The organism is Bacteroidota bacterium (genome assembly GCA_016714535.1).
Lineage (GTDB): Bacteria > Bacteroidota > Bacteroidia > AKYH767-A > OLB10 > JADKFV01.
Map to the genome: position 1 here is coordinate 115,344 of JADKDR010000006.1, position 57,671 is coordinate 173,014.

The following is a 57,671-nucleotide window of genomic DNA, read 5'->3' on the forward strand; positions in this document are numbered from 1 at the left end:
GTTGCAAAAGCAAATTCAAGGCTAGCAGAAATAGTAGCCTCTATGGATGCGATAGTGTGATCGAATTTCAAATACTTTTCGGATAGATAATTTCCTAGGAAAAAATTTTTTTGCCACGAATGCACCAATTTACACGAATTAGGAATTTAATTCCAATTCTCAAATTTGATTCTTGTTCAAGAATTATTCGTGCCCATTCGTATCTTGGTGGCAATTATTTTATTATCTTTCGGTAATTGGCATTAACTTTTAACACTGCCAATTGTTACCTTTGCGCAACAAGAACTATAAGCAAATGAATGTTGATTCTCTCTTAAAGCGAGCGCTAAATTTTGAATTTCTAAGTATAGAAGAGGGAGTGTATTTATTTGAAAAAGCACCCACAGCCACCCTCGGCTATGTGGCCAATGAATTGCGCAAGCAGCAAGTACCTCATAATAAGGTAACCTGGATTATTGATCGCAATGTAAATACTACTAATGTGTGTATTGCCAATTGCAAGTTTTGCAATTTTTTTCGCATCCCCGGACATGCCGAATCATACATTACAGACATTGAAACTTATAAACAAAAAATAGACGAAACGTTTCGTTATGGTGGCGAACAATTATTGTTGCAAGGAGGACATCACCCCGAGTTGGGATTGCAGTTTTATACCGACTTGTTTCGTGAGCTAAAGAAATTATATCCTACGCTTAAATTACATTCGCTAGGGCCTCCGGAAATAGCACATATCAGCAAGCTTGAAGGCATAACGCATACAGAAACGTTGACAGCTTTAAAAGAAGCGGGTCTTGACTCGCTGCCTGGTGCTGGTGCCGAAATATTAAATGATCGCGTTCGCAGGATGATAAGTAAAGGAAAATGTGGCGGCCAAGAATGGCTTGATGTAATGCGTGCTGCGCATAAACTAAACCTGACCACATCAGCTACCATGATGATGGGGCACATTGAAACCATTTACGAACGAATGGAACACCTTACCTGGATAAGGGAAGTACAAAGTGAAAAACCTGAACATGCCAAAGGGTTTATAGCATTTATTCCATGGCCATTTCAAGATGAAGGCACATTGCTGCGTAATTTAAAAGGCATTCGCAATCAGGTAACTGCCAATGAGTATGTGCGTATGATTGCTCTTAGTCGTATTATGTTGCCCAACATAAAAAATATTCAGGCATCATGGCTTACCGTTGGTAAGCCGGTGGCACAGCTTTGTTTACACTCGGGCGCCAATGATTTTGGTAGTATCATGATTGAAGAGAATGTGGTAAGTGCTGCTGGCGCTCCACACCGTTTTACATCACAAGGCATACAGGACGCTATTCGCGAAGCAGGATTCGAACCACAGCTTCGCAATCAACAATATGAATTCAGAGAATTACCACAAGTGATGGAGCAGCAAGTGATAAGCTATTAAATTATTAAAAAGCACTTACAATACCGAAGTGAATTTTTCCGCTTCTAAACTGTATCGGATTTTTTCTCTCGCTTCCCAAAGCATAGTTGAATGAAAAAATTCCAGCCTTTGTTTCAAAGGCTATCCCCGCCCCAAAACCTTTGGGGAAATCTTTGGTAAGCTGACTGGTGTTGCGTTGATAATATCCCTGATTATAAAAAGCAAAGAAATAGGAGGTGCGATCAAGCAAGAAGCGAGGTTCCACTTTAAGTATGGCAAACTTATCAGCTATCAACACTTCTTCATCAAATCCACGTAAGGTTTTAAGGCCGCCAAAGCGATACAATTCGTTTTCAAATAAGTTTTGAGCTTCCATATATGCACCTCGTATGCCCGCATTTATTACAAATCGCTTTGCAATTTTCAGGTAATAATCAGCAGCAAACTCTATACGATATTCATTTGTTTTTAAATCAAGAGTATCATACAGCGACTCCATGATGTTGGCATTTTTAATAATGCTTCGTTTACCCGCACTTAACGCTACCTGAAGCTGAGCACCTCTTGTTGGGCAATATTTATAATCGGTATAATCAGCAGCATAACCAGCACCAAATATTTGCTTTTCTAAATCGGCAACGGAAGGCAATACAGTTGCATTTTTATATTGACTTGTTTGCAACAAGCTAATAGTGCGTAGCTCTGCAAAAAACTTGATGGATGAATTACCGGCAAGCGCGTACGTTACACCGGCATTGCGCATAACATCAATGAAGGTAGTATCCTTCTTATAAAGCTCAAGCTTACCCTCAACACCAAAATTGCTATATGCTATGTAAGGGTAAATTACCTGTGCCGTAAGTCGCTGTGTAATCGGTTGTGGTTGGCGCCAATGTAAATCGAATGTTTCGCCACGCTTTAATGCGCTTACCAAATGCAGCTTTACTTCGCCCGTTACAATGGTTTTTCCATCGGCTGTTGCCGGTGGCAACACACCAACAATACCATCCACGCTGCTCGACTTTCTTGAATTAATAAAAGTGGTTATAAAACAACGGCCATTCATAAATTGTATGCGTGGTGCTTTGGCTTCAGATAAAAACCCACTGTTTTTTATTCGCTGCGAAATTTTTGCTACTTCCGATTCATTATACCGTGAATTGAAATCTAATTGTAAATAACGTGCCAGCCACCGCGCGCTTATACGTGCATCGCCATCTATATGCAAGGTGTCTATCAGCACAAGCTGATTATAAGTAATACTCAACTGAGCCTCGATGGTTTCATTTCTTACAATCACATTTGTAAAGCTTACTTCAGCAAAAGGATAGCCGTTATCTTGCAATTGACTGAGCACACGGGCAAAATGTTTTTTGTAACCACTTAATGTAAAAGGATATGTTTTTCCGGCTTCGTACCCATGCCCTGCAACGTGCCTATTTTGTTCGCTTTTCAATAGGAATAACTTATAACTATTCCCACTATCGAATAAAGCAGTTAAAGAATCGTTGCTACCTTTTTGAAATTGATAATTGGCTTCGAGATAACCATTCTCATAAAAAGTATATAGTAATCGTTGCAGGGAATTATAAGCCAAACCGGAATCTGCGTATGCTGACGGCATTGCTTGCATTTGTGTTTTCACAATGGAATAGGCCAACTCATTACTGAACTTAACGGATAGTTTTACCGATTGCGCACTTCCAGTATGAATCAAAAGCGCGACAAAAACCAAAAAGACTATATGCCGAGTAAAAATCTTCTTATAATAATTTAAAGAAAAAAAGTTCTCGCAATGTTGTATATAAAATTCACGAACCTCAAAAGATGGAGATGCATTAGAAATGGAGGTTGATACAGATTTTTTCACAACTATTGCGTATGACTATGGAACAAATTTATAATAAACTGAACGATTAAAGGCAACACAATATTATACAATCTTCCAGTTGATTGGAGGCTGCCCTTGCTCACTAAGAAATTGGTTAGCTGTAGAAAAATGTTTGCAGCCGAAAAAAGCTCCCCGCGCTAAAGGCGAGGGATGGGCCGCCATTAGCACATGATGTTTGTTGCTATCAATCAGCACTGCCTTTTGCTTTGCAAAATTTCCCCATAGCATAAATACCAATCCGGAACGTTGCTCCGACAGTTTTTGAATAACGGTGTCTGTAAACGTTTCCCAACCCTTTTGCTGATGTGATGCCGCCTGATTGGCACGCACCGTAAGTATTGCATTTAGTAATAATACCCCTTGCTTTGCCCAAGCCTGCAAGTCGCCATGTAAGGGTATGGCAGCACCAACATCGGTATTTAATTCTTTAAAAATATTTTGCAACGAAGGTGGTTTTGCCACACCTCGCTCTACCGAAAAACATAAGCCATTTGCTTGCCCCTGCCCATGATAGGGGTCTTGTCCAAGTATGACAACTTTTACTTTATCAAAAGGAGCATAATTAAATGCAGCAAAAATTTTATTGCCGGGAGGATATATGATGTACTGCGATTTCTCCTGTTTTAAAAACTCGACCAAATGCAGAAAATATGGTTTGTCAAACTCTTCGTGCAGAACTTGTTTCCAAGTGGGTTCTATCATTACATTCATTGGTGGAAGTTTATTTTGTGCAACAAGGCCATGCAAACAAAGAAAATTATTGCGATTAAAGAAAAAAAGGATGAGTGATAATAAAGTCTGCTTTGATTTAAATGTGTATAGTTGGCATAATTAGCGACAACTATTATTAAACATTTGAAGGGGCATATGCTTGCAAGTATTAAGCAAAAATATCGGGAGCAGCAATTTAAACACAACAAGATACATTCGTTTTAAGCTGCATTGGTGTTGTGAGATATACTAACTATAGATTATTTTCTTAACTCCTTTTTTTAATTAATAAATATGCATATCCCAGCCCATAATTAAATGAGTTTCCTCGTAGTTTCCACTGCCCAGAAGATTTACTGATTGTATTGGGAAACATTTTATATTCACCAGATGCAAAATCACTAAATGAATACTCATATGCGCATGTAATGAAGAACCTATGTCTTAATTGCAAACAATATCCCAACTCTATTTGTACGTTAGCAGTTGGGTGTATAATTTTATCTGATTCCTCCAGATTGGTCATAAAATATTCGTAGTATATCGTGTCTGGATTTACTTTAGGAGAATAAATAAGATTACGAGAAACACTACTTTTGGCCGAAATAAATCCATCACCTTGATAATAAAAAACAAGTCCTGCTCTGACTGAACAGTCAACCTTTTGGTAATTGAAAATATGTTTAGAATAATGAGCGCCAAAAGAAAAGTTTTTCAAGGTCACAAGGGTCATTGAACCGTTAAATAATGTTGTATAACGAATATCATAACTGCCTAATTCTGGAAATTGAAAAGGTTTAATATTTACACCAAATTTATAATTATGACGACCGAGGCCAAATGAAAAAAGCAGAGCATTTTTGTTTTTAAAGGCGATTTTATACCCTAAACAGAAACGGAAACCTAAAGAAGGAATAGGGTTAAATTTTCCAGGCCCCTTAATATTATAATAATCAGTTTTTTCTAAATGCTTTTTTTCGTAGCTAAAGAAAATTGAGTTTTTAGTTTTATAACTACTTTGAGGTAAAGAATCAGGTTGCCTTACTCTATTATTGAATAAATAAGCATAACCAATTGATAAATCAATTGAATTGCCCCTAAGTTTCCACTTACCTGAAGAACTGCTGACTGTGGTTGGAAACAATACATAATCGCCAGATACTAACTCCTTTAGTGAAAAAGTATACCCAAGACCAAAAATTAATTTATGCCTGGGTAAGAATTTGTAACCTATTTCGGCATTAATAAATGCCGATGGAAAATAATTTAAACCACGAGATTTTAAGTTTTTAATCGAATACCTAAAATAGATTGTATCGGGATCCACTGCCGGAAGCTGAACAAAATATGTATTTCTTGATTCCCAAGAATATACGCTATCATATCTTCCTTGCATGTAAACATTAAGCCCACCCATGGCTGAAATGTCAATTATTTTATTTTTCCAAATTTGTTTGGAATAACCAAATTCGAAACTTCCATTATTTAATGCCAAGATTTTTTCAGATTGAAACCCAAAATCTCTTATCTCAGGTAATTGATATTGCTTAATTTGTAAACCGTATCCATATGTGTTTTTTCCAAAACTTGCAGCTGCAAATAAAAATGTCCCACTTTTTATTTGCCTTCGATAGCCAATTGAGAATTTTTCACCTTGTGAGTTTGCCGGAAAAAAACTTGCCGGGCCTCTAGGATCATATATTTCATTTTTTTCAATATATCTCTTTGTATATTTAAGATTTAAGGAATGTTTATAAAAGCCATTTTGGCAAAACCCAATATGATTGCTAAGTGTAATAATTAAAACCGAAAATACTTTTAATAGAATTGTTGTTCTCATTCTTCTTATTTTACAATAAAGATTACATTTAATAAGAAACTGTTCTAATTTCAATATTGTTTGATTGATGAAGTCATACATTTTTTTTCAATTATTGAGTAAAATGGCGCTTTCATATCAACGATAAATTGTTTCTTTTATTTACCAACCTTATTCGATATAAGCTCTAATGACAAAATTGAAAAAATCAATTGAAGTTTCTCTGATTTCTTGTAGAAAAGAAAAAAGGGAAGCAAAGTAGTTTGCCTCCCTTCTTAATTATTTTGTCATTACGAAAACCTCATTGCAAGTCATATCAATAAATGTCCCTTTGAAAGATAGAGGTAGAAAATAAGGGGTCAATACATTATTTGAAGCATAGCCTATTTTTTTTAGTTTGCTTCTTTGTTTTGGGCCATTTTCATCCGGTAAAATAGATTCAATATCTTGGCAATCATACGTCCTTGCAATTTCAACTTTTACAAATAGTATAGTTCGCGCCCTTTTCCATTTATTGTTCTTCTTTCTATAAGCTGTTACTTTTCCTTTAAATTTTTGACTATATTTCCAATCAAGAGGAATACTACCAGATTCATCAGCATTTAATACATATTTTATTTTCGCTTTAAAAAACCTATCTTTAGAGTTACACGAATAAGGATGATACCCTATCTCTCGCACCTCAGTGAGGCATCCATTTGGATGAGGTGGCTTACTTTTTTGCAAAGTCGCATTCGGAGTGTTTTGCAAAAGTGCAGGGTCTTGACTGGTGCTTAATATTGTATTACAATTAGCATTAGATATTGTCCATAATTCTCCTTTATTATCTATTACCAAAAGCGTTGTGCCAATCAAAAGCATACCATTTGAATTAAAAAAGGAGTTGGTAATGTCGTCATCAAAATAGTCAAGCAATTCTGGATCTGTTGTAGGATTCCAATTGCCATTTAAAAGCCAGTTATTTTCTAATACATCTAAATAAGCAAAATATGAACTAAAGGAGTTGTTTATGTAGAATTGATGCAATTCATAATTTTCGTCCCATCCTGTTATATCTATTTCATCTTGAATTTGGTCATCACTCATACCCATGTGTGCTGCATCAAAATCATCGTTCCAGGTTTCATATTCTGCTTCTAAACATGCATACACATCCTCATATGCCGGAGTATCTACAAATTGAACAACTCCATTACAAATATTAACTTTACATGGATAGCTACCATCTTTAACCAAAGAATTAATAGTTGTTAGATAGGAATGTTTATTGACCAAATGTTCTTTTGGCATCCAGCAATAAGAAATAAAACAAATAGAATTAGCTGATTCTTTAATAAAATCTGCAAATAATTGAAGGCTATCCCTCCCCCCGCAAATACTCTACCAGTGCGGGTTTCTGGCTTAGCGGATTTTTTCATATTATTAGATTTTTAAAATGATGTTGTAAAGTTATAAAAGTTTTTAAGTTGGCAAATGTTTTTTTCTTGATTGTTGGAAGATGTAGTTTTGGGGTGGGTGAGTAAATATATGTTGTACTTGTAAGTTTTGCATGTTGGTGAGGACACCAACTTGGGCTGCAGTGTGATAATTAGGCAAGCTTTGATGGTACTGCCAAAAATAAGCACCATAAGAAATACAATATCAAAAATGTTGTACGCGGACAAAGAGGCCAAACTAACGCAATAACATTCTACTCCAAAACACTGCGGGCGAGCCTACGGCTCGCCCGCGATTACTTTATTCTACGAACGTTTACACTAACCGTTACATCACAGTTTAACCACCTTTTTACTCACTCCTTCTATATTAACCACATATACACCGGGTTGCCAATCATGCGATTCAAGCATGATTGTGTTTGAATTTGTTATAGTAAGTTGCCGTTGAACTACCATGCGACCTTGCATATCTTGTACGTGTAAGTGATAGGTTTTGTTTTTTGCATTTTGCAATGTGATGTACAAAATATCTTTAACAGGATTGGGGTACAAATTAAAACTTGCTAAACTCATTTCTTGCACTTGGGCTGGATTGGGAATGTACCATTTGGAAACCCAGATGTCGCCCCGTTGCCATCCTGTACCAAAGGCTACAGTATCAAACATGGGCAAGCCTACATCATAGTTATTGCCTAATTCTACTTGGCAGGCCATAATGAACGAACTATCACTTAGTACAATAATATCAGGGTCATGTTCAAACCCTTCTGTTCCAATAGTTTTATCCCAAATGATATTAAACGAAGAATCCATTTTTACTAACCAAATATCATAATTGTTTAAGTTTTGACCATTTGTTCATATGCGATTTTCACTTTTTTCAAAACTTGCATTTGAGTTTGATGTGCAGGCAAGCAAATATCCTTTGTCAGAAGTTTGTCTTATTTGTCTGATTACGTCATTTCGATCTCCTCCAAATCTCCTCTCACTTATAATATGGCCATCGGCAGTATCAATCTTATAAATCCAGGCATCCCAGGCGCCACGCGGTGTGGTATCTGCAACACCATCATTGCAAGGATAGAAATTGCCTTGCAGTGAGGATAAACCTAATTGAGCACCAATAACTACATTACCATCGCTATTTAACAATGCTGCTCCAGAAGGGGCATCATCAGCCATTAGGCAACCGTAACGATTATCCCAAATCTTATTTCCATTCGCATCAATCTTTAATATCCAATTATCCAATTTATAATAAGTGGGATCAAACATGGCAGAAAAAGAAGAGTCGCTAAGATCTCCTGACTTTTGGCCGGGGGTACTCGCCACAATCAAGAATTGTTCATCAGAAAGTGGAACGAGTGCCTGGGCATAATCAGAAAGCGTACTTCCATATTTTTGATCCCATAGTTTATTACCTAAGCTGTCTAATTTTAACAGCCAAATATCTTCAAAGAATCCAACATTAGTATCAGTAACATCCAGATTAGGAGAAAATGCTTCACTCTCACCTGCTATTATTATATTACCATTATTCGTAATGGCTCCTGTGTAAACTCTTTCTTTATAAACACTACCATACCGTTTATCCCATATAACATTACTGTCTAAATCTACTTCTATTAGCCATGTATCATGATATGGATCATATCTGCCTTGTGACTTTTCGCAACTTATATCTGAATTGGAACCACCTGCTAAAATAATTTTATTTTTATCATTACTCATCATAATAGAGTTGATTTCTTCCCATTCTAACCCTCCGATGGCCCAATCCCATATTTGATTTCCAGCTGAATCTAATTTAACGAGCCAAATATCTGCCTCCGTAATTGAATCTACTATTGAACAACTTGGGTCAAATTTATTTCCAGATGCAGCACCTGAAACACTTGTAGTTGCAAGATAAATATTTCCGTTTATATCAGATACAATTATCGAATTTCGATAACTAAACTCTACTCCTTCTGACCCAAACATTTTTTCCCATTCTTTCGTTAGTAAAGGAACTTGCGAAGAGCTTTCTGTGATATACAAGCTGACGATTACAATGATTAGAACAACAAATATTTTCATAATTTCACGAGCTTTACCTTTTGATGAACTCCTTCTTTATTTCGATAGCTCATGTAAGATATTCCCGGTTTAAGGCTTGCTTTAATGTCTGCAAACTCACTTGAATTGTTGCACAATAATTTCCCTTGTATGTCCGTCCATTGCATGTCTGAATATATTTCATTAATAAACATTGGATTAAAATCATCGTACAATATTTCAGTGTTTATTGATATTTCGTTATTCGCAAACCCCGCTCCTTCTTTTAAATGTGCAAATGAAGCTACTGTCTTATGACGTATCTCTTGTTGAGGAAATGTAAAGAAAGAATAAATAAATTTTTCGCTCATTTCGCCAGCAACAGAAATACCATAACTACGGTTAGATGTAACAAATGGAACACGATAAAACAACCAATTTGGTGTTTGACCAATTGTTTCAGTAAAAGGTCTTCCATCTGAATTATGTGCGTAAAAAGATGCGCACCATCCAATTCCTTGAAAATAATTGACAGCATGTTCAAATGCAATACACATGATTTGCTTGGCTCCTGCATTTACAGCACCACTTTTTCTTTCATAAGAAACTACTGGTCGTCTATTTATTATATTGTTTATTTGAGGTAATTTTTTTGATGGATCATTATTAAATACAGCGCTTCCATCAGTATAAACATTATCGGTTACCAACAACGTTAATACACCGGGAATAATAACATAATCAAAAAACACGGTTAAACCTGCAATATCATATATGTTTGCATTGGGCTGATGCTTTTCATAAACAACTGTGAACCCTTCTTGCAAATCCGAAAGTGATCCGTTTCTTCTATGTCTTGCAATTCGTGGCCAGCCAAATTGAAACCCTGGCATTTCATATTTTATGTAAGCTAAATTAGATGAGATTGGAATAAAATTGCAAACCCCAAATTTTGTAAAGCGAAACTCATCTGTAACACTTAGTGTTGCAGTAGCGGTTGGAACTGCATTACATGTGCCACCCATAAAGGAAACTTTAACTTGACCCGGATTATTATTTTGAGGTGGCAAATCCATCACTGCAACATCCGGCACTGTGTATGGGAAATTTACCGCATTCACACCGTTGGGTTCTTTAAAAGCTGGAAATTCATAGTTATTCATGCATAACACTATTCCCACACCATTAGTATAAGCGCCAGCAGCACCGAATATTTTATGTTGTCCTACTCCATTTAACTGATCCCAAACAACAAAGAAGTGTTCTTTTTTGATCGCTATCAATATTAATTGCAGTTTGCACTTGGCCACTGCCAAGTGCATAATTATTAATTAAACTCCAGGTCTTATTAATCGGGTCAAATTTTTCAACTAGAAGGAAAGGCATATTTGATATAAAATTATAATATGCAATCAATGCATACCAATCTGAATTACGTTGAATTATACATACATCCGGATCCCACATATCAGTTGGCATATCTTCAATATTAGTGTATTCTATGTTTGTATTAAGGTCAGTAAAAGTCCATCCCATGCCTGCTATTGCACCATCCCATACGGTTACTTTTAATTCAAAAGGAATGCCTGAAGAACTTGCATTTAAAATGTCATTGCCTGAATTAGTAAGCAATCCGTAATTTGGATTCGGCCCCGGATTTTTTAGATAAGATAATTCTTGAATCGTGGCCGCCTTAAACTGCGCTACCATTACATTGCTAATTAAACAAAGAGCAACTAAGATTGCCCCCCCCCCGCAATTGTCGTGCCAGTGCGGGTTTCTGGCTTAGTGGATTTTTTCATATTATTAGATTTTTAAAATGATGTTGTAAAGTTATAAAAGTTTTTGAATTGGCAAATATTTTTTTTAAGATTGTTGAACGCGCCAAACCTTTTTCGTGGTAGGAATGATTGTGCTATAGGTGCAAGCCAAACAAGCGATGACACGTATGAGGCAGAAAAAAACCTTTACTCCAAAACACTGCGGGCGAGCCTACGGCTCGCCCGCGATTACTTTATTCTACGAACGTTTACACTAACCGTTACATCACAGTTTAACCACCTTCTTACTCACTCCTTCTATATTAACCACATATACACCGGGTTGCCAATCATGCGATTCAAGCATGATTGTGTTTGAATTTGTTATAGTAAGTTGCCGTTGAACTACTGTGCGACCTTGCATATCTTGTACGTGTAAGTGGTAGGTTTTATTTTTTGCATTTTGCAACGTGATGTACAAAATATCTTTAACAGGATTTGGGTGCAAATTAAAACTTGCCAAACTCATTTCTTGCACTTTTGCAGGATTGGGGATGTACCATTTGGAGACCCAGATGTCGCCACGTAGCCATCCCGTACCAAAGGCTACAGTATCAAACATGGGTAAGCCAACATCAAAGCTGTTGCCTTTTTCTATAATTGCCGACACGATGAATGTACTATCATTTAATGGGATAACATTGGGACCCCAATCGTAGGCATCGGTTCCAAGGGTTTTGTCCCAGATAATATTAAATGCTGAATCCATACGCACCAACCATATATCGTAATTGTTTACGTTTTGTTGATTAAAACCAATGCGGTTTTCACTCTTTTCAAATCCTGCATTTGAGTTAGTCTTTAGGGCAATGATATATCCCTTGTCGGTCAATTCTTTTATTTGAATAATTGCCTCGCCTTTATCTCCACCAAACCTTCGCTCATTTACAATATGACCATCTGCTGTGTCTATCTTATAAATCCATGCATCATCAATACCTCTTGCTATAGTATCAGCCACTCCATCATTACATGGATACGATCCCATCGGGCCAGAATATTCTCCCAACAAAGCACCAATCACCACATCACCATCGGTATTCAATAAGGATGCACCAGTATGGTAATCATCTGCTGTCCAACAACCATAGCGCTTATCCCATATTTTATTACCTGCCGAATCAATTTTAATTATCCAATTATCGTATCTAAAGTTATTAATTAAAATATGCGAAAAAGAGGAATCGTGCATATCGCCCGACTTAGTACCATTTGAACTTCCGATAATCATATAAGCATGGTTTGATAATGCAATTACAGAACTTGCAAAATCTGTTGAAGCACTGCCATATTTTCATCCCAAATTTTGTTGCCAAGGCTATCCAATTTTACTACCCAATAATCTTCAAAAAATCCAACGTTGGTGTCGGTAACATCAAAGTTGGGATAATAGGCAAGCGAATATCCAGCCAATATTATGCTACCATCTGGAGCAACATCGCCACAGAAAAACTCATCTTCTATGGTATTGCCAAGGCGTTTGTCCCAAATCACATTGCTATCCAAATCAATAGAAATGGTCCAAAGTATCCCTGTTACTATCATATCTTGATTCTGATTTTTCACAACTTATCTCTGAATTGGAAGCACCTGTTATTATAAAGTTGCCTTTATTATCTATCATCACATGATTGGCTTTTTTCTCCATACATGCCACCTAAAGCTCTATCCCAAACCTTGCTTCCACTACTGTCAATTTTGACTGCCCAAGAGTCTGAAGTTAGTGTTGTATCATTATACATACAACTTGGATCAGTTTTGTTACCAGTTGGAGCACCAGACTGGCTAGTAACTACACAATAAATATTACCATTCAAATCTTTTACCATAAAGTTGTTTCTATCAAACCATTCAACTCCCTGACTTCCGCATATTATTTCCCAACTTTTATTGAACAATGGTACTTGACAATGTGCTTGAAAAATAGAAAACATGCAGCACAAAATTGTGCTGCATGTAATTATAAGTCTCATAGTTTAATAAGTTTTACTTTTTGAAAATAGCCATCTGCATTGCGGTAACTCATATACGATATGCCCGGATTTAAATTCACTATGATACTTTCAGCTTCGCCTATATTGGTGCTGAGCAGTTTACCTTGTGTATCGGTCCATTGCATATCTTCACTAACTTCATTAAAAAATACAGGCATAAAGTTATTATGCAAGGTAATGCATTTAATAGATGGAGCATCTGCATTAGCAAAGATGCCTTGACGCAAGTGGGCAAAGGATGACACCTCCTTATGATGCATGGTTTGCTGATAAAAATTAGAAAACGAATACATAAAGTTTTCGCTTAATTCCCCTGATACGGATATACCATAGGTTCTATCAGACACATTGGTCGGAATTTGATAATATAAATAATTGGAAGGCTGAGGAAATGGCGGATCTGTAAATGGCGCACCATTACTATTATGTGCATAGAACGATGCAACAAATCCTTGAGCTTGGTTAATATTAATTGCATGTTCAAAGGCTATACACATTATTTGCTTAGAACTTGGATCTACATGTCCACTCTTGCGCTCGTATGTAACTACTGGGCGTCTGTTAAGTATGGTATTTATTGTAGGCAATTTTGTATTTGAAGTATTATAGAAAATTGCACCTATACCCCCATCCGTATAAATCCTATCATGTTCATGAATTATAAGATTAGGAGCATTGGTGACATAATCATAAAAAACAGTCTTGCCTTTTATATCATACAAGCCGGCACTTGGCCTATGAAATTCGTAAACTACGGTAAAGCCTTCTTGTACATAACCTACAGAGCCGTTTCTACGGTGACGTGCTATGCGCGGCCAGGCTATTTGCTCGCCTGATTTTGCTACTGCTTCGTAGTCAAGATTTTGTGATGGTGCTGTGTATTGGCATAAGCCGAATTTAGAAAATACTAATTCATCCGTTACACATAGCATATTAATTGCCGATGGAAATGTAGCACATGTTCCTCCTATAAAAGTAACCTTTACTTGGCCAGGATTGTTATTATTGTTTGGCAAATCCATTACGGCAACATCGGGATAATGGTAGGGGAAGTCTATTTGATTTGTTCCTGATTTGTCTCTAAAGGTAGGAAACTCATAGTTGGTCATGCAAATTTGCAAGTTAGTACCATTATGTGCTCCTGCAGCTCCAAATACTTTTACTTTATTGTTGGCATCAAATTGATCCCACACCACAAAAAAATGCTCGTCTTGGTCACTATCTATATTTATAGCAGTATGAACACTGTTGCCATTGCCTAAGGTTGTGTTACTTTGAATTGACCAAGTTTTTGAGGATGTATTAAATTTTTCTACTAAAAGTTTTGGTTGATTATTATTCGCATCCCTGTATGCAATTAAGGCAAGCCATTCAGAATTTCGTTGCATTATGCAAACATCAGGATCCATAACCTCTGTAGGCAAATCTTCAATACCATAGTAAGAACCGGTGTTGTCAACAAAATCCCACCCAAGAGATGGAATAGAGCCATCCCATACAGTTACCTTAAATTCGTAGTTGACTTGATTAATCGTTTGAATCAAGATGTCGTTACCTGTGTTGTCAACCAAACCATAAGATGGTGTTGGCCCGGGATTTTTTTGGTAAGTAGTTTCGGCAATCGTTGCCGCCTTAAACTGCGCTACCATTACATTGCTAATTAAACAAAGAGCAACTAAGATTGCCCCCCCCCCGCAATTGTCGTGCCAGTGCGGGTTTCTGGCTTAGTGGATTTTTTCATATTATTAGATTTTTAAAATGATGTTGTATAGTTATAAAAGTTTTTGAATTGGCAAATGTTTTTTTCTTGATTGTTGTTAGCGTTAGACTTTTTTTGTGGTTAAAATAAATACGCCTTAAGTATGAACCAATCATGCAGGAAATAGCACATATCAGGAAGAAAAAAGCCCTTACTCCAAAACACTGCGGGCGAGCCTACGGCTCGCCCGCGATTACTTTATTCTACGAACGTTTACACTAACCGTTACATCACAGTTTAACCACCTTCTTACTCACTCCTTCTATATTAACCACATATACACCGGGTTGCCAATCATGCGATTCAAGCATGATTGTGTTTGAATTTGTTATAGTAAGTTGCCGTTGAACTACCATGCGACCTTGCATATCTTGTACGTGTAAGTGATAGCTTTTGTTTTTTGCATTTTGCAATGTGATGTACAAAATATCTTTAACAGGATTTGGGTGCAAATTAAAACTTGCCAAACTCATTTCTTGCACTTGCGCAGGATTGGGGATGTACCATTTGGAAACCCAGATGTCGCCACGTTGCCATCCCGTACCAAAGGCTACAGTATCAAACATGGGTAAGCCAACATCAAAGCTGTTGCCTTTTTCTATAATTGCCGACACGATGAATGTACTATCATTTAATGGGATAACATTGGGACCCCAATCGTAGGCATCGGTTCCAAGGGTTTTGTCCCAGATAATATTAAATGCTGAATCCATACGCACCAACCATATATCGTAATTGTTTACGTTTTGTTGATTAAAACCAATGCGGTTTTCACTCTTTTCAAAGCCTGCATTTGAGTTAGTCTTTAGGGCAATGATATATCCCTTGTCTGTCAATTCTTTTATTTGATAAATGCCATCGCCACGATCACCACCAAATCTACGCTCGTTAATTATATGACCATCTGCTGTGTCTATCTTATAAATCCATGCATCACTATCTCCTCTTGCTGCTGTATCTGCTACTCCATCATTACATGGATACGATCCCATTGGGCCAGAATATCCTCCCAACTCAGCACCTATTACTACATCCCCATCACTGTTTAATATGGCCGAACCTGCATAATCATCTGCTGTCCAACAACCATAGCGCTTATCCCATATTTTATTACCTGCCGAATCAATTTTAATTATCCAATTATCGTATCTAAAGTTATTAATTAAAATATGCGAAAAAGAGGAATCGTGCATATCGCCCGACTTAGTACCATTTGAACTTCCGATAATCATATAAGCATGGTTTGATAATGCAATTACAGAACTTTCAAAATCTGTTGAAGCACTGCCATATTTTCATCCCAAATTTTGTTGCCAAGGCTATCCAATTTTACTACCCAATAATCTTCAAAAAATCCAACGTTGGTGTCGGTAACATCAAAGTTGGGATAATAAGCAAGCGAATATCCAGCCAATATTATGCTACCATCTGGAGCAACATCGCCACAGAAAAACTCATCTTCTATGGTATTGCCAAGGCGTTTGTCCCAAATCACATTGCTATCCAAATCAATAGAAATGGTCCAAGTATCCCTGTTACTATCATATCTTGATTCTGATTTTTCACAACTTATCTCTGAATTGGAAGCACCTGTTATTATAAAGTTGCCTTTATTATCTATCATCACATGATTGGCTTTTTCTCCATACATGCCACCTAAAGCTCTATCCCAAACCTTGCTTCCACTACTGTCAATTTTGACTGCCCAAGAGTCTGAAGTTAGTGTTGTATCATTATACATACAACTTGGATCAGTTTTGTTACCAGTTGGAGCACCAGACTGGCTAGTAACTACACAATAAATATTACCATTCAAATCTTTTACCATAAAGTTGTTTCTATCAAACCATTCAACTCCCTGACTTCCGCATATTATTTTTCCCAACTTTTATTGAACAATGGTACTTGACAATGTGCTTGAAAAATAGAAAACATGCAGCACAAAATTGTGCTGCATGTAATTATAAGTCTCATAGTTTAATAAGTTTTACTTTTTGAAAATAGCCATCTGCATTGCGGTAACTCATATACGATATGCCCGGATTTAAATTCACTATGATACTTTCAGCTTCGCCTATATTGGTGCTGAGCAGTTTACCTTGTGTATCGGTCATTGCATATCTTCACTAACTTCATTAAAAATACAGGCATAAAGTTATTATGCAAGGTAATGCATTTAATAGATGGAGCATCTGCATTAGCAAAGATGCCTTGACGCAAGTGGGCAAAGGATGACACCTCCTTATGATGCATGGTTTGCTGATAAAAATTAGAAAACGAATACATAAAGTTTTCGCTTAATTCCCCTGATACGGATATACCATAGGTTCTATCAGACACATTGGTCGGAATTTGATAATATAAATAATTGGAAGGCTGAGGAAATGGCGGATCTGTAAATGGCGCACCATTACTATTATGTGCATAGAACGATGCAACAAATCCTTGAGCTTGGTTAATATTAATTGCATGTTCAAAGGCTATACACATTATTTGCTTAGAACTTGGATCTACATGTCCACTCTTGCGCTCGTATGTAACTACTGGGCGTCTGTTAAGTATGGTATTTATTGTAGGCAATTTTGTATTTGAAGTATTATAAAAAGTGCACCTACCCCCATCCGTATAAATCCTATCATGTTCATGAATTATAAGATTAGGAGCATGGTGACATAATCATAAAAAACAGTCTTGCCTTTTATATCATACAAGCCGGCACTTGGCCTATGAAATTCGTAAACTACGGTAAAGCCTTCTTGTACATAACCTACAGAGCCGTTTCTACGGTGACGTGCTATGCGCGGCCAGGCTATTTGCTCGCCTGATTTTGCTACTGCTTCGTAGTCAAGATTTTGTGATGGTGCTGTGTATTGGCATAAGCCGAATTTAGAAAATACTAATTCATCCGTTACACATAGCATATTAATTGCCGATGGAAATGTAGCACATGTTCCTCCTATAAAAGTAACCTTTACTTGGCCAGGATTGTTATTATTGTTTGGCAAATCCATTACGGCAACATCGGGATAATGGTAAGGGAAGTCTATTTGATTTGTTCCTGATTTGTCTCTAAAGGTAGGAAACTCATAGTTGGTCATGCAAATTTGCAAGTTACTACCATTATGTGCTCCTGCAGCTCCAAATACTTTTACTTTATTGTTGGCATCAAATTGATCCCACACCAAAAAAAATGCTCGTCTTGGTCACTATCTATATTTATAGCAGTATGAACACTGTTGCCATTGCCTAAGGTTGTGTTACTTTGAATTGACCAAGTTTTTGAGGATGTATTAAATTTTTCTACTAAAAGTTTTGGTTGATTATTATTCGCATCCCTGTATGCAATTAAGGCAAGCCATTCAGAATTTCGTTGCATTATGCAAACATCAGGATCCATAACCTCTGTAGGCAAATCTTCAATACCATAGTAAGAACCGGTGTTGTCAACAAAATCCCACCCAAGAGATGGAATAGAGCCATCCCATACAGTTACCTTAAATTCGTAGTTGACTTGATTAATCGTTTGAATCAAGATGTCGTTACCTGTGTTGTCAACCAAACCATAAGATGGTGTTGGCCCGGGATTTTTTTGGTAAGTAGTTTCGGCAATCGTTGCCGCCTTAAACTGCGCTACCATTATATTGCTAATTAAACAAAGAGCAACTAAGATTGCCCCCCCCCCGCAAATACTGTGCCTGTGCGGGTTTCTGGCTTAGTGGATTTTTTCATATTATTAAATTTTTAAAATGATGTTGTAAAGTTATAAAAGTTTTTGAAACGGCAAATGTTATTTTTAAGATTGTTGAACGCGCCAAACCTTTTTCGTGGTAGGAATGATTGTGCTATAGGTGCAAGCCAAACAAGCGATGACACGTATGAGGCAGAAAAAAACCTTTACTCCAAAAACAATGCGGGCGAGCCTACGGCTCGCCCTCGCGATTACTTTCTACGAACGTTTACACGTACCGTTACATCACAGTTTAACCACTTTCTTACTCACTCCTTCTATATTAACCACATATACACCGGGTTGCCAATCATGCGATTCAAGCATGATTGTGTTTGAATTTGTTATAGTAAGTTGCCGTTGAACTACCATGCGACCTTGCATATCTTGTACGTGTAAGTGATAGGTTTTGTTTTTTGCATTTTGCAACGTGATGTACAATATATCAGTAGCAGGATTTGGGTGCAAATTAAAACTTGCCAAACTCATTTCTTGCAAATTTGCAGGATTGGGGATGTACCATTTGGAGAGCCAGATGTCGTACTTCCAAGGAAAGCCAACTGTATCAATTGAGCTAACTCCAATATCAAAATTATCGCCTGAGTCAACTGTTGATGCAATTATGAATGTACTGTCGTTTAACACTATTACATTACCATATTCATTGCCAAGCCCCCCTATTGTTTTATCCCATATAATATTAAATGCACTATCCATGCGCACCAACCAAATATCAAAATGAGTAACTTGTTGATTGCCTTTGGGGTTTTCTGATTTTTCAAAGCCTGCATGTGAGTTGGAATTGCATAAAACTAAATAGCCCTTATCATTCATTTCAATTATCTGCAATATGCCATCATGAAGATCACCGCCAAATCGTTTTTCATTTAAGATATTTCCACTTGAAGTATCAATCATATAAATCCATGCATCAACACTGCCTCGTGCTACTGTATCTGCAACACCATCATTGCAAGGTTCAAATATCCCTTGTAATGATGACAAACCTAATGTAGCACCAATCACCAAATTACCTTGACTATTTAAAAGGGCTGTACCCGGGGCGTCATCGGCTTTTAAACAACCATATCGTTTGTCCCAAATTTTATTACCGGATGAATCTATTTTTAATATCCAATTATCTAGCTTAAAATAAGTGGGATCAAATTTTTCGGAAAATGATGAGTCGCTTACATCGCCCGATTTTTGCCCTTCGGTTCTACCAATTATTATGTAACTATAATCTGATAAAGGTATAATTGAAGTTATATATTCAATTCCGGTTGAACCATATTTTTGATCCCATATCTTTTTGCCATTTTTATCGCACTTTACAAACCAAATATCATCAAAAAAACCCACATTGGTATCGGTGAGATCGTGTCCCGGATTTAAACATTCTGCATACCCTCCCAATAATATGCTGCTATCTGGTGCTTCTGCTATTTCATAAAAATTATCAAGACAATTAGTGCCCAATCTTCTGTTCCATACTACTTCGCTATCAGTAGTCAATTCCACTGTCCATCCATCATAATCATTCTGGTAATTATTTTGCGATTTCTCACAACTCTGTTTAGAATTTGAAAAGCCGGTTATTAATAAATTTCCATTTTTTCTTAGATACATACAAAATTCAACATCAATGTTTAAACCACCTAAAGTTCTGTCCCATATTTGATTACCCATGCTATCTAACTTTATTATCCACATATCGTGCGGTGGAATAGTAGTATCATTTAGAATGCAATTAGGGTCTGTTTTGGTGCCTGAAGGTATACCTGAAATGGAATTAGCAGCTATATATATAAAACCTTTACTATCTCTGAATAAAAAATTTTTATAAAAGCCATTCCAATCATTACCTTGACTTCCAATCATTTTTTCCCAAGATTTATTAAAGACTGGCTGACCTAAAATTAAAATAGGAAAAACAAGCTGTATGAAAATTAACCCACAGGTTTTCATAGCTTTACTACTTTTACTGTATTGGCATCACCACTTGCATCCAAATAGCTTAGTAAGTAAAAACCTTGATTTAATTCTTGCAAATTATTTACTTGCATATTTTCTGCATTTACTACTGATTTGCCTTGTATATCAATTAAGGACACTATCTTAGTTGCATTACTTAAATTTACTGAAATAAATTGATCATTCAATATTTCATAATTCACAGAAGTATGTTGCATATCACCTGACTTTAGATTCGCACCCGACTGTACTATTTTATTGTATATGTTTGTTGATGGTGGTACAAGGACAGGAGCAATCCATGAATATAAAAAACTTTCGCTTAACTCGCCACTCACAGCTATTCCATAGCATTTGTCTATTATATTAGTAGGAATACGATAATATTCGTTTTGTGGCGAATTTGCTGTTTGTGTACAATACGGTTTGCCATTTAAATTTCTTGCATAGAATGATGCACATGAGGAGTGACCAGAAACAGGGTCCGTAAAATTGAATCCAATACACATGATTTGTTTTGAATTTGGATTTACCAGGCCACTTTTTCTTTCATAACTTACAACAGGCCGAATATCAATACCGCCCAAATCTGAAGTAATATTTGGTAATGCAATTTGTGGAATCAAATTATCAAAATAACTGGTTCCATCTGTATAAGTATTATCTGTAGTGTGAATTAATAAATTTGGTGAATTTGTAATATAATCATAAAAAGTTGTAAAGCCTTTTATATTAGGAGGCCCGCCATAAGTCCACCATACAACAGTAAATCCCTCTTGCAAATTAGATATAGTAGTCGCTCTGCGATGGCGTGCTATACGCGGGTTCATATACAAAGTACCTGATGGAGGGGGTTTAATATAAGCAAGGGTATTACTTAAGTTACTGTATGTGCAATTTATCCAATCTGTTGATTTAAAATCGTTAGGAATACAAACTATCCCGCTTGAATTTGGATAAGCACTACAACTAGTTCCAACAAAAGTAATTCTAGCCTGCATTTGAATATCTACAACAGACGGGATAGGGAGCTCCATAACCGCAACATCCGGAAAATAATAAGGGGGATTCACAGTGCTTCCACTTATTGGATCATTGAATAATGGAAATTCATAATTTGTCATACAAATAGAAATAGAATTGTTTGCTATTCCTCCTGAAGCACCAAAAATTTTAATTACTCCAGTATTGTTGGGTTGATCCCAAACAACAAAAAAATGTTCTGATTGATCACTATCTATTTGGATGTCTGTATAAATTCCGTTTCCATTGCCTAAAGTGGTATTAGACACAAACGTAAATGTTTTATTTATGGGATTAAATTTATAAGCTAGTAATTTGGGGATAGAAACATCTTTATATGCAATTAGAACAAACCAATTATTAGGCCGTAGTAAAATACATACATCAAGATCATTCATGTTATAGGGAATATTAAAAACATCTGTAAATATGGTGCCATTATTATTGTATCGCCATTGAAAATAACTCGCCATTGACACCAGCCCAAGCAACAATGCTAAATTCCGTATTCACGCCATTTACATTTCCAATAAAAATATCATTGCTTGTTTGGTAAGTAGTCGGGAAATTAATTTGGCCAGAAGAACTTTGGCAAATAGTTTCAGGAATTGATGCAGCCCTATATTGCGCTACCATCACATTAGAAATTAAACAAAGAGCAACTAAGATTGCCCCCCCCCCGCAAATACTGTGCCTGTGCGGGTTTCTGGCTTAGTATATTTTTTCATAATATATAAATTTTTAAAATGATACTGTAAAGTTATAAATGTTTTTGGATTGGCAAATGTTATTTTTAAGATTGTTGAACGCGCCAAACCTTTTTCGTGGTAGGAATGATTGTGCTATAGGTGCAAGCCAAACAAGCGATGACACGTATGAGGCAGAAAAAACCTTTACTCCAAATACGCGGGCGAGCCGTAGGCTCGCCCGCGATTACTTTATTCTACGAACGTTTACACTAACCGTTACATCACAGTTTAACCACCTTCTTACTCACTCCTTCTATATTAACCACATATACATGGGGTTGCCAATCATGCGATTCAAGCAGATTGTGTTTGAATTTGTTATAGTAAGTTGCCGTTGAACTACCATGCGACCTTGCATATCTTGTACATGTATGTGATAGCTTTTGTTTTTTGCATTTTGCAATGTGATGTACAAAATATCTTTAACAGGATTTGGGTACAAATTAAAACTTGCCAAACTCATTTCTTGCAAATTTGCAGGATTGGGGATGTACCATTTGGAGAGCCAGATGTCGCCACGTAGCCATCCTGTACCAAAGGCTACAGTATCAAACATGGCTAAGCCAACATCAAAGCTGTTGCCTTTTTCTATAATTGCTGACACGATGAATGTACTATCATTTAATGGGATAACATTGGGACCCCAATCGTAGGCATCGGTTCCAAGGGTTTTGTCCCAGATAATATTAAATGCCGAATCCATACGTACCAACCATATATCATAATTATTGGTATTTTGTTGATTAAAACCAATGCGGTTTTCACTCTTTTCAAATCCTGCATTTGAGTTGGATTTTAGGGCAACGATATATCCTTTATCTGGCATTTCCTTTATTTGATAAATTGCTTCGTTAAAGTCTCCTCCAAATCTACGCTCATTAATAATATGACCATCGGCTGTATCAATTTTATATATCCAGGCATCCCAAACACCGCGAGCTACGGTATCTGCAACACCATCATTACAAGGATATACTCCCATCGGGCCAGAATATCCTCCCAGCGAGGCGCCAATTACTACATCCCCATCGCTATTCAATAATGATGCACCTGTATGATTATCATCTGCTGTCCAACAACCATAGCGCTTATCCCATATTTTATTACCTGCCGAATCAATTTTAATTATCCAATTATCCTCTCGAAAATTATTAATTAATATATGCGAAAAAGAGGAATCGTGCATATCGCCCGACTTAGTACCATTTGAACTTCCGATAATCATATAAGCATGGTTTGATAATGCAATTACAGAACTTGCAAAATCTGTTGAAGCACTGCCATATTTTTCATCCCAAATTTTGTTGCCAAGGCTATCCAATTTTACTACCCAATAATCTTCAAAAAATCCAACGTTGGTGTCGGTAACATCAAAGTTGGGATAATAGGCAAGCGAATATCCAGCCAATATTATGCTACCATCTGGAGCAACATCGCCACAGAAAAACTCATCTTCTATGGTATTGCCAAGGCGTTTGTCCCAAATCACATTGCTATCCAAATCAATAGAAATGGTCCAAGTATCCCTGTTACTATCATATCTTGATTCTGATTTTTCACAACTTATCTCTGAATTGGAAGCACCTGTTATTATAAAGTTGCCTTTATTATCTATCATCACATGATTGGCTTTTTCTCCATACATGCCACCTAAAGCTCTATCCCAAACCTTGCTTCCACTACTGTCAATTTTGACTGCCCAAGAGTCTGAAGTTAGTGTTGTATCGTTATACATACAACTTGGATCAGTTTTGTTACCAGTTGGAGCACCAGACTGGCTAGTAACTACACAATAAAATATTACCATTCAAATCTTTTACCATAAAGTTGTTTCTATCAAACCATTCAACTCCCTGACTTCCGCATATTATTTCCCAACTTTTATTGAACAATGGTACTTGACAATGTGCTTGAAAATAGAAAACATGCAGCACAAAATTGTGCTGCATGTAATTATAAGTCTCATAGTTTAATAAGTTTTACTTTTTGAAAATAGCCATCTGCATTGCGGTAACTCATATACGATATGCCCGGATTTAAATTCACTATGATACTTTCAGCTTCGCCTATATTGGTGCTGAGCAGTTTACCTTGTGTATCGGTCCATTGCATATCTTCACTAACTTCATTAAAAAATACAGGCATAAAGTTATTATGCAAGGTAATGCATTTAATAGATGGAGCATCTGCATTAGCAAAGATGCCTTGACGCAAGTGGGCAAAGGATGACACCTCCTTATGATGCATGGTTTGCTGATAAAATTAGAAAACGAATACATAAAGTTTTCGCTTAATTCTGATACGGATATACCATAGGTTCTATCAGACACATTGGTCGGAATTTGATAATATAAATAATTGAAGGCTGAGGAAATGGCGGATCTGTAAATGGCGCGCCATTGCTATTATGCGCATAGAACGATGCAACAAATCCTTGAGCTTGGTTAATATTAATTGCATGTTCAAAGTCTATACACATTATTTGATTAGAACTTGGATCTACATGACCACTCTTGCGCTCGTAAGTAACTACAGGGCGTCTGTTAAGTATATTGTTTATAGGAGGTAATATATTTTGTGAACCTACAAATTGTGCACCTATACCCCCATCCGTATAAATCCTATCATGTTCATGAATTATAAGATTAGGAGCATTGGTGACATAATCATAAAAAACAGTCTTGCCTTTTATATCATACAAGCCGGCACTTGGCCTATGAAATTCGTAAACTACGGTAAAGCCTTCTTGTACATAACCTACAGAGCCGTTTCTACGGTGACGTGCTATGCGCGGCCAGGCTATTTGCTCGCCTGATTTTGCTACTGCTTCGTAGTCAAGATTTTGTGATGGTGCTGTGTATTGGCATAAGCCGAATTTAGAAAATACTAATTCATCCGTTACACATAGCATATTAATTGCCGATGGAAATGTAGCACATGTTCCTCCTATAAAAGTAACCTTTACTTGGCCAGGATTGTTATTATTGTTTGGCAAATCCATTACGGGCAACATCGGGATAATGGTAGGGGAAGTCTATTTGATTTGTTCCTGATTTGTCTCTAAAGGTAGGAAACTCAAGTTGGTCATGCAAATTTGCAAGTTACTACCATTATGTGCTCCCGCAGCTCCAAATACTTTTACTTTATTGTTGGCATCAAATTGATCCCACACCACAAAAAAATGCTCGTCTTGGTCACTATCTATATTTATAGCAGTATGAACACTGTTGCCATTGCCTAAGGTTGTGTTACTTTGAATTGACCAAGTTTTTGAGGATGTATTAAATTTTTCTACTAAAAGTTTTGGTTGATTATTATTCGCATCCCTGTATGCAATTACAGGCAAGCCATTCAGAATTTCGTTGCATTATGCAAACATCAGGATCCATAACCTCTGTAGGCAAATCTTCAATACCATAGTAAGAACCGGTGTTGTCAACAAAATCCCACCCAAGAGATGGAATAGAGCCATCCCATACAGTTACCTTAAATTCGTAGTTGACTTGATTAATCGTTTGAATCAAGCTGTCGTTACCTGTGTTGTCAACCAAACCATAAGATGGTGTTGGCCCGGGATTCTTTTGGTAAGTAGTTTCGGCAATCGTTGCCGCCTTAAACTGCGCTACCATTATATTGCTAATTAAACAAAGAGCAACTAAGATTGCCCCCCCCCGCAATTTCTGTGCCTGTGCGGGTTTCTGGCTTAGTGGATTTTTTCATATTATTAAATTTTTAAAATGATGTTGTAAAGTTATAAAAGTTTTTAAGTTGGCAAATGTTTTTTTCTTGATTGTTGGAAGATGTAGTTTTGGGGTGGTGAGTAAATATATGTTGTACTTGTAAGTTTTGCATGTTGGTGAGGACACCAACTTGGGCTGCAGTGTGATAATTAGGCAAGCTTTGATGGTACTGCCAAAAATAAGCACCATAAGAAATACAATATCAAAAATGTTGTACGCGGACAAAGAGGCCAAACTAACGCAATAACATTTCTACTCAAAACATGCGGGCGAGCCCTAGGCTCGCCCGCTATTACTTTATTCTACTAACGTTTACACTAACCGTTACATCACAGTTTAACCACCTCCTTACTCCCTCCTTCTATATTACCCTCATATATACTGTTTCGACAATCATGCGATTCCTGCACGCTTGTGTTTGAATTTGTTATAGTAAGTTGCCGTTGAACTACCATGCGACCTTGCATATCTTGTACGTGTAAGTGATAGGTTTTGTTTTTTGCATTTTGCAATGTGATGTACAAAATATCAGTAACAGGATTTGGGTGCAAATTAAAACTTGCCAAACTCATTTCTTGCACTTGTGCAGGATTGGGGATGTACCATTTGGAAACCCAGATGTCGCCTTTATTACCTTGCCATTGCGTTACAAGCGTATCAAAAATTGGAAGCCCAACATCAAAGTTATTACCTAATTCTACGGGGCAAGCTAAGATAAATGAACTATCACTTAAAACAATAATATCAGGGTCTCTATCATACCATTCGGTTCCAATAGTTTTGTCCCAAATAATATTAAATGCCGAATCCATACGGACTAACCAAATATCATAATTGTTTAAGTTTTGACCATTTGTTCCTATGCGATTTTCGCTTTTTTCAAAACTTGCATTTGAGTTTGATGTGCAGGCAAGCAAATATCCTTTGTCAGAAGTTTGTCTTATTTGTTTGATTACCTCATTTCGATCTCCTCCAAATCTCCTCTCACTTATAATATGGCCATCAGCAGTATCAATTTTGTAAATCCATGCATCCCAGCCGCCACGCGGTGTGGTATCTGCAACGCCATCATTGCAAGGATAGAAATAACCTTGCAGTGAGGATAAACCTAAATGAGCACCAATAACTACATTACCATCGCTATTTAACAATGCTGCTCCAGAAGGGGCATCATCAGCCATTAGGCAACCGTAACGATTATCCCAAATCTTATTTCCATTCTCATCAATCTTTAATATCCAATTATCCAATTTATAATAAGTGGAATCGAACATTGCTGAAAACGAAGAGTCGCTAAGATCTCCTGACTTTTGGCCGGGGGTACTCGCCACAATCAAGAATTGTTCATCAGAAAGTGGAACAATTGAATAGGCATAATCAGACAGCGTACTTCCATATTTTTGATCCCAAAGCTTAGTTCCCAAACTATCTAATTTTAACAGCCAAATATCTTCTAAGAATCCAACATTGGTATCGGTAACATCTAAGTTAGGAGTAAATATTTCAGCTTCTCCTGCCAAAATAATATTTCCATTATTTGAGATTGCTCCTGTGTAAATTTGATCCTTACCAATACTTCCGTAACGTTTGTCCCATATTACGTTGCTATCTAAATTTAATTCTATGGTCCAAGTATCTCTATTAGGATCATACCTGTTTTGTGATTTTTCACAACTAACTTCCGAATTTGATGCTCCAAGCAAAACGATTTTACTGTTTGAAGGTGCCATCAATATTTTATTAACAGATTCCCCATCTAAGCCCCCAATTGAACGATTCCAAATTATATTTCCGTTCGAGTCAAGTTTAATTAACCATATATCTAATGTAGAAATAGAGTCTGCAATAGAACAGCTTGGATCAGTTTTGTTACCAGAAATAGCATTTGATGGGCTATTTGTTGCTAAATAAATAAAGCCCAAATGATCAGTAACCATAAATCCAACTCTGTCAAATTGCTCTTTTGCTTCACTACCCAAAACAACTTCCCATTCTTTGTTTAAGGTTGGTATCTGAGAATATAATTTTGGATTAGAGAACAAACTATAATACAATAAGGTCAATAATACTACTGACCTTTTCATAACTTCACAAGTTTTACTTTCTGAGTTTTTCCATCTCTATCTCGATAGCTCATGTAAGATATTCCTGGTTTAATACTCGCTTTAATGTCTGCAAACTCACTTACATTGTTGCACAATAATTTCCCTTGTATGTCCGACCATTGCATGTCTGAATATATTTCATTTATAAATATTGGATTGAAATTATCATACAACATTTCGGTGCTTACTGCTATTTCAGTATTGTCAAAACTGTTTCCACTTTTTAAGTGAGCAAATGAAGTTACTGCTTTATGGCGTATCTCTTGTTGTGGGAATGTAAAGAATGAATACATAAATTTTTCGCTCATTTCGCCAGAAACAGAAATACCATAACTACGGTTAGAAGTAGTAACTGGAACACGGTAATATTCCCAATTCTGTAGTTGTGGAAAAGGTGGGTCACTGAATGGTCTTCCATCTGAATTATGTGCGTAAAAAGATGCGCACCATCCAATTCCTTGAAAATAATTGACAGCATGTTCAAATGCAATACACATGATTTGCTTGGCTCCTGCATTTACAGCACCACTTTTTCTTTCATAAGAAACTACTGGTCGTCTATTTATTATATTGTTTATTTGAGGTAATTTTTGTAAACTATTATTGTTAAATTCACAAAGGCCATCTGTATAGACATTATCGGTTACCAACAACGTTAATACACCGGGAATAATAACATAATCATAAAACACGGTTAAACCTGCAATATCATATATGTTTGCATTAGGTTGATGCTTTTCATAAACAACTGTGAACCCTTCTTGCAAATCCGAAAGTGATCCGTTTCTTCTATGTCTTGCAATTCGTGGCCAGACAAATTGAAACCCTGGCATTTCATATTTTATGTAAGCTAAATTAGATGAGATTGGAATAAAATTGCAAACCCCAAATTTTGTAAAGCGAAACTCATCTGTAACACTTAGTGTTGCAGTAGCGGTTGGAACTGCATTACATGTGCCACCCATAAAGGAAACTTTAACTTGACCCGGATTATTATTTTGAGGTGGCAAATCCATCACTGCAACATCCGGCACTGTGTATGGGAAATTTACCGCATTCACACCGTTGGGTTCTTTAAAAGCTGGAAATTCATAGTTATTCATGCATAACACTATTCCCACACCATTAGTATAAGCGCCAGCAGCACCGAATATTTTATGTTGTCCTACTCCATTTAACTGATCCCAAACAACAAAGAAGTGTTCTTTTTGATCGCTATCAATATTAATTGCAGTTTGCACTTGGCCACTGCCAAGTGCATAATTATTAATTAAACTCCAGGTCTTATTAATCGGGTCAAATTTTTCAACTAGAAGGAAAGGCATATTTGATATAAAATTATAATATGCAATCAATGCATACCAATCTGAATTACGTTGAATTATGCATACATCCGGATCCCACATATCAGTTGGCATATCTTCAATATTAGTGTATTCTAAGTTTGTATTAAGGTCAGTAAAAGTCCATCCCATGCCTGCTATTGCACCATCCCATACGGTTACTTTTAATTCAAAAGGAATGCCTGAAGAACTTGCATTTAAAATGTCATTGCCTGAATTAGTAAGCAATCCGTAATTTGGATTCGGCCCCGGATTTTTTAGATAAGATAATTCTTGAATCGTGGCCGCCTTAAACTGCGCTACCATTACATTGCTAATTAAACAAAGAGCAACTAAGATTGCCCCCCCCCGCAATTGTCGTGCCAGTGCGGGTTTCTGGCTTAGTGGATTTTTTCATATTATTAGATTTTTAAAATGATGTTGTAAAGTTATAAAAGTTTTTGGATTGGCAAATGTTATTTAACACGATTGTTGGAAGATGTGTTTTTTGTTAGGTGAGTAAATAAACTTTGTACTTGTATGTATTGTATGTTGGTGAGGACTCCAACATGGGGAGAGAAAATACTGCGGGCGAGCCTTTGGCTCGCCCGCAGTTTATTTTAACAACGTTTACACACACCGTTACATTTTAGTGTAATCTCATGCTTACCTCATTCCATCGCCTTCACCCTGTTTTAAGTCATCGTTTTTAATTTTCTTTTTCTTATCGTTGTTTTTAAATTCCATCTTACCAAAACGATAATCAACGCTAAATCGAATTCCTAAAAATAAGATGCGATTGTTGCTTGTACTTGTAAAGCGTGGGTCGTTATATTCGCTCTTAAAATTTATGAAGGGTGTTGCAAAATTATCGAGCCCAATTCCCCATCCTCCTTTTTTATTTTTAAATTCTTTGCGCGAGCCCAGGCTATAATAAAAGAATGAAGTTGCCTTGCCCTGCACGGTGTACCGCGGACCATTGAAGTTACAATAGCTTTGTATCCCCCATCCGTTTTTAAATGTGTAGCTACCAAAGAAATTGATTGAATAATTTATTCCATCGTTTGTTAAGTCAATCGTATCATTGGTGCTTTTAACAGTATAATAGAATACGTTGAAATTTCCACCAATCATAAGTTTCATTTGGTACATATAATTGCCGCCAATGGTAGCACCGGTAGAAGTGTTTTTTCCAATGTTGGCATAGGTACTTACCAATGCATTGTTCGAGTTTACAAAACGAATATTTTCGATTGCATTGTTGGTACGTCTGTGATAAAGCGAAGTATTGATTGAACTAAACCCTTTAAAAAAATTGTAGCCGGTTTCGAAACTATGACTTAGCTCCGGATCGAGGGCCGGATTACCATACGAAATATTCTTAGGGTCGGCATCATTTACATATGGATTAAGAAACTGCATACTTGGCCGTTGAATGCGTTGGGTATAGCTCAGCTTGAACGTGTTTTTCTTTTTACCGGTATAGCTAACTGTTATGCTTGGAATTATATTGTCATAATCCTGTGTGAACAATACATTGTCCTTTCTGCTAAAATCACCATTAATAATGGTGCGCTCATAGCGCACACCGGCCTTTATGCCGTACTTGGTTTTTATTTTAAATGAAGACTGTGCATATGCGGCAAGCACATCCTGGTCATAGTCGAACTTATTGCTACGTATACTATCATAGTTATACTGTTGTGTTACAAAATCAAATAACTCAAAATCAAACTCGCTGTTCACATTTCTACGAATACCTTTGGCCCCGGTTTCAAATTCAATTTTCTTGTTTATGGGCAATACATAGTCCGCTTGCAAGGTGTACTCGCGGTTCACTGCTTTATTCAAACTGGTTTCGTCCAAGGTCAATGTGTTAGCATTGTTAAACTGTTGTGCATCGTAACCAACATTACGGTTGTTATTGGTAACCTGTCCACTGATAGAAAATTCCTTATCGGGATTTTTAAAGCTACGCTTATAGTCGACACTAACATCCAAACCGATGGACCGGGTTTTGTTGCGTGTGTCTCTATCAAAAAGGAAAGCAAAGCTCTCATTGTTGGCCGAAGCAAAATTGCCAACTTGTGTGTTCGACCAATTAAAAAAATTATTCAAACGTGAATTGATGGCGATAGAATTTCGCGAACTCAGGTCTATATCAAAATTTAATTGAGCAAAAGGGCCGGCACCGGTGTTTTGATTATCCCCTGTTTGTTTTAGATAAAAATCGCCTGCGGGAGTTTCGTTTTGCCTAAGGGCTACACTGTTTCCCAATCCAAAATATCCAAATCCTCCAATTCCTCCACCAACTCCAACGCGGCCCTTACGATAATTAAGGTTCGAAAATAAATTGCTGGAACGAGTTCCCAGGCCAAGATTAAATGAGCCACTCAGGCCTTCCATGTTTTTCTTCTTGGTGATTATATTAATAATTCCTCCTGTGCCTTCGGCATCATACTTAGCAGACGGATTAGTTATCACTTCCACCTTATCAATTTCATCTGCCGGTATCATTTTCATAGCATCTGCTACACTTGATGCCATAATAGAAGATGGCTTATTATTTATAAGCACGCGTATGTTAGTGGTGCCACGCAACATTACATTGCCTTCGAGGTCTACCGATACCATGGGCACTTTTTTAAGTACATCGCCTGCATTGCCTCCTTTGGTGGTTATATCTTTTGATGCATTGAAAACTATTTTGTCAATCTTATTTTCAATCAAACTCACTTCGCCTTCAACAACAGCTTCTTTCAACAGCTTCTGATCTGGTTGCAATACAATTTTACCTAGATTGTAATTTGTTTTTTTTTCACTTATATCAATGCTGTCTATTTCGAAAGTGATGTATCCAATAAAAGTAATGTTGAGTTTGTAATTGCCGTTTTTAAGATTTTTAATTTTGAACTCGCCTTGTTCGTCAGTAACTGCACCATCGGTAGCACGGTTATTTTCTTTATTAATTAGGGCAATGGTAGCAAACTCAACAGGCAAGTTTGTTGAGGCATCTATCACGCGGCCAGATATTTTGCCATCATACACCTTTGCAGCATTACCTCCACCAAGGCCGCCTACACCCAATTGCGCAATCGCATATTCTGAATAATTTAGAATAAGGATTAGACTGAGAAAAATTGTTTTGAAATTCATATTAGATAATCTAAGACAGGGGGACAAAGGAAGTAAAAATATAAAGGCCAATTCTGAGTGATTACTTCATTCAATTGTTAAATAATTGATTATTTAAAAGAAATGAATACGGTTTTACTTCAAAATTTTGCGCATCATGATATCCAATTGTGCATCATCGCCAAGATGGAAAATGTGAGTGTCAAATTCTACAAATCCAAGCTTCTTATAAAAACTAATGGCGCGCATATTTTTTTCCCAAACGCCCAACCATATAAACGCTGCATTTAATTCTGTAGCGCGTTGTAATGCCGTTTGATAAAGCAACTGGGCAATACCCTTGCCATGATATTGTTGAAGTACATAAATGCGTTCTATTTCGATTCCGCCACCTAGAGGCAATTCTGTTTGTGCCTTGGCAAAATTTATTTTCAAGTAACCCGAAATGCGATTGTTTGTCTTGGCAAAATAAAATTCGCTTTCCTGATTTTTTAACTCTTCGGTAAGTTTAGTAATGCTTAAATTATAATTCAGGTAATGTTGTAGGTTGGCATCTGTATTTCCCCAGGCAAAGGCTTCTTTGAAAGTGGTATGGCTTAGCAGCAAAAGCTCTTCCATTTCGGAAGCAGTAACCCTTACTATATACGTTGGCTCCATTATTTTTTTACATTAATTATTGCAATTTACCTTTTTACCACTTAAGTTGACAGGCTAGACATGTGTTTTATTTTGAATTAAAACTTCTATTCGATTATATTTGCCATCAAATAAAAACATAAATGGGACGCGTATTTGAAAAACGTAAACACAAGATATTTGCTCGCAATGCAAAGTTGAGCAAGACTTTTACTCGCATAGGGAAAGAAATTTCGATGGCAGTAAAATCGGCTGGACCAAACCCTGAAAATAACCCGCGTTTAAAGCAGGCTATGCAAAATGCAAAAGGCTCAAGCATGCCCAAAGACCGTATAGAAGCTGCTATCAAGCGTGCATCAAATAAAGATCTTAGCGATTACGAAGAGGCACTTTATGAAGGCTTTGCCCCTCATGGAGTTGCGCTATTAATAGAAACCGCCACAGATAACACCACACGTACGGTAGCTAATATGCGCATGTATTTTAATCGTGGCGAAGGAAGTCTGGGCAACAGCGGTAGTGTTTCTTTTCTGTTTGAAAGAAAAGGGCTTTTCAAATTCCCGAAAAACAATCTTAACCTTGAAGATCTCGAACTTGAGCTAATAGATAGCGGGTTACTTGATATTATAGAAGATGATGGAAACGTTTTTCTCTATTCTTCATTTGAAGACTTTGGCACCATGAGCAAAGCACTTGAAGAGCGTGGTATTGAAACCACCAGTGCCGAACTAGTGCGCGAACCTTTAAATACAGTGGAAGTTACCGAGGAGCAAGCCGAACAAGTGCAGGCCTTGTGCGATAAGATTGAAGAAGATGAGGATGTGCAAAATGTGTTTCATAATATGGCATAGTTGCACGTTAATCAAGATTAGCAAATGTGATGATCAACTTTTGATTAATATAAATAAAGCCAACAAAAAAGCCATCTGAATAAGATGGCTTTTTTGATTATAGCAGTTTATGCTAATTTATTTCTTTACAATTCTTGTAGTTAACGCTCCTTGTGAGCTTGGAATTTGTACCATGTACAATCCATTGGAAAATGCTGAAACATCTACAACAAGATTATTTATACCTTCTACAATGCTTAAAGACTGCGACCAAACAACTTTTCCGGTGGCGTCATAAATCATTAATTCACGCTCTTCATTAACATCTGAAATAAAAGCTAACGAAACATTGTCAGTAACCGGATTTGGATATGCAATCAAATTATTGGCTTGCGATAATGCATTTTCATCAAACAATACAGATACTCCTTCATCATCATAGTCTATACCACCTTTGGCTGCATTTGTTTTAAACGATGCCCAGGAGCTAAACGAGGTTGAAACGGCATTGCATATACTCTTTACACGCCAGTTATACGTGCGGTTCGAAATCAAATTACTAACTTTGATGCTATGCCATGGCCCTATGGTATACGTGTTAACTACTCCGGTTACCAAATCTTTTACCTCTATCTGATAATTGGCAGATTTTAAAGACTTATCCCAAGTCAATCTTGCAAAACTGTTTGATTTAACAAGCACATCCAATCCAAATGGTACAATACATGGTGCAACACAATTATTTACAACAACATTTTGATACGCAGATTGCTTGGTACATCCATTAGCACCTGTAACAATAACAGCATAGTTTCCTGCAACACTGGTGGTATATGTTTGGAATGTCTTATTCTCAGGCAACCATAAATAACTGCTATTAGCAGCTGCGGTAAGTTTTACACTCGCACCATTACAAAAAGTTAGTGGTCCATTTGCTGTTATCGTAGCACTTGGAGCAGGCAATACAGTTACATCAGTTGGTGCCGAAGTTCCAGCTCCACCTTGTCCATCAGTAATTGATACTATATATGAACCACCTGTACTAACAGTTATTGATTTGGTAGTAGCACCATTTGACCATAAATAGGTTGCTGCAGTATTGGCGGTTAATACAACTGACTTGCCAGAACAAAAAGTAGTAACACCACTAGCTGTTATATTGGCCGCAATAACATTGCTATTGCAACTTGTAGTGCCTGCACCATATAACGCTGCTGAGTTAGTAGTGATAAATACCTCATCGATTTCAATATTTGCATTAATAGAAGTAAGTGTTAAGGTATGTGCTCCCGGAGTTACATTAGCAAACTGTGTTGGTAAGCTATTGGTTGCAACGCGATACCAGGTCCAGGCAGTCTTGGTAATGCAATCAATGTTTTGAGCACTAAGACCATCCAGTTTTACAGATACTCCAGTACTTACACCACCTTTAGCACGTGCCTTAATCCAAACATAATATTTCTTGTTTACAGTTCCGCGAGATACAAAATCATAATTCGCAGTTTTGGCTCCACCATTGAAGGTAACATAGCTGGTGAAATCTGAAAAATCACCGGTAGCTGCATTAACTGGTCTTTCAGTCTTAATTGCTAGGCTTGTATTGATGTTATCAAACAATTCTGCTTCGAAGCTATAGTCTCCATTCCAGTAAGAAGGATGTGTTTCTTCGTGCCACTTATCTAACTGATAAAATACAGGACTTGCAGTATTCGTATTATCAAATAAATATGTACTACCTTGTCTGCGTACTTTAACTTTCATAGTTTGTCCATTCAACTTAAAGGTAGCAACGCCTTCAATTTCGGCATTACCTTTTTGGTTCGAATTGTTTTGAAGCGTACCAGTAATTGCATATTTATTTAATGAATTATGCTTACGAATAACGATTACCTTACGATCATCACCTGTGCGGAACATATAAGCAGGGCCACTGTTTACATTTGCTTCATTGGCTTTCATATCACCATCCATCAAACTTCCGTTGCGGAATAAATCTTCGTAACGCGATGTAACAGCTTGCGCATATGACGGGATAGCCGATTGCCATAAGTAACCTTGTGGTTTTGGCCAAGGTTGACCCATTACAAAATAAGAAGGGTAAAAGAATTCAGCACCCATCATGCTCATTACTTTCATTAAGCCAAGCCATTGCGCAGGGCGAATATTGTTTTCTTCGTTATCATCCCAGCCGGCAGCTACCGCAGGAGAAAAATACTTATCGCCATTCTTCAATTCTTCGTAACGTGATTCAATTAACCATTGTAAGCCATTCCATGCGCTAAATTGTGTGCGCCAGTTCCATGGATATCTAATATACAAGTCGCCCGAAGCGTAATTGGTTCCGTTTATTAGAGTAGAAATAGTGCGTGCTTCAGAATATTTTTGTCGGTATGTATCATGTCCATCAATTTGATAATAAGTAAAACGTGTATTAGACAACGCAGGCATATTCATAAACTTGTCACGATAGTTTTTTGCATAAACTGTATAACGCTTACTTAACCAGGTATACCAATCAAGCCCACTTGCATTTTTAGCATTAACTACATTAGGATCTTTCGATGGTCCTTGAAACTGAGGTAAGTAATATGGTATTTGCTCACCGTTTTCAAATATGTGGTTTAACGGACGAGTCATGTTGTCAAGTAATTTTTGGAGGTAGAATTTTTGAGTCATACCATCATTACCTAAATTAGTTAAATCCGGTGCAATAGGCGACATGTATTTTTGTTGTGTGGTAACATTACCCCAAAGGTCAAGGAATTGTCCGTTACCATTTTGCAAATAATTGTTATTGTTTAGGCATCCGCAATTTACGTAAGCGCTTCCCCAAGCATAGCCTGCATTGGTTGGATTAAGGTGTGGCCAAAAACTTAAAGCTGCAGCACCAAACTGTGGATTATCGTTAGCAAGTTTAACCCATGCACCATTAAAAGTCGCGGTATTGTTAAATTGTGTATAGCTACCTGTGTTTCCAGCAACTATCACATTATGATTAAAGTTTGTAGCTAACTCACGCTGAATAGCAACACTATTATCACGGGCTTGATTATCAGAAACACCTGGTTGATATCGGCCTCCTAAATAAATATAATCAACAAGTGAGGTGTTTTTCAATAAGGTATGACCCGGCTTAAAACGTGGTACAGGGAAAGAAAGGATTTGATCGGTTGCAGAAACCGTATAATTTGGGTGACCCGGAGCAAATTCCTTTATATCTATGCCGGCAGTAACAGCAGATGCTGTTGGTGGTACAACTGTACTATTGGTAAAGGTATAGTGGCTACCTGCCTGAACTTCGTTAAAATGCTTATAGATTACATTATTGGGGAGAGCCAATTTATAAATAGCAATTTCATCTATCTGTGCTTTTATTTTTAAATATGAACTATTGGTATTTAAAAACATAATGTTGTTAGGGCTTCCTGCCGCAGAGAATAAACTACCAGCCACTGTCATCGCCTTTGAAAATCCCGTAGGCAATTGACCATCAACCCAAACTTCTTTTACACCAGTAGTTAAGTTAACTTTAAATACAAGGTGATGCCAGTTGCCATCTAAATAATAACCATATTGTTTTCTTCCTATTCCATTTAAATCAATCATGAATTGGTCATCGGCAATTTGACCATTTTTTGAAGATTTAGTATTAAACGATATATATGGGTACCCAATTCTTGCAGAAACTGCACCATCCCAACGACCAAAAATATTGCACCCTTGAAATTCGCTTGATGCCTTGAAAATAAATTCAAAAGTGAATTGGTTAGTTAATGGAGTTTGAGCACACAAAATATAATTTGTAGCAGCTCCTATTTCCATTGCCTTGCCAACTTTGCCATTTGCCTGAATTGAGTATACGCCTCCATAATAATTGGGGTCAAGATTGCCATTACCCATATCATCTTTCATAGGAGTAGCAGAATTCTCGAAGGTATAATAGTTAAAGGGTGAATTTTGCGCATTCACTTGGCTTGATACCAGCCCTAACATAACCATCAATGTCAGGCATGAATTGCTTAATTTTCTTGCGATGTGTTTAACCATTTGTTTAAGTATTTATTTTTTAAGTTTTTTTTATTTGGAGAATTTTACAATATACTGGCCTATGAAATTACTTCATTTGCTATTAAAAAATCAGTTTTTACAGTAGATTGGAAAATGATGGCCAAAAGTAGTTTTTTGGATTATGCATTAAATCCATTCGCCCAAATTGCCTTGCAATAACTGTCAGTGCTGAGTTTCAGTGCTTAATTATCAACAGGTCTCAACTAAGATGCTGCATACTAACCAATATAATATTTTATTTTGCCAACACTTTAAGACTGTTCACGTAAAATACAACATGGTTATTAACAAGTTATTGACAGTGTAAAAAAATGTAGTACTCCAACTATAAATAAGGCTTATTTAGTTTCTTAATAACTGTAAAGCTCCGAATGCTTCGCTCGACTCAACTCTAATTTTATAATAATAGGTTCCGGTAGGCACATCATTGCCTTGCTTATTTTTTCCATTCCAGCACTTGCTACTTGCATTACTCTCAAACATCAGCACTCCCCAACGATCAAATACATACATGGTCATGCAATCTTCAAATTTGGTATTTAATGGCAGTCCAAAACAATCGTTGATTAAGTCACCATTGGGAGTAAATACATTTGCTGTACTATCCAAATAGCCCGAAAGTGTTAGTACATTATTTGAAAGAATAATGGTATCGCTGCAAAAATTGTTGTATGCAATTAATTGAACAAATGCTTGCTGTCCTAACTGATAAAAATGAACCGGGTTAATGTCGCTGCTCGCTGTGTTATCGCCAAATTGCCATTCAAAATTCAATGCATCTGCGCTTAAGTTTTCGAACTGAATGGAAACTCCCTTACATGAAATATCAGGTTGAATACTAAAATTGGCCTTAGGTTGTGGATTTATATCGATAAACACGCTATCCGTATTTTGGCAACCATTTGCATCTGTACCGGTAACTATATACAAGGTGGGCTGTGATGGGCTTGCGCTTACACTTTGTCCAGTTACCGAACTTAATCCGCCCGGAGGACTCCATTGATATGTTACACCTCCTAAGGCTGTAAGCAAGAAACTGGAACCATTACAAATAATTTGATCATTATTGGTAGATATAATTGGTAATGGGTTTACCACTATGGTTATTGAACTGCTGCTGCTACATCCTTTGGTATCGGTTACAGTTACCAAATATGTGGAACTTACTGGAGGGCTCGCATAAGGATTTGCAATCGAAACATTGTTAAGATAATTAGAAGGACTCCATTGATACGTAGCTCCTCCTGAGGCACTAAGTTGCGAGCTGTCGCCAATACAAATAGCAGGAGGGTTGGCGATGGTAACTACTACAGGCAAAGGATTAACCACTACCATAACCGAATCAAACTTTTTACATCCATTGGTATCAGTAACTAATACTGCATAGGTTGTGGTAACATTTGGTGTAGCTACCGGATCTGGAATTGAAGCATTTGATAACCCTGTGCCCGGGCTCCAACTATAAGTAATACCCCCTGTTGCCAATAAGTTTGTGCTAAAACCAGAGCAAACCGATGTATCATTTCCAGCATTAGCATTGGGTAGTGGATTAACCAGTATCGTATAGTCTGCTGTGTCTTTACAACCAAAGGAATTGGTCTCAATTACCTGTACTTGTTGCAACCCACTTGCAGTCCAATAGGCATTCATCTGGTTAGTGCTCTGCCCAATCGATATGTTTCCGTTAACTGCATTCCAGAAATAACTGTTGCCAATGCTGTTTAATACAGCAAATGAGGTAGTATCATAAATACAAACTTCAGGCGAAGCGCTTATTGCTGAAGTTTGTGGCACAGGCCACAAGGTAATTGCCAAGGTATCACTCCAGCCGCTGCATATAGTATCGGCTGTGGTTTGTTCCTGATACCATATATACACTGTGGCAGGGCCTGCTATATTCCAATTAACAGTTACAGAGTTTGTACCGTTTCCGCTTACTATAGTGCCATTAGATGTATACCAATTGTAGGTGCTGCCGGGTGTTTGCAGGCAACTATACGTTATGCCAAATGCCTCGTTGGCACATAAGGCTGTATCTCCAAATGGAATGGCCGGTTCAAGTTCAGGGTTTATAGAAATGGTAATTCCAATATCTTCCGAAACGCATCCCTTATCTGATACTTCAATAACGGATATTACTCCAATACCTGTTGGTCCCCAGTTTACAAGGATAGAGTCATTGCCCTGTCCACTTACGATTGTTCCTCCGGTAATTGTCCAATTGTAAGTAGAAGAAGTGTTTCCATTGGGCAAATAATAGGTAAGACCAGTTATTCCTGGACATACTGATAGTGTGCCAATGATGGTGGTAAGCACCGGTGTAGGATTTACATGAATGGTTACCGTATCCTTATTTTCGCACCCATTCAAGTTTGTACCGGTAGCTATATACGATGTGGTTACCATAGGCGAAACATAAAATGAAACACCCGTATTAATAACCTGATTGGGCGCGGTAAGCAAAGCCCATGCATAACTGTTGCCACCACTTACACTTATAAGTGAAGAATCGCCCTGACAAATGGTATCAGGATTTTGAAAAGCAACTATTGCGGGTAATGGATTTACAACTACCGTTATAGATGAAGTGTTCTCACAATTAGAGGCGCTTGTACCGGTAACAATATAGGTTGTTGTAATGGTTGGATTTACCGTTATCGAACTTCCAATACCAATGCTGGTGCCCGGGTTGTTGGCATTTGCCCAATTATAGCTGCTGGCACCTGTTGCATTAAGTACCACCGGCTTGCCTGCACAAACTGTATCTGGATTAGCAGATGATAACACTACCGGCAATGGATTGATACCAACGGTAACGCTATCTGAAGATGGACAATTGTAAGTATTATTGGTAACAACATAATAAGTGGCATATACGATAGCACTGCCATTATTAATTAATTGTAAGGTAGGGTTAGAAATTGTAGTGCTGCTAAGGCCGGTAGCTGGTGTCCATGAGTAAGTATAACCATTGGTTGGCTGTGTACCCAGATTAATTGTATCTCCGGAGCAAAAGAATTGGTTGGTGCCCGCATTTGATACTGCCGTAGGGTTTATAGTTAAGGTAACCGTATCGCTTGCCAAACACCCATTTAGGTTAGCAGTAACCGTATAATTGGATGTTATTGGCGCTTGTGTTGCATTGGCTAAGGTAATACTAGGATTGCTGATGGCACTATTAGATAATCCATTGGCGGGATTCCATGTATACGTTACGCCATTGGCCGCACTGCTGCCAAGAGTAACTGTTGCTCCTGAGCAAAATGTCTTGTCAACACCCGCGCTAGCTGTAGGCGATGGCTTAACATAAATGTTTTTAGTAACCGGTTGCCCCAGGCAACCGGAAGCGCTTATTTCTGTAACGGTGAGTATATATGGGCCTACCTGACCCCAGTCTACAAAAATCGAATTTGTTCCCTGCCCATTCGTTATGGCCCCTCCACTTATTACCCAGGTATAGGTGCTACCATTATTTCCATTGGTGGTGTAACCAATATTGTTTAGAGCACCTGCACAAATAGAATCGGCCCCCGAAATTTGAATATTACTAACAAATGGGACTACTGTTATACTGTAAACTATATTGGTAATTTTAGGCGGGCAACCATTATCGTTGGTGCTCACAGAAAAATTATAGGGAACTGCTGAGTTTAAGGTACAGGCCGGAGTCCAGCAAAATGTTGAAGTAACGGTTGCCAGACCAACTGCTGGTGCCAAGGTTGCCGGTGGATTAAAAAAAGCTCCGTTAAAAATATTTCCACTCGAATTAAAAAACACACTATCTCCATTTGGATCATTAAATGTAATATTAAAACAAAGTTGCTGACCAGCCTGTACAGTATAATTTATTTGTTGGGTTTGGGCAGAAAGCACGGGTGCTGGATTTATAGGGCAGGTGATAAATATTAATTGCAAATCTCTTCGCGATTTGCCAACAATAATTCCATTGCGCCATTCTATAATTTCAACGGCAACAACATAAAAACCTGTATTTGGGGATAAATAAGAGGTGAGGCCAGTTGACGAATTAATAAACTGATACCCTCCAACTCCGAAGGGTTGTGCAGAAGAGAAGCCCAGATCGTAAGTAACGGTATCGATAGGCCATGAATAAACCGAAGGCATGGTAGGATTGGGACTGTTGCCACTTGATATGCCAGCATATGGAGTAACAAATTTATATTCCAGTATATCTCCATCAGGATCAACTGCGCTATTTAAAATGCTAACGGTATCAAAGGCACAGATGTACGGAACAGGTGCTACCTGAAACTGTGGCGAATTATTTGTAACGGTAGTAGGCGGAATAAAGGCATAAAACACCATGCCTACATCGCCCGGATTGAAAACATTTACAATATTTTGATTGCGGCAGCAGCGCTCCATAAGCAGATGATAGCCACCTGTGCTAGGTGGCACTTCAATTGAACCTGTGTATATTCCTTCTTCTACACATTCATTTGGTAAAAAAGCACATGTATCATTTGCATTGGGTGGAGTAATAAATTGCTGAGAAGCCAATGGAAAAATATAAGTATTATACAATATCTTATTAGCATTGGGTGCTGCTGAATCGTTCTCGTAAACAGCAAGAGTAAAATTAGATGGCATTTGTGAACTGCCCGGTGCACAATAGCGATACAACTTTAGCTCAATATCGAATTTGCTATATCCATTGCCTCCATTTATACCGGTATAGGTATAATACAAGTTGCCCCCCATTAAGTGAGTCGCAAATCCCTTGAGTGCTGTGAGGCAAATAAAAAATAAAATTAAGACGCAAATTCTTTTCATGAGTTTATGTGTTATTAATTGAATGACGAAATATAAAGAAATAGGTTTACTAGTTGCATGAAATTACTAAAAAATTCGCTAGATTTCTTTAAGCCGTGATGCTTGTTGATTTTAGATACTAGTATATAATTGGATGAATTATATGCTAAACACCTTCGCTCAAAATATTTCTTGCATTCCAAAAAAGTGTGCTAGTTTAAAATTTACCACGCGCCTCAAGTTAAATAAAACTGATTTGGTGTAATCTAATTCGGAATAATAAATGTGTTCAAAATACGTGAAGGTCTTACAATTACTAGCTTTGGTTTTCAATTTTAGAGATGATGGTACTTGTAGAAAAACCTTTTACTAAATCAATTATTACCACCTGGCCACCGTTTTGTTGTACAAAACCGGCACCTACTATTTCGTGCAGTTTATAATCGCCACCTTTTACAAGCACATCGGGAATAACTTGTGCAATTAGGGTTTCGGGGGTATCATCTTCAAAACAGATAACAGCATCCACCATTTTTAAGCTTGCTAAAACCGTAGCACGCGCAGCCCAATCATTCACAGGACGCGATGCGCCCTTTAGCTTTTTTACCGAATCATCGCTGTTAAGTCCTACTATCAACACATCGCCCAAAGCAGCAGCTTCATTCAAATAAGTTACATGCCCTTTGTGTAAGATATCGAAACAGCCATTGGTAAAAACTATACGCTGTTTTCTGTTTTTGAAATTTGCAACAGATTCCTTTGCATCGTCAAAAGAGCGAAAAACATAATCAGCCATATTATACCTTGCCCTCATGCGGCAGTTTTGCTTATGCGAGATGTACCGGTACCTAACATTATTAACGCAAACACACCGCAAACAACCATTTCAACAATCTGCGATGTATGTAATAGTGTTGCAAAAGCTACTCCATCTGAAATTGGAACATCATACAATGCAAGGCCTTCACTTACCAACTTATGATATGCGCCAATGCCTCCGGGTGCAGGTGCGCTCATGCCTAGACCTCCGGCCACCAGTATCAAAAAACATTCTTTTATTCCCAAAAGCGAAGTAGCCGGTAACGAAAAGAAACATACATAAATCATAAAATAATACATGAGCCAAATAAAGAAAGTGTGAAAAATAAACACCGGAAGGTTGCGTATTTTTTTGATACTACTTAACCCTGAAACCACCCCCACTACCAACTTGCGAATCTTAATTACAAATCCGGAACTTGCATTGCTTTTAATTAAAAAACGAGTAGTTATAACTGCACCAACTATAACAAGCATGGCTATAATTACTGATGTCATATTAATTGAGGCACCTATGCCTTTGAATACCTTTTCGTATAAAAAGTTTCCCATGGTTTGAAACTCGAGCATAAACACAAGAGCAATTGAAAACAAAAGGCATATCACATCAATTGCACGTTCTACAATTACAGTTCCCAGCAATACATCAAAAGGGATGTTTTCCTTTTTACTTAGCGCCCCACAACGAGTAACCTCGCCTAAACGCGGAAATGCAAGATTGGCCAGATAGGCAAACAATACTGCATAGGTAGAGTTTGTTAGCAGGGGTTTGTAACCACTACTTTCAATAAGCATGTTCCATCGATAAGCACGCGATACAATAGCAAAAAATGCAAAAGCCATGGACAAAAGCACCCAACCAAACTTGGCCGCCTTTATTTTATCCCATACATCGGTAATGTTAACATTCCTAAAGGTAAGCCAAAGCAAGAGGACGCTCAGTCCAATCATGCCTATGTACTTTAAAATCGAAATTAATTTTGCGTTCAATGGTTATGTTAACGTTTGTTTTATGTAAACTGACATTGCGCAAATATGTGTCTTTTTATTTACTTCATCTCCATTTGAATAAATTTATAACTGTTACCTTTTTGTTAGTACCTGTTTTATAAACCGCTTATTGCAAAGTGCTTCGGTTATGAATTATAATCGTACCTTCGCGCTTCTTTTTTTCAAAAAACAATAAATGATTTCTACTCAACTTGATGCCATTTCGCCCATTGACGGCAGGTATCATTTACATTGCAAAGAACTATCAGCCTACTTTTCTGAATTCGCCTTAATTAAATATCGCGTTTGGGTTGAGGTTGAATATTTCATAGCGCTTAGCAAACTTAACTTGAACAACCTTGGAGAAATTTCAAACGTGCAACAAGAAGAATTGCGAAAGCTACCTAGTGAATTTAACATTGCTGATGCTACCCGAATTAAAGAAATAGAAGCTACAACCAATCATGATGTAAAAGCGGTAGAATATTTTCTGAAAGAAAAAATGGCAGCACTTGGACTAGAAGCCAAAACGGAGTTTATACATTTTGCACTTACCTCGCAGGATATTAATAACACGGCAACACCATTAATGTTGAATCACTTTATACAACAACATTATTTTCCGCAAATAACCTCGCTTATGGGTTTGCTTGATTCATTGTCTATGGAATGGCAGGATATACCCATGCTATCGCGTACGCATGGGCAGCCGGCATCGCCAACCAGGTTAGGCAAGGAGATATATGTGTACAAAGCTCGTTTGCAAAATCAGCTGGAACAATTAAAAAATGCAAGGCACGCAGCTAAATTTGGTGGCGCTACCGGAAACTTTAATGCACACCATGTTGCCTATCCCGATATAGATTGGGAAAAATTTGCAGATGATTTTATTGCATCACTTGGCTTGTATCGGTTACCATATACTACACAAATTGAATGGTATGATGATATGGCTGCCATTTTTGACAACATGGCTCGTATGAATACCATCCTGATTGATTTTTGTCGCGATGTGTGGACCTATATTTCGTTGAATTACTTTATACAGGAAACCAAAGCAGGCGAAGTAGGCAGTAGTGCTATGCCACATAAAGTAAATCCCATCGATTTTGAAAATGCCGAAGGTAACCTCGGACTAGCCAATGCATTGCTCAACTTTTTCAGCAGTAAACTGCCGGTGTCGCGCTTGCAACGCGACCTTACTGACAGCACCGTATTGCGTAACATTGGAGTGCCAATGGCTCATACTTACATTTCGGTTAAGTCTATTGTACGTGGTTTGGGCAAGCTAAAGGTAAACCAAACTAGAATTGCGCAAGACCTGGAAGCTAACTGGGCTGTGGTGGCCGAGGCTATACAAACCATATTACGTAGCGAAGGTTATCCACAACCATACGAAGCACTTAAACAATTAACCCGTGGCCATCAAGATATCAACGAAGCTTCTATCAAAAATTTTATTCAATCGCTTGATGTTTCTGACAACATAAAAAATAGATTATTGCATTTGACACCCTTCAACTATGTTGGTGTTTTTACAAAAAAAGAATTATAAAAAAGACTTACCTGGTATTGGCAAAGCCAATTTGAAAATTAGCTAATTGTAAAACACTCCATCGTCAGAAGTAAATTCAATCTACAAAATCTGTATCCATGTGAATTGATTTAATTAATATTGCTGACAGATTAACAAACCAAACTTTTCTTGAAAGATACATTCAACGAATTAGAACTAATAAATCGCTATGCCCAACATGGCGACAGGGAAGCCGTTGGTTTACTTTTTAAGCAATCGCGCTCTTTTGCCTATGGTATAGCAAGAAAATATTATGACAACGATGATGATGCTAAAGATGCGGTCATGAATGTATTTGAGCAATTGCTCGCCACCTTAAAGACACAACGGCCCGATAATTTCAGAGCGTGGCTGCATCATGTGGTAAAAAATCATTGCCTGATGGATTTGCGTAAGCAGAACGCCAAAATGCGCAGTGATGATGCTATCAAACTTAATTACTATGCCAATGTGGAATCAGAAACCGATTTGCATCTTGAACAAAACAAAGAAGCGATGTTGAACGGACTGGAAGAAGCCATTAATACCCTGAAAGATCAGCAGCAGGTGTGTATACGCATGATGTACCTCGAAAATAAATCGTACCAGGATATACAAAGTCAAACTGGCTTTACTTTTAACGATGTTAAAAGTCACATTCAAAACGGAAAGCGAAACCTAAAGATCATTATGATGGAAAACTTAAAAAAGATACAGCTAATTGTTTTATTATATTTGTTTAATTAATGGGTAATAGAGATGCCATATTTTCGGTTAGCGACCACATCACTGATGAGGATGCGAGCTTGTATGCAGCACATAAGCTGGATAACGCTAATACGAGGCGCGTTGAATTGCATATGGCCGATTGTGAAATGTGTAGTGATGTGATAGAAGGGTTTATGAACAGCACCGCCCCTATCGAAACCATCAATGCAGTCCTGGATACAAGAATTGAAAAACTATTACCTCCCAAAAGAATAAATCTATTTAGTACCAAATGGCTTGCTGCTGCTGCCATGATTACCACCGTAATTGTTTCAGGTATATTATTCCTGAAACTACGAGACAAAGAAACACTTACACAAAATGATAAAGCGGTAAGTATCGATTCGATTTTGGAACCTACCGAAAGCGCTGCGGCTGTTAGCGATAGCGTTGCGGCTGTTGCAGCTACTCCTATTCCGATACCTAGCAAAGAGGTGGTAAATGAAGCAGCTGTTGAAGAAAATCTAACCAAAAAAAATGCTGAAGAAAATATTGTAATAACCGATTTAGCTGCCGTTAATAACAGTGCAGCCGAGGATGTTAAGGAAATCAGCATGAACGGTGAAGAATCGACAAAAGATGAGGATGATTATACTTCCTTGCCAGAAAAAGTAGCGACCAATAAAAAGGAGATAACTGCGGATGTCACAAAACAGCAAGGTGCCTTTGATACATTTGCCTTGTACAAAGATGTCTCTTTGGACTCGCGCAGGGGAAATGACATTAGAACAGGAAATGCGGTGCAGCGCAATGAATCGGAAGCACTTCGCGAAATAGCTATTAGTAGCAATAAATCAGTTGAGCGAAAAAAAACAAAAGCAAAACAACCTGCCGCTTCGAAGAGTGTTGCTTTTAACGAAACAATTTATCTGCTTGCTGTGAATGATTTTAAAAATAAACAATATGCTGCAAGCATTGAAAAAATAAATGAGGTGTATGCCAATGCAGGCATGTATACCAATAACTGTAATTATTACTTAGCTGCTTCGTGGTTCGAACAACAAAACTATGTCACCGCTGAATTTTATTTTTCGAAAATTAAAATTGACAAGAAATTTGAGTTGCGCGAAGATGCCTTATGGTTTCGGGCGCTTAATGCCATTCAGCTAAAAAACAATATTCTTGCTCAAGAACTACTCAATGACCTTATTGATTTGAACGGTGCACGGAAGCAAGAAGCTCAAAATCTGTTGCAACTAAATAAGGAAAACAAGTAAATCAACAATCTTTTTAGCAGCAAGACAATAGTATTGCACACAATATTTATTCTTTTACGTTAGATAAATAGCCCTTTACCACACAATTATATTCGTATACTATTTCGCTTCAAATTGTTGATGGAAATGTTTTTATATACCAAATATGGTACTATATTTGGTATCCGAAATCCCGCATCATCCCATGATGCAAGTAGTGCGTTTATATTAAGATTATTCTAGTCTGAAAGTGATGTTTTTAAGAAAACATATATGGTTACTGTTACTATTGTTTTTGTTTTGCAAGATTAATATTGCGCAATCCAATCATCAGTATGTTTTAGAACACAATTTACCAAATCCCCAACTTAATGCTGAATATGAGCATGAGTTAACCAAGGACCCGGCCACAGGCATGGTACCGCGTGAGCGTTTGCTCGAAGGGATGAAGCTAATTGAAGGACAACAATCTATGAAAGTCCTGGGACCAATACCAGGACTTAGTTGGAAAGAACGAGGCCCAAAAAACCAACCGGGCCGCATGCGTAGTGTAATACTTGACCCTAATGATGGCCTTAAACAGCGTGTTTTTGCTGCAAGTGTTGCAGGTGGATTGTGGCGTTGTAATAACATTACAGCCTCCACTACCTTCTGGACTCCGGTAAATGATTTTTTTGCCAATCTTGCTGTAACAACCATCGCTTTCGACCCTACAAATAATCAAATTGCCTATTTTGGTACAGGTGAAGGTTATACGAATACCGAAGCTATTCGTGGCATGGGTATTTGGAAATCGACCGATGGTGGTACAACCTGGGCACAACTACCATCAACCAATAACGCTACTTTTTATTTCAATCAAAAAATTCTTGTTTATACAAATGGCGATGTATATGCAGCAACAAGTGCAGGGTTACAAAAATCAACTGATGGCGGACTAACCTGGACAAAAGTATTGGGAGCTGGTACCGGGGCCGTATCGGATGTAATTTCAGATATTGAATTTGCAAACAATGGTACCATCTTCGCATCATGCGGTATCATAGCCAACGATGGTATGTACAGCAGTCCATCTGGCAATGCCGGTACATGGACTAAACTAAATACTGCGGCAAGCGGATTTACAACTAATATTAATGTAAGGCGAATTGAAATTGCTACAGCTCCATCCAATGCCAACATTATTTATGCTATGCCTTGCAAATTTACCGCAGGTAAATACCGGACAGATACAATTTATGTTTCAGGAAATCAGGGTCTCTCCTGGACACCAAGTTCTTTACCAATTGATGCTAATCCGAATATTTCTACTCCCCGTGATATTACCAATGGACTTGCTTATTACACCATGATGCTTGAAGTTGACCCTAACAACTCTACTGTTATTTGGGTAGGCGGTATAAACTTGTATAGAAGTAATGATGGTGGAGTAACGTATTATCAGGCATCAGATTATACAGGTACAGCTGGTTATGCAGATGTGCATGCTTGTCAACATGATGCATACTTCGAACCCGGAAATTCGAATGTTGTGTTATTTGCAAATGATGGAGGAATTTACCGTACAACAAATGCAACCTTTACTACTCCTGCCGTTTTACCACGCAATGATAATTTGAATAATGCATTGTTGTTTAGCAGTACGCTTAACCCAACAAGTTATGACCATCGCATTTGGGCAGGTACTGAAAACAATGTCAATATGAAATTGAATAATCCTGGAATCGGAAATGGTAATTTGATAAATTTAGGAGGTACCGGTGTGATTGCAGGAAATAATGGCGGCTATTATCATGTAGATTATAACAATCAAGCCAATCATGTATGGACATCGACAAATTTAACGGTGCCAACTCCATTAACTTATTATTACAGATCGACCGATGGCGGCTTGAGCAATTCTTACATTGGAAATAAACAAACACTTGGTCCATTTAATATTACAGCTTACGATTCTATAGGAAAAAATATCTATACATCGTGGGCGGCCAACAGTCAGTATTTTGTATGGGCTCACAGTGCCACAACAATTCCGGCTATTGCAAAATCATTTGCGGCTTTGTCATCGTCACGTATTCGTTCCATTGCGGTATCGCCTAATCTCAACACTACGGTATATTTTGGATTGTCCAATGGCAAATTAATAAAGGCATTAAATGCACCAACTGCTGCCACATTTTCAAGTATAGGTGATACTACATTTCCTGTAGCAAATATATCTTGCATTGTTGTTGAACCGGGCAATGAAAACCACATTATTGTAACTTTTTCGAATTATGGTGTAGCCAGTGTGTGGGAAACAACCAATGCAGGCGCTACATGGACAAATATAGAAGGCAACTTGCCCGATATGCCTGTACGTTGGGCTATGTTTAATCCAATAAATCCCACACAGTTTTTACTTGCCACTGAACTGGGTGTGTGGACAACCGATGCCTTAGCCGGGGCAGCCACGCAGTGGTTTGCTAGCAATACGGGCCTTGCCAATATGCGATGCGATATGCTTAACTATCGCCCAAGCGATGGATTGATGCTGGTGGCAACACATGGACGTGGTGTGTTTTCGAGTGATGTATTTACAGGCGTTGAAGCTGCCTTTACATCTGATAAGCGTATTACTTATACCAATAAGGGTATTCAGTTTTATGATGCAAGTTATAAAGCGTCCAGCTTCCTATGGAACTTTGGTGATGCAACTACAAGTACACTTCAAAATCCTTTAAAATCCTATACCAACCCGGGAGTTTATGCGGTTTCGCTAACTATTAATAGTGGTGGCTCCTCCGTTTCAAAAACCAATTATATCAAAATTCTGCCTAACCGTGTTGCACCATACTTGTATGCAAATGGTGGCGACTTCGAAACCAACCCTAATGATTTTGGAAGCGATAACGAAGACATTGAGACCCCATGGGAATTAGGCAATTCGGCAGTTCCAGGAAAAGACGGAACACTATCAGGAGTGAACGCGTGGGTAACAGGCATTACGCAACCTACCTATCAGACAGATGAAGAAATAAGTCTTTTAACTCCAAACTTTGACCTAACAGGATCTGTATTATGGAATCTCGAATTTTATTCAAAGTTTAATACCGAAAATGGATATGATGGCTTTATTGTAGAATACAGCCTTGATAAAGGCGATAACTGGTCTCCACTTGGAAACTATCAGGTGCCTAACTGGTACAACAACCAAAACAATATAACCAATACATCTTTTCCAATTAATCAGGCCTATTTTTCGAGTGACACGGTAACTGTATACAATCGCTGCTTTTGGGGAATAAGCTCGCTAGCCGGGAATCTGAATGTTGCCTTCCGAATCCGCTTCAAAGCTTTTGGCGATGTCACTAATCTTGCCGGTGTTGCTGTAGATAATTTCCAAATCTTTATTCCCGACCCTCTTGCAGCTTCTTTATTATCATTTACAGGCAAGCATTACGAAAAATACAATGCATTGATGTGGAACATAAGCAGTAGAAATGAGGTGATATCTTTTCATATTGAGCGCAGTGCTGATGGTGTAAATTTTGAACACATTTATACCCTTTCTGCAGGCAATCAAACATCGTATAGCTTTAACGATTATAACCTTATCAAAAACAAATATTTTTACCGTATTGTATCAAGTGAATTAAGTGGTAAAAATTCGTACTCTAAAGTTATTGCCTTAGGAAGCAAAATTAAAAATACTGCATCGCTAGTGGTTACTCCCAACCCTACCAACGATTTACTTTTTATTATGGCTGATCATGTTGCAGGTACATCTACCCTCAACATTATTAATGCAAATGGCAAGCTTATGTTGAGCAAAAAGGTAGATAACCCAACACACTTATCGCAAGGCATATCTACCCGAGAGCTAAACATGACGCCCGGCATTTATTTTATTCAACTGGTTACCGAAGATGAAAGTTTGAGCACCAAACTTGTGGTTAAGTAAATGAGTGAGCGTTTCCATTGTTCTATTCTATTCCGGTTATTATAAAGAAACTCAGGTACTACTTTTTATAACAGTCCTTTTACAAAACAAATATCGGTAATGTGCTATTCGTAATTCCTAGAAATCTGAAACGAAAATAATTCTAGGTGCACCATTTTCTTAGGTTGATATTTTTAACCTCGTAAATACTTATTCAGTTATTGCCTAAGACGCTCCAAGACAACATAACATTTAGCGTTATAAAAAAAAATTAGGAAAAGTTACAATCAGAAGCCACAAAGAATTTACTTTTCTTGAAGAATCTGTATCGATATCGTAATGCATTCGCCATTTGGCAGGTTCCACTTATGCGGAAATATTTATCACACACTAGATGAACTTGAGGTCAAAAAAGAATTGCTATAAATTAAGCTATGTAAACTGAAAGCACGTTTTGGCATTTCTATATAAGTTGGAGGCAACATGTAATTGTAACTGAACCAACCACATAAAATAAAGTTGCCAATTCTGAGAAGTAAAATATTGAATTGAATGATATTAAAATCACAAGCTCAATGTTCTTCCTCCATCTACCGGCAAATTAATTCCGTTAATATAGGAGGCTGCCGGTGAAGCAAGAAAAACAATAGCATCTGCAATTTCATTGGGTTCGGCAAAGCGCTGAGCAGGAATTTCGGTTACCATTTCGCGCACAATATCATTAAATGTTTTCCCGGTTTTTTTCGATTTATCGTCAATAATATTAGTAAGCCTTGCAGTATTGGTTGCACCGGGCAATACATTATTTACCGTAATGCCAAACTGTGCCAATTCGCCTGCAAGAGTTTTGCTCCAGTTAGCCACAGCACCTCGTATGGTATTTGAAACACCGAGGCCCTTCAATGGTTGTTTAACCGATGTGCTTATCACATTTATTATTCGGCCATAACTTGCCTGTTTCATTCCATCGAGACAACATTGCATAAGCAGGTGATTGCATAGCAGGTGATTGCTGAATGCTTCAACAAAGTCCTCTTCTTTAGCAGTGGCTGCCGGCCCGGGTTGTGGCCCTCCTGTATTATTTACCAATATATGTATGGTACCTTGCTCCTCAATCAATTCTTGTACTGCCTTGCTTAACTTTTCTGGGTATCGATAATCCACCGCTAGGTAACTATGCTTTTGGTTTCCATTGTTTGGCAACATATTGCACACTTCGCTTAATACATTTTCATCGCGTGCAAGCAGCGTAATACTGCATTCGTGTTGTGCCAGGGCAATGGCAGCAGCCTTACCTATACCTTGTGTGCTCCCGCATACAAGTGCTCTTCGGTTTTGAAAATCTAAATTCATTGTAAAAAAATTGTACGTAAATAAACTCAAAAAAAACGGTGAGCGGAAATTGTATTACTTTTATTGCCAGTATAAAAATAAACAAGCATGCAGCACAACGATAGCATTAATTCATCTAAAGCACCTGAACCTGTTGGGTTATACCCACATGCTCGCAAGGTTGGTAACCTTTTATTTCTAAGCGGTGTAGGCCCGCGCGAACGAGGCACAAAAAAAATTCCGGGAGTAGAACTTAGTGACGATGGAAAAATAATTTCATACGACATTGCTTTGCAATGTCATTCGGTATTTGCCAATGTAAAAGCCATACTGGAAGATGCCGGCAGCCGTTGGGAAAATATTGTGGATGTAACTGTTTACCTCACCAACATGAAAGATGATTTTACTATCTACAATAAACTATGGGCAGAATATTTTGCAACCAATCCACCGTGCCGCACTACACTCGAAATTAATTGCCTACCAACACCCATAGGTATTGAGTTAAAAGTGATTGCAACCATATGAGCCAAACCCTGCTAGATAAATACGTGTTTGGGTTTTACAACATCTTACTTCCCAACCGGTGTTGTATGTGTATCAACAATTTATTCAGCATGGAATATTTGGTTTGCAACCGCTGCATCAATCAGTTACCAATTACCGAGTTTGATTCGGTTTCGGATAATCCTGTAATTAAACACTTATGGGGCAAGTGCAAAGTAGATGCAGCAACCTCCTATTTGCTTTTTGCAAAAGGCTCCGGAATTCAGGAGGCGATACATGAATTAAAATATCGCGGTAACCGCAACATCGGAATATTGCTTGGCGAATGGATGGGAAGATTTTTACTTACTAAGAAAATTTACACACAAGCTGATTATATTATTCCGGTGCCACTGCATCGCTCTCGCTTGCTGCAACGTGGTTATAATCAAAGCACCATGTTGGCAATTGGGTTGAATCGCAGCATGCATATACCTTACGATGAGCATATACTTACACGTGATACTGCCACAACTACACAAACACGAAAGCACCGCTATGAGCGTTACGAAAATATGAAAGAAGTATTTATGCTCAGGCAGGATGAAGCATTGCATGGAAAAACTTTTCTATTAATAGATGATGTAATTACAACCGGTAGCACCCTGGCTGCATGCATCGAAGTATTAAACAACATACCTGATAGCAAGGTGCTTGTGGCAACACTTGCCTATGTTGTTTAAATATATATTCAACCGCTTGAATCGCAGTTCAAAATTGATTTTCGTTTTGTAAACGGTAGATTCTCCATTTAAAAATTTGCAGCTACCGATTAATTAAATTCACTCCAAAGTGTTGCAAGTGCATATTACGTTTGCACTGTTCATTTAAAAAATTCCTAACTAAACTTTAAAAAATTATTAAAATGAGAAAACACAATTCTTTCAATTCACGCTTGGAATGGCCATTATGGCGAGTTTCAGCGTACAGGCACAAACCTGGAACCTGGCAGGTAACGCAGGCATTAATCCTGCAAATGATTTCATTGGTACTACGGATGCCAAAGCTTTACGTTTACGCACCAACAACTTAGTACGTGTTAATATTGCTCCATCTGGTAATGTTGGTATTGGCACACAAACCCCTGCCGATAGATTACATGTAAGCAATGGACACCTGCGTGTCGAAAGCAGCATTGCCAACGACAGTTCAATTCTTGTATTGAATCAAGCAACGAGCAATTGCAATATTCAGTACAGAGTTGGCAACATTGGACGTGCATATACTGGCTACGATGTTTCTACAGCAACATTTGTTACTTCTGTAAGCACCACCGGCACACGTCCCGATTTAACTATCAGAGCAAGTAATGGTTACGCAGGTTTAGGCACCTCTAATGCCTTATATCCTCTTCACCTGGTAGGTACTTCGTCAACAGGTTTTCAGTATGATGGCGCAACCGGTGGATATGCCGGTAGTTATATGAATGCTACCGATACAGCCAACGGCAGGCCCTTCTATGGCTATAAAATTGGTAACTCAACTAAAGGATGGACTTACATGGATAAGACAGGAAAATTTAGCATTTACAATGGAGGCGATCGTTTAGTCGTACTAAATAACGGTAATATAGGTATTGGTACTTCAACTCCTGATGCAAGATTGCATGTAGGTGCTGGAACAGATGCTAGCGCAGCTTCGGGTGGTTATTTAGTAACCGGCTTACTTACAAGCGAAAATCTTGTGATGGACAATAATGAAATTATGGCGCGTAATAATGGAGCAACAGCTACGCTTTATTTTAATCATAGTGGTGGTAATATTGCTATGTGTTCAGGTGGTGGACAAGTTACCATTGGAACAGCAACGCCCGCATCAGGTTACTTATTAAGTGTTGATGGAAAAGTAATGGCTGAGGAAATACGTGTTGAGTTGTCTGGCAACTGGCCTGACTATGTATTTGGTAAAGACTATAACTTGCCTTCGATAGAAGAAGTAGAAAAAACCATTTCCGAAAAAGGACACTTGCCTAATATGCCTTCGGCAAAAGAGGTGGAAACAACAGGCGGTTTTCAAGTTGGCGAAATGCAAACCAAACTTCTCGAAAAAGTAGAAGAGCTTACTTTATACATCATTCAGTTAAAGAAAGAAAACGATGTATTGAAATCACGAGTTGATGCAATGAGTAAGTAACCATAGTAATTTAAATTAACCTTTTAATAAAAATTACGATGGAAAAAAATCGAAATAAAATAACAAGACTGTTGATGGCATGGGGATTAAGCATACTTGCATGCAACCTTGCCTTGGGCCAGAACGCCCGACAACAGCGGCTTGAGCAAATTGCCAAGCCAGTAGAAACTAAAGGCTGGTATGATTTCAAAGAAGAAATTGACCTACCTTACCATGAACTGTTCACGATTGAAAAATCAACATTTGGTTTATCGGCACACGATGAAATGCGAATGACAAAAAACAAAACAGATGAAATGGGATTCAATCATTACTACTACCAACAATTTGCTCATGGCATAAAAGTAACCGGAGCAGAAATGATTGTGCATGTAAATCCAACAGGAAAAACACAATCGGCTAATGGTAAAATTGTAGAAGGACTTGCTATGGCTACACCACAACTTACTATTGATGCAGCACGAACGAAAGCAATGGAGCAGGTTTCTTCAACCAATTATGTTTGGTTAAATCCGGAAAGAGAAGCTAAACTTCGCGATAAAACTAAAAACCCATTAGCTACAAATTATCCTGCAGGAGAGTTAGTGTATGCCCGCATAAGAAACACCGATGCATTTAATGCACAAAATTATAAGCTATGTTATGTTTTTGATATTAAAGTGGAAGAGCTAGGCTTGAGTAAGCGCATTTTTATCAATGCATTGGACGGAAGTGTGCATAATGAGATTCCGTTAGATATAGAATGCAATGCCGGTACCGGAACCTCTGCATACAATGGTGCAGTTAGTTTTAATTCCGATTTAGTAAACGGAAGCTACCGCATGGTGGATGATTGTCAGTCCACAGTAATCACTGTTTATAACAGGAACGCAGCAACAACTAATGCAACAGCCACACATTATACTGATGCTAATAACGATTGGACGGCTACCTCTCAACGCTCTGCTGTGCAATGTATGTATGGCGGCAGACGGAGCTTCTTGTATTACCTTAATGTTCACTCACGAACAAGTTTTGATAATGCCGGAGGTGATATAACCACTTATAATAATGCAGGCTTTGTAAATAGTCAAGGCAATACATATGGCACCAATGCATTTGCAAGTAGCGATGGCAACTTATACTTTGGTTATGGAAACAGCGCCTCATCAACTACTGACGACTGGAACTCGCTTGATATATTTGGTCATGAGCTTACACACTTTGTTACCGGTAACGAATCGGGACTTGTATACCAGGATGAGTCAGGCGCTTTGAATGAATCGCTAAGTGATATATTTGGCGAGATGGTTGAGAGCAATGCACTTGGCATTAATGATTATTTAATTGGAACTGATATTGGTTATATACGAAATATGAGTAATCCGAATGACAAGAATGATCCTGATACGTATTTAGGAACTAACTGGTATGTGGGCTCAAATGATAATGGAGGCGTTCATACGAACAGTGGTGTAAA

Annotated in this window: 46 protein-coding genes (2 of these 46 cut by a window edge); 11 read left to right on the forward strand and 35 right to left on the reverse strand. The window is 37.7% G+C overall.

Translation table 11 applies throughout. The annotated features are described in order from the left end of the window. Both mfd and mqnC read left to right on the forward strand, forming a co-directional pair. Positions 1 to 60, forward strand: partial view of a transcription-repair coupling factor gene (gene mfd, locus IPO27_10105; GenBank protein MBK8846863.1) — the end only. The gene continues 3,294 nt to the left of window position 1, outside the view; only the last 60 of its 3,354 coding nucleotides appear in the window; its start codon lies beyond the left edge, outside the window; the stop codon is at positions 58 to 60. A gap of 235 nt (positions 61 to 295) precedes the next feature. Then, complete coding sequence (gene mqnC, locus IPO27_10110; GenBank protein MBK8846864.1) at positions 296 to 1,420, forward strand: dehypoxanthine futalosine cyclase; 1,125 nt, start codon at positions 296 to 298, stop codon at positions 1,418 to 1,420. A 4-nt stretch (positions 1,421 to 1,424) separates the two neighbouring features. On the opposite strand, the gene IPO27_10115 is transcribed toward mqnC, so the two are convergent. The 30 genes from IPO27_10115 to IPO27_10260 form a co-directional block, all read right to left on the reverse strand. Beyond that, positions 1,425 to 3,269 carry a BamA/TamA family outer membrane protein gene (locus IPO27_10115; protein ID MBK8846865.1) on the reverse strand — a complete coding sequence of 615 codons (1,845 nt, stop codon included), beginning with the start codon at positions 3,267 to 3,269 and terminating at the stop codon, positions 1,425 to 1,427. Positions 3,270 to 3,332: 63 nt separating this feature from the next. Beyond that, a complete protein-coding gene (gene ung, locus IPO27_10120) occupies positions 3,333 to 4,001 on the reverse strand; it encodes a uracil-DNA glycosylase (GenBank protein ID MBK8846866.1) in 669 nt (222 codons plus the stop codon). Between the two features lie 268 nt (positions 4,002 to 4,269). Then, positions 4,270 to 5,841 (reverse strand): hypothetical protein, encoded by a 1,572-nt coding sequence (locus IPO27_10125; protein MBK8846867.1) that lies wholly within the window; start codon positions 5,839 to 5,841, stop codon positions 4,270 to 4,272. Positions 5,842 to 6,099: 258 nt separating this feature from the next. Then, entirely contained in the window at positions 6,100 to 7,110 is a 1,011-nt protein-coding gene (locus IPO27_10130; protein MBK8846868.1) for a hypothetical protein, read from the reverse strand. A 479-nt stretch (positions 7,111 to 7,589) separates the two neighbouring features. After that, complete coding sequence (locus IPO27_10135) at positions 7,590 to 8,072, reverse strand: T9SS type A sorting domain-containing protein (protein MBK8846869.1); 483 nt, start codon at positions 8,070 to 8,072, stop codon at positions 7,590 to 7,592. Between the two features lie 45 nt (positions 8,073 to 8,117). Next, positions 8,118 to 9,242 carry a hypothetical protein gene (locus IPO27_10140; GenBank protein ID MBK8846870.1) on the reverse strand — a complete coding sequence of 375 codons (1,125 nt, stop codon included), beginning with the start codon at positions 9,240 to 9,242 and terminating at the stop codon, positions 8,118 to 8,120. A 92-nt stretch (positions 9,243 to 9,334) separates the two neighbouring features. Then, positions 9,335 to 10,579 (reverse strand): hypothetical protein, encoded by a 1,245-nt coding sequence (locus tag IPO27_10145; protein ID MBK8846871.1) that lies wholly within the window; start codon positions 10,577 to 10,579, stop codon positions 9,335 to 9,337. Further along, entirely contained in the window at positions 10,512 to 11,006 is a 495-nt protein-coding gene (locus IPO27_10150) for a hypothetical protein (GenBank protein ID MBK8846872.1), read from the reverse strand. The genes IPO27_10145 and IPO27_10150 overlap by 68 nt, the downstream gene beginning before the upstream one ends. A 336-nt stretch (positions 11,007 to 11,342) precedes the next feature. Further along, positions 11,343 to 12,347 (reverse strand): T9SS type A sorting domain-containing protein, encoded by a 1,005-nt coding sequence (locus IPO27_10155; protein MBK8846873.1) that lies wholly within the window; start codon positions 12,345 to 12,347, stop codon positions 11,343 to 11,345. Between the two features lie 23 nt (positions 12,348 to 12,370). After that, positions 12,371 to 12,682 carry a hypothetical protein gene (locus tag IPO27_10160; protein MBK8846874.1) on the reverse strand — a complete coding sequence of 104 codons (312 nt, stop codon included), beginning with the start codon at positions 12,680 to 12,682 and terminating at the stop codon, positions 12,371 to 12,373. A 47-nt stretch (positions 12,683 to 12,729) separates the two neighbouring features. Further along, positions 12,730 to 13,089, reverse strand: a complete 360-nt coding sequence (locus IPO27_10165; protein MBK8846875.1) for a hypothetical protein — start codon at positions 13,087 to 13,089, stop codon at positions 12,730 to 12,732. Next, positions 13,086 to 14,759, reverse strand: coding sequence for a hypothetical protein (locus IPO27_10170; GenBank protein MBK8846876.1), 1,674 nt, complete (start codon positions 14,757 to 14,759; stop codon positions 13,086 to 13,088). Before IPO27_10170 ends, IPO27_10165 begins: the two co-directional genes overlap by 4 nt. A 340-nt stretch (positions 14,760 to 15,099) precedes the next feature. Beyond that, positions 15,100 to 16,101: a T9SS type A sorting domain-containing protein gene (locus IPO27_10175; GenBank protein ID MBK8846877.1), complete on the reverse strand. Its 1,002-nt coding sequence runs from the start codon at positions 16,099 to 16,101 to the stop codon at positions 15,100 to 15,102. A 23-nt stretch (positions 16,102 to 16,124) separates the two neighbouring features. Continuing rightward, the gene (locus IPO27_10180) at positions 16,125 to 16,754 is read right to left on the reverse strand and encodes a hypothetical protein (protein ID MBK8846878.1); all 630 of its coding nucleotides are present in this window, start codon (positions 16,752 to 16,754) and stop codon (positions 16,125 to 16,127) included. A gap of 85 nt (positions 16,755 to 16,839) precedes the next feature. Beyond that, entirely contained in the window at positions 16,840 to 16,983 is a 144-nt protein-coding gene (locus IPO27_10185) for a hypothetical protein (GenBank protein MBK8846879.1), read from the reverse strand. After that, positions 16,964 to 17,449 carry a hypothetical protein gene (locus IPO27_10190; protein MBK8846880.1) on the reverse strand — a complete coding sequence of 162 codons (486 nt, stop codon included), beginning with the start codon at positions 17,447 to 17,449 and terminating at the stop codon, positions 16,964 to 16,966. The genes IPO27_10185 and IPO27_10190 overlap by 20 nt, the downstream gene beginning before the upstream one ends. Positions 17,450 to 17,517: 68 nt before the next feature. Then, positions 17,518 to 18,051 (reverse strand): hypothetical protein, encoded by a 534-nt coding sequence (locus IPO27_10195; GenBank protein ID MBK8846881.1) that lies wholly within the window; start codon positions 18,049 to 18,051, stop codon positions 17,518 to 17,520. Beyond that, entirely contained in the window at positions 18,018 to 18,506 is a 489-nt protein-coding gene (locus tag IPO27_10200) for a hypothetical protein (GenBank protein ID MBK8846882.1), read from the reverse strand. Before IPO27_10200 ends, IPO27_10195 begins: the two co-directional genes overlap by 34 nt. 336 nt (positions 18,507 to 18,842) lie before the next feature. Beyond that, a complete protein-coding gene (locus tag IPO27_10205; protein ID MBK8846883.1) occupies positions 18,843 to 20,477 on the reverse strand; it encodes a T9SS type A sorting domain-containing protein in 1,635 nt (544 codons plus the stop codon). 83 nt (positions 20,478 to 20,560) lie between these two features. After that, positions 20,561 to 22,066, reverse strand: a complete 1,506-nt coding sequence (locus IPO27_10210; protein MBK8846884.1) for a hypothetical protein — start codon at positions 22,064 to 22,066, stop codon at positions 20,561 to 20,563. Then, a complete protein-coding gene (locus IPO27_10215) occupies positions 22,035 to 22,229 on the reverse strand; it encodes a hypothetical protein (protein MBK8846885.1) in 195 nt (64 codons plus the stop codon). The genes IPO27_10210 and IPO27_10215 overlap by 32 nt, the downstream gene beginning before the upstream one ends. 366 nt (positions 22,230 to 22,595) lie before the next feature. After that, complete coding sequence (locus tag IPO27_10220) at positions 22,596 to 24,149, reverse strand: hypothetical protein (protein MBK8846886.1); 1,554 nt, start codon at positions 24,147 to 24,149, stop codon at positions 22,596 to 22,598. A gap of 155 nt (positions 24,150 to 24,304) precedes the next feature. Then, positions 24,305 to 24,589 carry a hypothetical protein gene (locus IPO27_10225; protein ID MBK8846887.1) on the reverse strand — a complete coding sequence of 95 codons (285 nt, stop codon included), beginning with the start codon at positions 24,587 to 24,589 and terminating at the stop codon, positions 24,305 to 24,307. 43 nt (positions 24,590 to 24,632) lie between these two features. Next, complete coding sequence (locus tag IPO27_10230; protein MBK8846888.1) at positions 24,633 to 25,355, reverse strand: hypothetical protein; 723 nt, start codon at positions 25,353 to 25,355, stop codon at positions 24,633 to 24,635. A 21-nt stretch (positions 25,356 to 25,376) separates the two neighbouring features. Continuing rightward, the gene (locus IPO27_10235) at positions 25,377 to 25,688 is read right to left on the reverse strand and encodes a hypothetical protein (protein MBK8846889.1); all 312 of its coding nucleotides are present in this window, start codon (positions 25,686 to 25,688) and stop codon (positions 25,377 to 25,379) included. Next, positions 25,657 to 25,971, reverse strand: coding sequence for a hypothetical protein (locus IPO27_10240; protein ID MBK8846890.1), 315 nt, complete (start codon positions 25,969 to 25,971; stop codon positions 25,657 to 25,659). Before IPO27_10240 ends, IPO27_10235 begins: the two co-directional genes overlap by 32 nt. Positions 25,972 to 26,411: 440 nt before the next feature. Beyond that, positions 26,412 to 28,166: a hypothetical protein gene (locus IPO27_10245; protein ID MBK8846891.1), complete on the reverse strand. Its 1,755-nt coding sequence runs from the start codon at positions 28,164 to 28,166 to the stop codon at positions 26,412 to 26,414. Then, positions 28,163 to 29,836: a hypothetical protein gene (locus IPO27_10250; GenBank protein ID MBK8846892.1), complete on the reverse strand. Its 1,674-nt coding sequence runs from the start codon at positions 29,834 to 29,836 to the stop codon at positions 28,163 to 28,165. The genes IPO27_10245 and IPO27_10250 overlap by 4 nt, the downstream gene beginning before the upstream one ends. A gap of 339 nt (positions 29,837 to 30,175) precedes the next feature. Further along, complete coding sequence (locus IPO27_10255) at positions 30,176 to 32,665, reverse strand: TonB-dependent receptor (GenBank protein ID MBK8846893.1); 2,490 nt, start codon at positions 32,663 to 32,665, stop codon at positions 30,176 to 30,178. 114 nt (positions 32,666 to 32,779) lie between these two features. Continuing rightward, positions 32,780 to 33,301 carry a GNAT family N-acetyltransferase gene (locus IPO27_10260; GenBank protein MBK8846894.1) on the reverse strand — a complete coding sequence of 174 codons (522 nt, stop codon included), beginning with the start codon at positions 33,299 to 33,301 and terminating at the stop codon, positions 32,780 to 32,782. A 122-nt stretch (positions 33,302 to 33,423) separates the two neighbouring features. Here IPO27_10260 and IPO27_10265 point away from each other — a divergent pair, with 122 nt between their 5' ends. After that, positions 33,424 to 34,131, forward strand: coding sequence for a YebC/PmpR family DNA-binding transcriptional regulator (locus IPO27_10265; GenBank protein MBK8846895.1), 708 nt, complete (start codon positions 33,424 to 33,426; stop codon positions 34,129 to 34,131). Between the two features lie 117 nt (positions 34,132 to 34,248). Here the strand turns inward: IPO27_10265 and IPO27_10270 are convergent, their stop codons facing one another. From IPO27_10270 to IPO27_10285, 4 genes are all read right to left on the reverse strand, one after another. Then, complete coding sequence (locus tag IPO27_10270; GenBank protein ID MBK8846896.1) at positions 34,249 to 38,157, reverse strand: T9SS type A sorting domain-containing protein; 3,909 nt, start codon at positions 38,155 to 38,157, stop codon at positions 34,249 to 34,251. Positions 38,158 to 38,520: 363 nt separating this feature from the next. Then, a complete protein-coding gene (locus IPO27_10275) occupies positions 38,521 to 42,972 on the reverse strand; it encodes a gliding motility-associated C-terminal domain-containing protein (GenBank protein ID MBK8846897.1) in 4,452 nt (1,483 codons plus the stop codon). A gap of 295 nt (positions 42,973 to 43,267) precedes the next feature. Then, the gene (gene rfaE2 / locus IPO27_10280) at positions 43,268 to 43,747 is read right to left on the reverse strand and encodes a D-glycero-beta-D-manno-heptose 1-phosphate adenylyltransferase (GenBank protein ID MBK8846898.1); all 480 of its coding nucleotides are present in this window, start codon (positions 43,745 to 43,747) and stop codon (positions 43,268 to 43,270) included. A 14-nt stretch (positions 43,748 to 43,761) separates the two neighbouring features. Continuing rightward, positions 43,762 to 44,721 carry a flippase-like domain-containing protein gene (locus IPO27_10285; GenBank protein ID MBK8846899.1) on the reverse strand — a complete coding sequence of 320 codons (960 nt, stop codon included), beginning with the start codon at positions 44,719 to 44,721 and terminating at the stop codon, positions 43,762 to 43,764. A 235-nt stretch (positions 44,722 to 44,956) separates the two neighbouring features. Between IPO27_10285 and purB the strand changes: the two genes are divergently transcribed. The 4 genes from purB (at position 44,957) to IPO27_10305 (ending at position 52,222) form a co-directional block, all read left to right on the forward strand. Then, a complete protein-coding gene (purB, locus tag IPO27_10290) occupies positions 44,957 to 46,315 on the forward strand; it encodes an adenylosuccinate lyase (GenBank protein ID MBK8846900.1) in 1,359 nt (452 codons plus the stop codon). Between the two features lie 150 nt (positions 46,316 to 46,465). Continuing rightward, positions 46,466 to 47,062 (forward strand): sigma-70 family RNA polymerase sigma factor, encoded by a 597-nt coding sequence (locus IPO27_10295; GenBank protein ID MBK8846901.1) that lies wholly within the window; start codon positions 46,466 to 46,468, stop codon positions 47,060 to 47,062. Next, a complete protein-coding gene (locus IPO27_10300) occupies positions 47,062 to 48,300 on the forward strand; it encodes a hypothetical protein (GenBank protein ID MBK8846902.1) in 1,239 nt (412 codons plus the stop codon). Before IPO27_10295 ends, IPO27_10300 begins: the two co-directional genes overlap by 1 nt. 232 nt (positions 48,301 to 48,532) lie before the next feature. Then, positions 48,533 to 52,222 (forward strand): T9SS type A sorting domain-containing protein, encoded by a 3,690-nt coding sequence (locus tag IPO27_10305; GenBank protein ID MBK8846903.1) that lies wholly within the window; start codon positions 48,533 to 48,535, stop codon positions 52,220 to 52,222. A gap of 543 nt (positions 52,223 to 52,765) precedes the next feature. Here IPO27_10305 and IPO27_10310 read toward each other — a convergent pair. Further along, positions 52,766 to 53,554: an SDR family oxidoreductase gene (locus tag IPO27_10310; protein ID MBK8846904.1), complete on the reverse strand. Its 789-nt coding sequence runs from the start codon at positions 53,552 to 53,554 to the stop codon at positions 52,766 to 52,768. An 87-nt stretch (positions 53,555 to 53,641) separates the two neighbouring features. On the opposite strand from IPO27_10310, the gene IPO27_10315 reads away from it, so the two are divergent. From IPO27_10315 to IPO27_10330, 4 genes are all read left to right on the forward strand, one after another. Continuing rightward, entirely contained in the window at positions 53,642 to 54,061 is a 420-nt protein-coding gene (locus IPO27_10315; GenBank protein ID MBK8846905.1) for a RidA family protein, read from the forward strand. 89 nt (positions 54,062 to 54,150) lie between these two features. Continuing rightward, a complete protein-coding gene (locus IPO27_10320; GenBank protein MBK8846906.1) occupies positions 54,151 to 54,762 on the forward strand; it encodes a ComF family protein in 612 nt (203 codons plus the stop codon). A gap of 226 nt (positions 54,763 to 54,988) precedes the next feature. After that, complete coding sequence (locus IPO27_10325; GenBank protein MBK8846907.1) at positions 54,989 to 56,212, forward strand: hypothetical protein; 1,224 nt, start codon at positions 54,989 to 54,991, stop codon at positions 56,210 to 56,212. A gap of 38 nt (positions 56,213 to 56,250) precedes the next feature. Then, positions 56,251 to 57,671 carry the 5' portion of a M4 family metallopeptidase gene (locus IPO27_10330; GenBank protein ID MBK8846908.1) on the forward strand. The gene runs 811 nt beyond the window's last position, so only the first 1,421 of its 2,232 coding nucleotides appear in the window; its start codon is at positions 56,251 to 56,253; its stop codon lies off the right edge, out of view.

Bases quoted from the DNA above. Each gene is read 5' to 3' on its own strand.
- mqnC (MBK8846864.1), top strand. From the start codon at position 296: ATGAATGTTGATTCTCTCTTAAAGCGAGCGCTAAATTTTGAATTTCTA.
- ung (MBK8846866.1), bottom strand. From the start codon at position 4,001: ATGAATGTAATGATAGAACCCACTTGGAAACAAGTTCTGCACGAAGAG.
- IPO27_10125 (MBK8846867.1), bottom strand. From the start codon at position 5,841: ATGAGAACAACAATTCTATTAAAAGTATTTTCGGTTTTAATTATTACA.
- IPO27_10130 (MBK8846868.1), bottom strand. From the start codon at position 7,110: ATGCCAAAAGAACATTTGGTCAATAAACATTCCTATCTAACAACTATT.
- IPO27_10135 (MBK8846869.1), bottom strand. From the start codon at position 8,072: ATGGATTCTTCGTTTAATATCATTTGGGATAAAACTATTGGAACAGAA.
- IPO27_10140 (MBK8846870.1), bottom strand. From the start codon at position 9,242: ATGTTTGGGTCAGAAGGAGTAGAGTTTAGTTATCGAAATTCGATAATT.
- IPO27_10150 (MBK8846872.1), bottom strand. From the start codon at position 11,006: ATGGTAGCGCAGTTTAAGGCGGCCACGATTCAAGAATTATCTTATCTA.
- IPO27_10155 (MBK8846873.1), bottom strand. From the start codon at position 12,347: ATGATTATCGGAAGTTCAAATGGTACTAAGTCGGGCGATATGCACGAT.
- IPO27_10165 (MBK8846875.1), bottom strand. From the start codon at position 13,089: ATGAGACTTATAATTACATGCAGCACAATTTTGTGCTGCATGTTTTCT.
- IPO27_10170 (MBK8846876.1), bottom strand. From the start codon at position 14,759: ATGGTAGCGCAGTTTAAGGCGGCAACGATTGCCGAAACTACTTACCAA.
- IPO27_10175 (MBK8846877.1), bottom strand. From the start codon at position 16,101: ATGATTATCGGAAGTTCAAATGGTACTAAGTCGGGCGATATGCACGAT.
- IPO27_10185 (MBK8846879.1), bottom strand. From the start codon at position 16,983: ATGACCGATACACAAGGTAAACTGCTCAGCACCAATATAGGCGAAGCT.
- IPO27_10200 (MBK8846882.1), bottom strand. From the start codon at position 18,506: ATGGTAGCGCAGTTTAAGGCGGCAACGATTGCCGAAACTACTTACCAA.
- IPO27_10205 (MBK8846883.1), bottom strand. From the start codon at position 20,477: ATGATTGGAAGTCAAGGTAATGATTGGAATGGCTTTTATAAAAATTTT.
- IPO27_10210 (MBK8846884.1), bottom strand. From the start codon at position 22,066: ATGGCGAGTTATTTTCAATGGCGATACAATAATAATGGCACCATATTT.
- IPO27_10215 (MBK8846885.1), bottom strand. From the start codon at position 22,229: ATGGTAGCGCAATATAGGGCTGCATCAATTCCTGAAACTATTTGCCAA.
- IPO27_10220 (MBK8846886.1), bottom strand. From the start codon at position 24,149: ATGGTAATATTTTATTGTGTAGTTACTAGCCAGTCTGGTGCTCCAACT.
- IPO27_10225 (MBK8846887.1), bottom strand. From the start codon at position 24,589: ATGCATCATAAGGAGGTGTCATCCTTTGCCCACTTGCGTCAAGGCATC.
- IPO27_10230 (MBK8846888.1), bottom strand. From the start codon at position 25,355: ATGTTGCCCGTAATGGATTTGCCAAACAATAATAACAATCCTGGCCAA.
- IPO27_10240 (MBK8846890.1), bottom strand. From the start codon at position 25,971: ATGGTAGCGCAGTTTAAGGCGGCAACGATTGCCGAAACTACTTACCAA.
- IPO27_10245 (MBK8846891.1), bottom strand. From the start codon at position 28,166: ATGAAAAGGTCAGTAGTATTATTGACCTTATTGTATTATAGTTTGTTC.
- IPO27_10250 (MBK8846892.1), bottom strand. From the start codon at position 29,836: ATGGTAGCGCAGTTTAAGGCGGCCACGATTCAAGAATTATCTTATCTA.
- IPO27_10255 (MBK8846893.1), bottom strand. From the start codon at position 32,665: ATGAATTTCAAAACAATTTTTCTCAGTCTAATCCTTATTCTAAATTAT.
- IPO27_10260 (MBK8846894.1), bottom strand. From the start codon at position 33,301: ATGGAGCCAACGTATATAGTAAGGGTTACTGCTTCCGAAATGGAAGAG.
- IPO27_10265 (MBK8846895.1), top strand. From the start codon at position 33,424: ATGGGACGCGTATTTGAAAAACGTAAACACAAGATATTTGCTCGCAAT.
- IPO27_10270 (MBK8846896.1), bottom strand. From the start codon at position 38,157: ATGGTTAAACACATCGCAAGAAAATTAAGCAATTCATGCCTGACATTG.
- IPO27_10275 (MBK8846897.1), bottom strand. From the start codon at position 42,972: ATGAAAAGAATTTGCGTCTTAATTTTATTTTTTATTTGCCTCACAGCA.
- rfaE2 (MBK8846898.1), bottom strand. From the start codon at position 43,747: ATGGCTGATTATGTTTTTCGCTCTTTTGACGATGCAAAGGAATCTGTT.
- IPO27_10285 (MBK8846899.1), bottom strand. From the start codon at position 44,721: ATGATTGGACTGAGCGTCCTCTTGCTTTGGCTTACCTTTAGGAATGTT.
- purB (MBK8846900.1), top strand. From the start codon at position 44,957: ATGATTTCTACTCAACTTGATGCCATTTCGCCCATTGACGGCAGGTAT.
- IPO27_10300 (MBK8846902.1), top strand. From the start codon at position 47,062: ATGGGTAATAGAGATGCCATATTTTCGGTTAGCGACCACATCACTGAT.
- IPO27_10305 (MBK8846903.1), top strand. From the start codon at position 48,533: ATGTTTTTAAGAAAACATATATGGTTACTGTTACTATTGTTTTTGTTT.
- IPO27_10310 (MBK8846904.1), bottom strand. From the start codon at position 53,554: ATGAATTTAGATTTTCAAAACCGAAGAGCACTTGTATGCGGGAGCACA.
- IPO27_10315 (MBK8846905.1), top strand. From the start codon at position 53,642: ATGCAGCACAACGATAGCATTAATTCATCTAAAGCACCTGAACCTGTT.
- IPO27_10320 (MBK8846906.1), top strand. From the start codon at position 54,151: ATGGAATATTTGGTTTGCAACCGCTGCATCAATCAGTTACCAATTACC.
- IPO27_10325 (MBK8846907.1), top strand. From the start codon at position 54,989: ATGGCGAGTTTCAGCGTACAGGCACAAACCTGGAACCTGGCAGGTAAC.